Genomic DNA, 57,671 nt, shown 5'->3' on the forward strand with positions numbered 1-57,671 from the left:
ATCCGAAGATGGACGGGGTATCAACTAATCTGGCGTTGATTTTTGGCACGCTGTTGAGTTCTCAAGGAACGGACGCTTCCTTCGTACTCACCCTCTCGGGCTTTCCTCCGGGCTTTTCCCTTCGGTCTTTCGTGTTTCCAGCTTAGCAGATCCGTTTTCCGTTTCTGCCACCCGCTGGAGCGGGCTGCCGGGCTGTTCTTCGCTTTCGCGTTTCCCTTTCCGGCGGTTCCGACTCTATCAGATCCTTTCGGGCCTGATTCCCAGTCAGCGGGAGTTGTCTTCGCGGCTGTTGGGCCGTTCCGACGCTCAAACTCTAGCGGATTTCCCGGGCGGCTCATAATCGAGCCATTCGAAATGAATTTCGGCATGCCGAAATTCGTCCCGGCTGGGAGATCGTGCTGAGTAGAGGTGCCGCATCAGCGGCGGGAGTGGCTGTCGCAGAACCGTTCCGGCCCCGTGACAACTCGGAGAACACTACGGATACGCCGGGGGCGTGTCAACCCCGGGCCGGTGACGCTCTCGGGCCGGGTCAGTCCAGGTCCGTGAGCCGGCCGCCCGCGTCCGGCTGGGTGTGCTCGACCCTGCGGAGGAGACGGATCAGCATGTCGCCCAAGCCCGTGCGCTCCTCGCCCGTCAGGTCCTGGAGGAGCTCCTCCTCGAAGTCCGTGGCCATGCGCATCGCCTCGAGCCACTTCGAGCGGCCCTCGTCCGTCAGCTCCACGATCACCCGGACGCGGTTGGTCTCGTCGCGGTCGCGGGTGACCAGGCCCTCGCCGGCCATGCGGTCGATGCGGTGGGTCATCGCCGCCGGGGTGAGGCCGAGGCGCTTGGCCAGCTCGCCCGGGCCGAGCCGGTAGGGGGCTCCGGCGAGGACGAGGGTCTTGAGGACCTCCCACTCGGCGTTGCTGATGCCCAGGTCGGCGAGCTGGCGACCGTACGCCACGTTCATGCGACGGTTCAGCCGGCCGAGGGCGGAGACCACCTTCTCGACCTGGGGGTCGAGGTCCCGGTACTCGCGCTGATAGGCCGCGATCTGCTCGTCGAGGGTCGGCTCCTGCGGGGGGCGCGGGCCGGACTGCTCGGGGTTGTCGGACATGCGGGGAGTATCCCACGGCCGCCGTTGGCGTTGAAGTCCTTCCATGTGTATTGTTAAGGATCTAATTTTAGTGTTGAAGTCTTCAGAGCTCAGGCCTACAGGTCTGAAGGCCTGAAGCTCCCTGATCGAAGTGGGTGAGTGTGACCAAGGCGATGGGTGCAGCGATGCGCCGGATCCAGGCGGGCAGCGCGCTGAGCGCGTTCGGACTCGGCTTCACCGTTCCGTACCTCTATGTGTACGTGGCTCAGGTGCGGGACCTGGGCGCGACCACGGCGGGCATCGTGCTCGCCGTCTTCGCCATGGCCGCACTCGTCGTCCTGCCGTTCAGCGGACGCGCCATCGACCGGCGCGGCCCGGCCCCCGTCCTCCTCGTCGCCGCCGTCCTCGCGTCGCTCGGCGCGCTCGGCATGGGGCTCGCGGGCAGCGTGCCCACCGTCGTCGGTTCGGCCGCGCTGCTCGGTGCCGGTACGGCCGTGATGCAGCCGGCGCTCGCGACGTTGATCGTCTGGTGCTCCGACCCGGCCGGCCGGACCCGGTCCTTCGCCATGCAGTTCTTCCTGCAGAACCTCGGGCTCGGTGTCGGCGGTCTGATCGGTGGCCAGCTCGTCGACGAGAGCCGGCCGGGCAGCTTCCTGCTGCTCTTCTCGATCGAAGCGGTCATGTTCCTCGTGCTCGCCGGGATCGTGCTTACCGTCCGGATGCCGGGCTCCCCCGCCCTGCAGGACACCCGGCCGGCCGCCTCCAGGGGCGGCGGTGTCCGGGCACTGCTCGGCCACAAGGCCATGGTGCAGCTGTGCGTCCTGGGCTTCGTGCTGTTCTTCGCCTGCTACGGACAGTTCGAGTCGGGTCTCGCGGCCTACGGCACCGAGGCAGCCGGCATCCAGCCGTCGACGCTCGGGATCGCGCTGGCCGCCAACACGGCCGTCATCGTCGTCGCCCAGTTCGTGGTGCTGCGCTTCGTCGAGCGCCGCCGCCGGTCCCGCGTGATCGCGGCCGTCGGTCTGATCTGGGCCGTGGCGTGGGTGATCGCCGGCTACGCGGGGCTCGGGCACGGCAGCCAGGCGATGGCGACCGCCGCCTTCGTCTCCACGTACGCCCTGTTCGGGCTCGGCGAGGCGATGCTGTCGCCGACCGTGGCGCCGCTGGTCGCCGACCTCGCGCCGGAGTCGGCGGTCGGTCAGTACAACTCGGCGTTCGCGCTGGTCAAGCAGCTCGCGCTGGCCGTCGGTCCGGCCGTGGGCGGGCCCATGGGGGCCGCACTGCACGGGCCGTACATCGTGACCTTCGTGCTCTTCTCGCTCGGGATCACGTTCCTGGCGCTGCGGCTGGGCAGGCAGCTCACGCCGGTGCAGGACCAGCCGTCGCTCGCGACGAAGACCTCCCGGGTCGTGGCCCAGCACGTGCCCGAGAAGGAGAGCGTCTCCGTCTGACGCCCTAGTCGGGCAGGGCGAACTCGCACCAGACCGCCTTGCCGCCCCCCGGCGTACGGCGGCTCCCCCAGGACGAGGCGATCGTCGCGATGATCGAGATCCCGCGGCCCGCCTCGTCCTCCGTCTCCGCCCTGCGGCGGCGCGGCAGATGGTCGTCGCCGTCCGTGACCTCGATGATCAGCCGCCGGTCCGTACGGCGCAGTCTCAGGCGCATGGGCGGGGTGCCGTGCTTGAGGGAATTGGCCACCAGCTCGCTGGTGGCGAGGACCCCGAGGTCGCGCAGCTCGACCGGGAAGCGCCAGCTGGAGAGGACGCCCGAGGCGAAGGCACGCGCGCGGGGCGCCGCCTCCACTCCCCCGAGCAGCTCCAGGGCCGCGTTGTGGAACAGCTCCGCGTCCGGTCCCTTGCGGGACGGGTGCTGGACGACGAGGACGGCGACGTCGTCGTCGTGCTCGGCGGTGACGCCGAGCGAGCGCAGCAGCCGGTCGCAGACCACCTGGGGGGTGCCGAGTGCACCGGACAGGGCGCGCTCCAGTGCGGCGACGCCCTCGTCGATGTCCTCGCGACGGCGTTCGACCAGGCCGTCCGTATAGAGGACAGCGGTCGAGCCGGGCGGCAGGGCGATCGCGCCGGAGGTGTGGAGCCAGCCGCCGGTGCCCAGCGGGGGGCCGGTGGGGTCCTCGGCGCGGCGGACCGTTCCGTCCTCGTCCCTGACGAGGATCGGAAGGTGGCCGGCGGAGGCGTAGACGAGCTTGCCCTCGTTGGGGTCGTGGACCGCGTAGACGCAGGTGGCGATCTGGCTCGCGTCGATCTCGGCGGCGAGGCCGTCGAGGAGCTGGAGCACTTCGTGCGGGGGCAGGTCGAGCCGGGCGTAGGCCCGGACGGCGGTGCGGAGCTGGCCCATGACGGCGGCGGCGCGCACCCCGCGGCCCATCACGTCGCCGATGACCAGTGCGGTGCGTCCCGCCCCCAGGGTGATCACGTCGTACCAGTCGCCGCCGACGGCCGCGTCCGTGCCGCCGGGCTGGTACGTGGCGGCGATGCGCAGGTCGTCGGGCTGCTCCAGCTCCTGCGGGAGCAGGGAGCGCTGGAGGGTGACGGCGGTCTCGCGGTGCCGGCGCTCGCTGGCGCGCAGCCGCTCGGCGGCCTCGGCGTGGTCGGTGACGTCGGCGGCGTGCACGAGGACGCCGCCGCCCTCGAAGCGCGGGGACTCCACCGGCAGGCAGGTGACCGTGTACGAGCCGCCGTCCTGGGTCTTGCGGGACTTGACCGTCCGGGGCTTGCCGCTGCGCAGGACCTGGTCCATCAGCGGCAGCAGGCCCAGCTCGTGGGCCTCGGGGCAGGCGTCGGCGACGGTGGCCCCGGCCGGGCGGGGGCCGAAGGCGGCGGCGTAGGCGTCGTTGACGTAGGCGATGCGGTGCTCGGGGCCGTGCGCGAGCGCGACGAGGCCGGGAAGGCGGCCGATGATCTCCCGTGCGGAGAAGTCCTCCAGTGCGGGGACCTCGTCGGGGAGGGGCTCAGGCTGTTGCTCGTACTCACCGCGGGCCGCGGGCACGGCGCCTTCGGTCCCCCGCGCCGCCGTGCGGCGCTGCGTGCCGGGGAGTCGGGCGCTCCAACGGGTGAAGTTCACGGATCTGTATGCCTCGTGGTTTGTTGGCCGTGCTGAGTCACTCTGTGCAGGTGTGAGCCCACCTATGGTCACACGTCCAGTGTGACCGACCGCACTGACATCGGTGTCAGCCGGGCTTGGGACCGTTCTTGGGGGGCGGGGGCGCGGCGGCGAGTTCGAATTCGGCGCGTGGGTGTTCCAGCGAGCCGAGCGAGACGATCTCCCGCTTGAACAGGCCGGAAAGGGTCCATTCGGCCAGGACGCGGGCCTTCCGGTTGAAGGTCGGGACGCGGCTGAGGTGGTAGGCGCGGTGCATGAACCAGGCGGGATAGCCCTTGAGCTTGCGCCCGTAGACATGGGCCACGCCCTTGTGGAGACCGAGGGAGGCGACCGAGCCCGCGTACGTGTGGGCGTACTCCTTGAGCGGCTGTCCGCGCAGGGCGGCGGCGACGTTCTCGGCCAGCACCTTGGTCTGGCGTACGGCGTGCTGGGCGTTCGGCGCGCACTCCGCTCCGGGCTCGTCCGCCGTGATGTCGGGGACGGCCGCGGCGTCTCCGGCGGCCCAGGCGTGTTCGACGCCTTCGACGGTCAGTCGTGCGGTGCACCTGAGCCGGCCGCGTTCGTTCAGCGGCAGGTCGGTGGAGGAAAGGACCGGCGCGGGCTTCACCCCGGCGGTCCAGACGACGGTCCGGGTCGGGAATCGGGTGCCGTCGCTGAGGACGGCGACGCGGTCCTCGCAGGAGTCGAGCCGGGTCTCCAGACGTACGTCGATGTTGCGGCCGCGCAGCTCGCGGATCGCGTACTGGCCCATCTTCTCGCCGACCTCGGGGAGGATCCGGTTCGACGCCTCGACCAGGACCCACTTCAGGTCCTCCGGCTTGATGTTGTGGTAGTACCGCGCGGTGTAGCGGGCCATGTCCTCCAGCTCGGCGAGCGCCTCCACGCCCGCGTAGCCGCCGCCGACGAAGACGAAGGTGAGGGCGGCGTCGCGCAGGCCGGGGTCGCGGGTGGAGGAGGCGATGTCCATCTGCTCGATGACGTGGTTGCGCAGCCCGATGGCCTCCTCGACGGTCTTGAAGCCGATCGCGTAGTCGGCGAGGCCGGGGACGGGGAGGGTGCGGGAGATCGAGCCGGGCGCGATGACCAGTTCGTCGTAGGTGAGCTCGATGTTCCCGCTGCCCTCCTCCTCGGTGGCGAGGGTGGAGAGCGTCGCGGTCCGCTTGGCGTGGTCGACGGCGTGGACCTCGCCGATGGTGATGCGGCATTTGTCCAGGACGCGGCGGAGCGGGACGACGACATGGCGCGGTGAGATCGAGCCGGCGGCGGCCTCGGGCAGGAACGGCTGGTACGTCATGTACGGCTCGGGCGTGACCACCACGATCTCGACGGAACCGCTTCTGAGCTCGGCCTTGAGCTGCCGCTGCAGGCGCAGCGCGGTGTACATCCCGACGTAGCCACCGCCGACAACGAGAATGCGCGCAGGTTCGGTCACTGTCCCATGACGCAACGCCGTTCGGGGTTTGTCCACAGCCCCGGCAAATTGTGTGACCGGAGGTGCGCGGGGGTGCGGGGTGGCGCACAGGGTGGGTACAGCGGGAACCATGCAGGTCAGAGTGGGCGTGGGGGGTGGCGTGGCAGACCGGAATCGGGAGAGTTCAGGCCCTTGCTCCGATCGGGGGGCGCACCGTACGGAACTCCCCCTTCTGAATTGACCTCGACTCAACTATGTTCGTACCTCGTCGGGGTATTGGATCGCAGCGCATGGACCAGAGCGCTGCACGCAGGTCCGTGGGCCCGTGTCAGGGCGGGGAAGTCTCCGGGGGGAGACATCATGAGCGGGGGAACGCTTATGCACATGCAGGATTCGCGGTGGCAGGCCGTCGTCGGGACCACCGACGGTTCGCTCGACGGACGTCATGCGGGCGTGAGTACGGGTACGGGTACGGGCACAGCGACGGGTGCGGGCACGGGATCGTCGACGGCGATCGGCCGGTCGGCGCCGCTGCGCGTGGACGCGCAGCGGAACCTGGAGCACGTGCTGCGCGCGGCGCGCGAGGTCTTCGGCGAACTCGGTTACGGGGCGCCGATGGAGGACGTGGCGCGGCGCGCCCGGGTCGGGGTGGGCACGGTCTACCGCCGCTTCCCGAGCAAGGACGTGCTGGTGCGCCGGATAGCCGAGGAGGAGACCGCCCGGCTGACCGAGCAGGCGCGCACGGCCCTCGGGCAGGAGGAGGAGCCCTGGTCGGCGCTCTCCCGGTTCCTGCGGACCTCGGTGGCCTCGGGTGCGGGGCGGCTGCTGCCGCCGCAGATCCTGCGGGTGGGCGTGGACGTCGACGACCTGCTGCTGCCCGCGCAGGCCGCGGGCGACGAGGTCCGGGTGCCGCACCAGCGGGGCTTCGCCGACCAGACCGCGCCGCGCGTGGTCGCGCCGCGTGCCGGGTCGGGGGCCGAGCAGGACGACACCGGAGCGGCCGCGCTCCTGGAGGTCGTCGGGCAGCTCGTGGACCGTGCGCGTGAGGCGGGCGAACTGCGGGCGGACGTGACCGTGGCGGACGTTCTGCTCGTCATAGCCACGGCGGCGCCCGCGCTGCCGGACGCGGCGCAGCAGGCGGCGGCCTCGGCACGGCTCCTGGACATTCTCCTGGAGGGCCTGCGCTCGCGGTAGTTCGCGTCCGGAGGTGAAGGACCGGTCCGGGCGGACCGTTCAGCATGGCACGAACATGTGAGCGGTTACGCCCGGATACAGGAAGTCGCCCCGGACGAGTGGTAAGTGGACGCGAGGGTTCAGCGCGTCATCGCTCTGTGGCACGCTTGCCCGGTGTTCGGGTCTGAGCGTGCGTACGGGGGCTTCCGCGATGAGCGGTGACGGTCGGGACGAGCCGCTGGGCAACGGCGGCACCACGGAGACCGGGGACCTTCCCGCCCGCCAGGTGCCCAACCAGGGCGGACCCGGAGGAACTTCCGGCCGACCCGTCCCGGGGCCCTCGGCCGGACCGGCTGGACCCGCTGGACCCGCCGAGCCGACTGTGCCGCAGCAGCGTGAGCACGGGGGGTCGGTGTCCGCTTCGGCCGTGGCCGCCGACACGCACGACACCGTCCTGCCGCCGCCGGTCGAACTGCCGCCCTCCGACGCCGATCTCATCCAGCTGATGCGCGACGGCGACGACAGCGCGTACGAAGAGCTGTTCCGCCGCCACTCCGAGGCGGTGCGCCGCTACGCCCGGACGTGCTGCCGCGACGCGCACACCGCCGACGACCTGACAGCGGAGGTGTTCGCCCGCACGCTCCAGGCGGTACGGGGCGGGGCGGGGCCCGAGCAGGCCGTCCGTGCCTACCTGTTGACCACGGTGCGGCGGGTCGCGGCGAACTGGACACGGACCCAGAGGCGGGAGCATCTGGTCGAGGACTTCGCGGTGTTCGCGGCGCAGGCCGGCCGCACCTCCGAGGTCTCCGACCAGGACACGCTCGACCTCGGCGCCGACGTCCGGGCCATGCACGAGGCCGAACAGTCGCTGGCGATGCAGGCGTTCCGGTCGCTGCCCGAGCGGTGGCAGGCCGTGCTGTGGCACACCACCGTCGAGGAGGAGTCGCCGAGCGAGGTCGCGCCGCTGTTCGGGCTGACCGCCAACGCCACGGCCGTGCTCGCCAGCAGGGCCCGCGAGGGCCTCAAGCAGGCCTACCTCCAGGCGCACGTCAGCCAGTCGCTCACCGCGGGCGGCGACTGCGCCCGCTACGCCGACCGGCTCGGCGCGTACGCGCGCGGGGGCCTGCGGGTGCGGGCCGAACGCGGGCTGCGCAAGCACCTGGAGGAGTGCGTGCAGTGCCGACTCGCCGCCGGTGAGCTGGCCCATGTGAACGCCGGGATCCCCGCTCTGCTGCCGGTCGCCGTCATCGGCTGGTTCGCCGCCGGGTACTCCCTCAAGGCCGCGGGTGTCATGGCCGGCGGGGTCGCGGGCGCCGCCGGTGCCGGGGCGGCCGCCGCCGCGACGGGTGCCGGTTCGTCGAGTTCGGCCGGGGCGTCCTCCGCCGCCGCGGCCGAGGGGCTCGGCGCCCCCGCCAAGGCGGGTATCGCGGCCGCCGTGGCCGTCGCGGCGACCGCCGGTCTGGTGTGGGCACTCTCCGGGGACCCGCAGCCGGTCGCGCGGCCCGAACCCTCGCCACCGGCCGTCGCCCCCCTCGTACCGCCGGAGCCGGCGCCGCCGCAGAAGCCGACCCCGCCGAAGCCCCCGCCGCCGCCCGCCCCGCCGGTCGTCCAGGCACCCGAGCCGACACCGTCGCCGAAGCCGGCACCGAAGCCGTCGGTCGCGCCGGCCCCCGAGCCGACGCCCGAGCCCACCCCGCCGCCGAAGCCGAGCCCCACACCGAAGCCGACCCCGCCGAAGCCCCCGCCGCCACCCGCCCCGCCCGCCGTCTACCAGGTCAACCAGCTGGACTACGGCGTCTTCGGCGACGGCACCAAGCCCGAGGTACGGATCGGCGACAGCAGCTGGATGTGGCAGCGCGACGGCCTGTCGACGGGCGGCACGCGGTACGCGCACGGCGTGAGCGTGCACGCGCCGTCCGCGCTCGTGATCGACCTCAACCGGCAGTGCTCCGGCTATGACGCGCTCGTGGGCATCGACGGCCTGAGCGCGCCGCTCGGTGTGGGCGGCGTGCGCTTCGCCGTCCACGGAGACGGTGAGCGGCTCTGGCGCTCGGAGGTCCTCCGGCCGGGCGACCCCGCCGTTCCGGTCCATGTGGGCCTCACGGGAGTCAGGACGATCCGCCTGGTCGTGGAGGAGCACACCCCGTTCGGCCGGGTCGCGGTCGCGGACTGGGCGCAGTCCCGCATCAGCTGCGCCTGAGCTCCGACTCGTAGGCCTCCACCAGGGCGATCACCTCGTCGAGGGTCAGCGGGGCGCCCTCGGCGTACGCCGTCGCGGTGGCGGCCTCGCCCAGTTCCGCGCGGGCCCGGGTCATCAGGGATTCCGCATCGCGGAGTTCGGGGACCGAGCGGGGCATCGCGGCGCGCCAGGTGTCGACGGCGGCGAGGACCCGGACCGCGAGCGCGAGCGCACCGTCCTGGCGGGCGAGTACGGCCGCCACCGTCTCCCCCAGCTGGGCCGTGATGAAGTCGGCGCAGTGGTCCTGTCGCGTGGCGCGCAGGGCGTCCGCCACCTGCGTCACCGCCGCGGCGCCCCCGCCCTCCTCCGCGGAGACCCGCGCGGAGAGCCCGGTCACGGCCGCGTTGAAGTGTGGCGGCGGACTGCCCATGAGAACCAGCCGTTTCGCCGAGTCCAGGTGCTCGCGGGCGGACCGTACGTCGCCTCGCTGGAGGGCGATCGCGGTCCTCATGAACCGTACGAACGGCTCCGTGTCCTTGACGTGATGGCGGGCGGCCTCCGACTCGGCCTCGTCCAGGCCCCTCTCGGCGCCTGCCACGTCACCGGAGCGGTAGGCGAGTTCGGCGAGGCGGGCGATCAGGAACGGGGCCTCGGCGTGCGCGCCGACCTCGCGGGCGAGGCCGAGGGCCTCCTCGTACGCCACCGCCGCCTCCGCCTGCCGGCCCCGCATCATGTGCGCTTCGCCGGCCGCGCTCGCCACCTGCGCCCGCATCCAGCGGTCGCCGACCCGGCGGGACAGGACGAGCAGTTCGGCGAGGTCCTCGTCGACGCCCTGCAACTCGCCGGGCATGTCGATCACCAGATGCGTACGGAACATCAGGATGACACCGATCTCCCACTCGCCGCCGTGGCGCCGGCAGTTCTCGACGGCGGTGTCGAGCATCGCGCGGATGACGGTGTGGTCCTCCGTGACGTACGCGGTGAAGGGCCACAGGAACCCGGGAAAGTCGGCCGACGGGGGCCCCGGCCGCTCGCCGAAGGCGTCACGCACCCGTCGTACCAGCGCGATGGCCTCGGCGTCGTCGCGCAGGTCGGCGACGCTGCGGTTCTCGACGGCGAGGAAGAAGGACAGCATGCGCAGCCGCATACGGGGCCAGTAGCGGGGGTCTTCGGGATCGTCGGGGTCCTCGCCCAGGCCGAGTGTGCGCTCGGTCCAGATCAGGCCCTCGGGGCGGTAGTTGCGCAGCCACCAGAACCAGCCCATCGCGAAGACGAGCCGGTGGGCGGCGGTCTCGTCGGGGACCGTGACGATCGTGCGGTGGAGGGCGGCGCGGATGTTGTCGAGGTCGGTCTCGATCCGCCGGATCCAGGGGAGCTGCTCACCGGAGCGCAGCAGGGGCTCGGCCCGCTCGGCGAGGTCCGTGAAGTACGCGGTGTGGGCCGCCTCGGCGGCGGCGCGCAGGTCGGGGCGCTCGGCGGCCCGCTCCGTGGCGTACTCGTGGATGGTCTCCAGGAGCCGGTAGCGCATCTCCCCGTCGTCGGCGGGGGTGGCGACGACCAGGGACTTGTCGACGAGCGCGCCGAGCACGTCGGCGGCGTTCGGGGCGAGCGCGACGGCGACGGCCTCGGCGGCGGCAAGGTCCCAGCCGCCGGCGAAGACGGAGACCTGGCGCAGCAGGGTGCGCTCGTCGGCGTCGAGGAGGTCCCAGGACCAGTCGACGACGGCGCGGAGGGTCTGCTGGCGGGGCAGGACGGTGCGGCTGCCGGTGGTGAGGAGGCGGAAGCGGTCGTCGAGCCGGTCGGCGATCTGCCGCGGGGTGAGCAGCCGCAGCCGGGCCGCGGCCAGTTCGATGGCGAGGGGGAGGCCGTCGAGGCGGCGGCAGATCTCCTCCACGGCACCGAGGCCGCCGCAGGTGTCGTCGAGGCCGAAGTCGGGGCGTACGGCGCGGGCGCGTTCGGCGAAGAGGCGGTGGGCCGGGTCGGGCGGAAGGGGTTCGACGGGGCGGACCGTTTCGCCGGGGACGCCGAGGGGCTCGCGGCTGGTGGCGAGGACGCGCAGGTGGGGGCAGTGGGTGAGGAGGGTCTCGGCCAGGGCGGCGGCGGCGTCGACGACGTGCTCGCAGTTGTCGAGGACGAGGAGGAGGGGGCGGGGCGCGAGGTGTTCGACGAGACGGTCGGTGGGGTCGTCGTGGAGGGGCTGCCCCTCGCGGGTGATCAGGTGGGTCTCACGGAGCCGGAGGGCGGAGAGGACGGCTCCGGGCACGGCGGTGGGATCGTCGAGCGGCGCGAGTTCGACGAGCCAGGCGGCCAGGGGGGTGTCGGTCTCCGCCGGGGCCGGGGCGGCCGTCGGCATCGGATGACCGGAGGCCGTCGGAGCCGAGACCCCCGGGGCCGTCGGGGCCGTCGGGGCCGTCGGGGCCGTCGGGGCCGTAGGGGTCCCCGAGACCGTCGGGACCGTCGGGGGCGTCGGAGCCGGGACCGTCGGGGGCCTCGGGGCTGTCGGAGCCGGGGCCGGGGTCGTCGGCGGGGTCCGGTCCTGGAGGGCGAGGGCGACCTCCTCGGCGAGGCGGGTCTTGCCGGAACCGCCCGGGCCGGTGAGCGTGACGAGCCGGGAACGGCCGAGGTCGGCGCGGAGGGCGGCGAGTTCGGGTTCACGGCCGACGAAGGAGGTCAGGCGGGGGCGGATGTTCCCGGTCTCGCGCGGGGGCAGGGGTTCGGCCGGGCGGAGCAGTTCCCGGTGGAGCGCGGCGAGTTCGGCGCCCGGGTCGGCGCCCAGGCCCTCGGCCAGCGTGCGGCGGGCGTCCTCGTACGCCGCTAGGGCGTCGGCCTGTCGGCCCTCGGCCCGCAGGGCGCGGACGAGTTGGGCGCGGAAGCCCTCGTCGTACGGGTACGCGCCGGTGAGCTCGGACAGCTCCGGTACGAGTCCGTCGACGGCGCCGCGCCTCAGGTCGGCCTCGACGCGCTGCCGTACGGCGGCGAGCCGCTGCGCCTCGGGGCGCACGCGCGCGTGGGCGGGCAGGTCGGCGAGCGCGGGGCCGCGGAAGAGGGCGAGGGCGGTGCGGAGGAGTGCGGCCGCGCTCTCGGGGTCGCCGGCGTCGAGGCGGGCGCCGGCGTCCCGGACGTGGCCCTCGAAGACGTACAGGTCGATGTCGTCCGGTCGCGCGGCGAGGCGGTAGCCGGGGCCTGGCAGGGACTCGACGGCCTCCTTGCCCAGCACGCGGCGCAGCCGCCCGACGAGGGCCTGGAGGGCGGCGGGGGCGTCGTGCGGGGGCTCGTCGCCGTACACGTCGTCGACGAGTTCGGGGACGGTAACGGCCCGCCCGGCGCGCGAGGCGAGCGCGGCGAGCAGCGCGCGCAGCCGGGCTCCGCCCAGGGGGAGGGGCGTGCCGCCGGGGTCGAGCGCGAGGGTGGAGCCGAGGATCAGATACCGCACGCGCGCCATTGTCCCCGGGGGTGCCCCGGGACGCCTCGGGGTTTCTCCGGAGGGTCGGCGGCCGAGGAGGGGGCCGGCGGACATTCACCCGAACGCGCGTTCCGTTCCGCTGCGCCGGCCTCCCTCACGCCGGCAGGGAGCGCCTGCTCTCCGGGATCAGCGGGCCCACCACCGCCGCGCGACGGCGCGGGGCCGCCGTGCCCGTCCAGCAGGTGCCGCGGCGGGCGAGGAGGCGGTGGAGCCAGAGTTCGGTGGAGACCAGGTCGGCGAGGCCGTCCAGGGGGACCGGGTCGCCGTCGGCGGCCGCGTGGAGGGCCTTGCGGACCACGCGGGCCTCGATCAGGCCCGCGTCCGCGAGGAGCGGGGCGTCGAAGAGGGCCATCAGGTGCGGGAGCGCGGCGCGCAGGCCCGCGCGGGTGGCCGCGGCCGGGACCGCGGGGTTCGGCGAACCCCAGCCCGGCGGGAGGTCGTGGATGCCCGCGCCCGCGAGGACCGTGCGCAGGACCAGGGCCCGGGCGCCCGGCTGGACCCGGAGCGATTCGGGGAGGTCACGGGAGGCGCGTACGACCTGGTTGTCCAGGAACGGGGCGTGCAGCCGCTGGCCGCGGATCTCGGCCGCCTGTTCCAGGATCCGGTGGTCGGCCGCCGCGCGGGCGAGCGCCGCACGCGCGCGTGCCTCCCCCGGCCGCTGCACCGATGTCGGCAGCGTCGCCGCCCGGGTCAGGCGAACCGATACTTCAGCCAGCGCCTCGCCCGTCAGCCACCGGGCCGCCGGGCCCGGACGCGACCAGGTCAGCGCGGACAGGGACGCCTCCACGGGGCCGACGAAGGACCCCGGCCCCGGCCGGTTCGCCTCGAGGAGCCGCGTCGCCGCCTCCTCGATGCCGGAGCGGTACGGGGTACGGGCGAGGCGGCGCGCCGCGCGGTAGACCGTCAGCGGGACGAGCAGCGAACCCGCCGACGGGCCCGTGGCCTTGGCGAGCGCGGTCACCGGGCGCAGCAGCGATCTGCGCCGCCGGTCCATCAGCAGATCGGCGAGGCGCGCCGGGTGCGCGTCCAGGACCTGCCGGGCCCCCAGGCCCGTGAAGTGGTCCGCGCTGCCGCCCGCGAGCCGCCGCCGGTGCCTGTCGGCGACGACCAGGGAAGGGCCGGGCTCGTCGGTCAGCGGCCCGTCCAGCTCCGCGTACGGCAGGGCCTCCTCGCCCGCCGCCACGACCACATGGTGCAGCCGGGGGTTCGCCGCGATCGCCCGGGCCCGCTCCAGCTCGTCCTCGCGGTCCGGACCGCCCGGCGCGGTGAGGTCGTTGAAGGTGACGGCGAGCAGCCGCTCCCCCGCGCCCGTGCCGTGCCCGAGGATCGTCCCGGGCACCCCCGGCAGACCGGCCGCGAGCAGCGCGAGCGTTCCGGAGGCGCTGCCGCCCGACAGGTCCGCGCCGATACCGGGCGCCGGACCGCCGCCCCGGGCCGCCCTCCGCTCGGCCGGCCCCATGCCGGGCACGGGGCCCGGGTCCGGAAGGGGCGACTCCGGTGCGTGCCGGGGCGCGGTGAGCCGGGCCCGTACCGCGTCGATCAGCGCGTCCCGTACACCCTCCACCGCCCGGCGCGGCTCGACCTCGGCCGCGGCGACGGCGAGGGAGGCCACCGCTTCGTAGCCGGTGATCTCGCGCGAACCCTCGCGCAGGATCAGCGCGTGCCCGGGCGGCACCCGCTTCACCCCTTCGTACGGGGTGGAGTCGCGCAGCGCCTCGGGGGTCTCCGGGCAGGCGAGCAGCGCCGCCAGATGCCCGATGTCGAGCTGGGCCTCGATGAGGTCCGCGAGGGGCAGGGCGGCCGTCGCGTACGCCGTGCCGCCCGCCCATGGGGTGTGGAACACCGGCCGCGCGCCCGCCAGATCACCGGTCACGGTGATCCGGCGGCCGACCTGCACCACGGCCGTGTAGCTGCCGGCCCAGGCGGTGAGATGGCGCAGCGCGCCCCCGCGCGCGGTGAGCAGCCCGACCCTCAGCTCCTCGTCGCTCGCGGCGCAACATCCCAGTACGGCAAGGCGGGTGTGCCCGTCGATGGCGATCACGCGGACCTCGTCGGGGCGCCAGTCGCCGACCGCCCACAGCGGGTCGGGGTCACCCCACAGCAGCTGCGCGCCCACCGGGTGCACCGTGCGCCCCTCGGCTGTCGGGCTGCCCACGGCACCGGCCGTACCTGTCGGCCCGAAGCTCGCGGCGACACTGCTCCAGCCCACCAGCCATCGCATCGGCGCCTCCACGTCTGTTCAGTGGAGGAACATGCTGCCACGACAACAGCGCGCGGAGGGGGCTCCGGGGTCGCGCGCGCAAACGCGAATGCGCCCCTGGCATGGGCCAGTTGCCACTGCCTCGCCGACCGTCGTCATTCGGCCATTCTCGATGGCGCGGACACGGCGCCATGGATCTTCGGCAGTCCGGGAGGCGCGCTTCGCCTCCCGGAACCGTCCGCCGCCCGCGGGGAATGGGGCGACGGAATCCCCCAGCCCACCGGTCCACAGCCGGGTGGGCCGACCCACGCAGAACTCATGGAAGCGCTCCCCCGCCGACCGGGCGAGAGCGCACGGCCGGGCGCACGGCCACACGCCCGGGGCACGCGCCCCGTGGCGCTCCGCGGGCGCCGCGCGAGCGCCGTCCGGCGCCGCACCGGCCGACGCCGCTACGCCATCTGTCGGCCATCCGTCTGTTCCCACAACAATCCCGCCATACGGAACTCCGCCCCTTAACGGTCGGGATGCGGCGAACTACGCTGTGTTTACGAATGCCGCACGCCTATGCCCGGCGTCGTGGCGGCCGTCTGGGGTCGAGGGGTGGCGTCATGTCCAGGGAGCAACGCGGGCCGAACGAAAAGCTCGGCACGGTTCTCGCCCTCGCGGGAATCAGCAACGCCGGCCTCGCCCGGCGCGTCAACGACCTCGGCGCGCAGCGCGGTCTGACGCTTCGGTACGACAAGACGTCGGTGGCCCGCTGGGTGTCGAAGGGCATGGTGCCGCAGGGCGCGGCGCCGCATCTGATCGCCGCCGCGATCGGCCAGAAGCTCGGCCGCCCGGTGCCGCTGCACGAGATCGGGCTCGCGGACGCCGACCCCGCACCCGAGGTGGGGCTCGCCTTCCCGCGCGACGTGGGCGAGGCGGTCCGTTCGGCCACCGAGCTCTACCGACTGGATCTCGCCGGCCGCCGGGCCGGCGGCGGCGGAATCTGGCAGTCCCTGGCCGGATCGTTCGCGGTGAGCGCCTACGCGACGCCCGCCTCCCGCTGGCTGATAACGCCCGCCGACTCCTCCGTGGAGCGGCTGGTCGGGCCCGTCGAAGGACCGGCCGCCGAGGGGCCCGAGACCGGCCCCCACGCGCGCGTGGGCCACAGCGATGTCGCCAAGCTCCGTGAGGCGGCCGAGGACGCGCGCCGCTGGGACTCCAAGTACGGTGGCGGAGACTGGCGTTCCTCGATGGTCCCCGAGTGCTTACGCGTCGACGCGGCCCCGCTGCTGCTCGGCTCGTACTCGGACGAGGTCGGCCGGGCCCTGTTCGGCGCGACCTCCGAGCTGACCCGGCTGGCCGGCTGGATGGCCTTCGACACCGGCCAGCAGGAGGCCGCCCAGCGGTACTACATCCAGGCGCTGCGCCTGGCCCGGGCCGCCGCCGACGTGCCCCTGGGCGGCTACGTCCTCGCCTCCATGTCGCTCCAGGCCACCTACCGGGGCTTCGCCGACGAGGGCGTGGACCTCGCCCAGGCCGCCCTGGAGCGCAACCGCGGGCTCGCCACCGCCCGCACCATGTCCTTCTTCCGGCTCGTCGAGGCCCGGGCGCACGCGAAGGCCAACGACGGAACCGCCGCGGCGGCCGCCCTGAAGGCGGCCGAGGGCTGGCTGGAGCGCTCGCGGGAGGGCGACGCCGACCCGTCGTGGCTGGGCTTCTACTCGTACGACCGGTTCTGCGCGGACGCCGCCGAGTGCTACCGGGACCTGAAGGCGCCGCGCCAGGTCCGCCGCTTCACCGAGCAGGCGCTGTCCCGGCCGACGGAGGAGTTCGTCCGCTCCCACGGGCTGCGGCTCGTGGTCTCGGCGGTCGCGGAGCTGGAATCGGGCAATCTGGACGCGGCCTGCGCGGCCGGCACGCGCGCGGTGGAGGTCGCGGGCCGCATCTCGTCCGCCCGCACCACCGAGTACGTACGGGATCTTCTGCACCGCCTCGAACCGTACGGGGACGAGCCGAGGGTCATGGAGCTGCGGGAGCGGGCCCGGCCCCTGCTGATGGCCCCGGCGTGAGGCGTGTCCCACGGGGTTTAGCGCCTTTGTCAGTGGGCCAGTGCACTATCGGGGTGGGAGGTGGTGCAGGTGTCCACGCACGACGTCGACTGCGACGTGCTCGTGATCGGCGGCGGGATCGTCGGTCTGTCGACGGCGTACGCCCTGACCCGCGCCGCGCCCGGCACCCGCGTCACTGTCCTGGAGAAGGAGCACGGCCCGGCCCGCCACCAGACCGGGCGGAACAGCGGAGTGATCCATAGCGGGATCTACTACCGGCCGGGCTCGCTGAAGGCGCGGTTCGCCGTCACGGGCGCGGCCGAGATGGTCAAGTTCTGCGCGGAGTACGGCCTGCCCCACGAGGTCACCGGCAAGCTGATCGTCGCCACCGGGCGCGACGAGCTGCCCCGGCTCCACGCGCTCGTGCAGCGCGGCCGGGAGAACGGCATCCCCGTGCGGGAGCTGGGGCCCGCCCAGATCGCCGCGTACGAACCGAGCGTGCGGGGCCTCGCCGCGATCCATGTCGGCACGACGGGGATCTGCGACTACGGGGCGGTGGCGGCCCAGCTCGCCGACGCCTCCGGCGCCCGGATCCTGTACGGCTCCGAGGTCACCGCCGTCGACCGTCGGCCCTGGGGCGTCGCGGTCCGCACGGCGGCCGGGACGGTGGTGCGCGGACGGGTCCTGGTGAACTGCGCCGGGCTGCACTGCGACCGCGTGGCGCTGCTCGCCGGAGACGAACCGGGCATGCGGATCGTGCCCTTCCGGGGCGAGTACTACGAGCTGGCGGACCCCTCGCTGATCCGTGGCCTGGTCTATCCGGTGCCGGACCCGGCCTTCCCTTTCCTCGGGGTCCATCTGACCCGTGGCGTCGACGGCGGTGTGCACGTGGGGCCGAACGCGGTGCCGGCGCTGGCGCGGGAGGGATACGACTGGTCGGTCGTCCGGCCCGGCGAGCTGGCGGGGACGCTGGCGTGGCCCGGGTCGTGGCAGATCGCGCGCGACCACTGGCGGTACGGAGCGGGTGAGCTGCGCCGGTCGCTGTCGAAGCGGGCCTTCACCGAGGCGGTGCGCCGACTGCTCCCGTCGGTGGAGGAAACGGATCTGCGCCGGGCCCCGGCGGGGGTGCGGGCCCAGGCGGTGCTGCGGGACGGGACGCTGGTGGACGACTTCCTGATCCGCGAGGCGCCGCGGACGGTCCACGTCCTGAACGCGCCGAGCCCGGCGGCGACGGCGTCCCTGCCGATCGGCCGCGAGGTGGCCCGCCGGGCCCTGGCTCTGCTGTAGCCCCCCACCGGGACGGGAGGGGGCACCCCGGCCCCGGCACGTAGAATTGGACGCATTGTGTCTGAGACCCGTGAAACCGTCGCCCGTACCGAGCCCGCCGTCGCCCGGCGGGGCAGTCGGATGTTCGCCCCCGGGGAAGGGCCGCTGCCCGATCCCGCCGGGTCGCACCACGAGCGGCGGATCCGCAGCTTCCAGCCCCGCCGCAGCCGCGTCACCGCCGGTCAGGCCGAGGCGATGCTGAGGCGCTGGCCCGACTGGGGTCTCGACATCGACGGCAAGCGGATCCTCGATCTGAACGAGATGTTCGGCGGCCTTCCCGTCGTCCTGGAGATCGGCTTCGGCATGGGCGAGGCCACGGCTCGGATGGCCGCCGCCGACCCCGGCACCGGCATCCTCGCCGTCGACGTCCACACCCCCGGCCAGGGCAACCTCCTCGGTCTCGCCGACCGGGGCGGCATGGAGAACGTCCGGGTCGCCAACGGCGACGCGATCATCCTGCTCCGCGAGATGCTCGCCTCCGACGCCCTCGACGGCTGCCGCGTCTACTTCCCGGACCCCTGGCCCAAGAAGCGCCACCACAAGCGGCGGCTGATCCAGCCCGAGTTCCTCACGCTGCTCGCGACGCGGATGAAGCCCGGCGCCGTCCTGCACTGCGCCACGGACTGGGAGGAGTACGCCGAGCAGATGCTCGAGGTGCTCTCCGCCCACCCCGACTTCGAGAACACCCAGCCCGGCGGCGGCTACGCGCCCCGCCCGGCCTTCCGCCCCCTCACCCGTTTCGAGGGACAGGGCCTGGACAAGGGCCACGTCGTGCACGACCTGCTTTTCCACAGGAAATAGTGCCACTTCTCCACAGGAAACGGCCGAAGACGGAGAACCCCGTCGCGGGTGTCGGTCCCGCTCGTTAGGGTCGCTCACGTGTCGAACCGCGTCCCCGTCCCCACTCGGGACACCGAAGAGCCGGACTTTGCGGCCGTCCCGGACCGCGCCCAGTGGCGCTACAGGCCTCGTCGCGCCTTCTGGCGCAGCAGGGTGGTCCGGGCCGTCGCCGTGATCACCGTGCTCGCGATCTGCGCGCTGGTGATCCTGGCGATCGTGCGGGAGCAGACCGGGACGGAGGGCTTCCTCGTCGGGCTCGCGCTGGCCGTCCTGCCCGTGCCGCTGCTGCTGGCCGCGTTCCGCTGGCTGGACCGGGTCGAACCGGGCCCCTGGCGCAATCTGATCTTCGCCTTCGTCTGGGGCGCCTTCGCCGCCACGCTCGTCGCGATCCTCGCCAACTCCTTCGCGGTCCGCTGGATCGCGACCGCCACCGCCGACCCCGCCTCCGCCGAGTCCCTCGGTGCCACGGTCGTCGCACCGGTCGTGGAGGAGAGCGCCAAGGCCGCGGCGATCCTGCTGATCTTCCTCTTCCGCAGACGGCACTTCACCGGCCTCGTCGACGGCGTCGTGGTCGCCGGCTTCACCGCCACCGGCTTCGCGTTCACCGAGAACATCCTCTATCTCGGCAACGCCTTCGGCGAGGACCAGGACGTCGGCTCCGGCGGCCTCGGCGCCATGACCGCGGGCACGTTCTTCGTACGGGTCGTGATGTCGCCGTTCGCGCATCCGCTCTTCACCGTCTTCACCGGCCTCGGCTTCGCCTTCGCCGCCCTCGCCTCCTCCCGCCGCACGTTCCTGCGACTGCGCCGGACGCTGCTGCCGCTGGCCGGGCTGCTCCTCGCCATGGGCATGCACGCCCTGTGGAACGGCTCGGCGACGATCCTCGGGCCGCTGGGCTTCATCCTGGTCTACGGCATGTTCATGGTGCCCACGCTCGCCCTGCTCACCTGGCTCGCGATATGGAGCAGACAGCGCGAACTGCGCACGATATCCGGGCAGCTCCCGGCGTACGCGGCGGCCGGCTGGCTCTCGCCCGCGGAGCCGCTCGCGCTCTCCTCGATGCGGGCCCGCTCCGTGGCCCGTGACTTCGCCCGCCGTACGTACGGCAAGCCGGCCGCCGCCGCGGTCGGGGAGTACGAGGCGTTCGCGACGACCCTCGCGTTCCTGCGCCATCGCGCGCAGCGCGGCGCGGCGGGACCGGAGTTCACCGCGCGCGAGCAGGAACTGCTCCACCACCTCTGGCAGCGCAAGGCGGTCGCGTCGCCCGCCCTGACGTACGCGGCGCGGGCGACGGGCCGGGTGTGGGCGCCGCCGCAGTACCTCGACTACGGCGGCTACAACCCGTACCGCAGCTAGGCGCCCCTCCCGGCAGGCTCCTGAGCGGCGGAGGCCTCCGTCAGGAGCGCCAGTTCGGCGTCGGTCAGTCGCAGGTCCGCGACCGCGACCAGGGCCGGGAGCTGCTCGACCGTACGGGCCGAGGCGATCGGCGCGGCGACGGTCGGCCGGGACGCGAGCCACGCCAGGGCGACGGTGGCGACCTCCGCGCCGTGCGCCTCGGCCACGGTGTCCAGCGCGGCCAGGATCCGCCGGCCCCGCTCGGTCTCGGCGTGCGCGGCGGCGCCCTCGGCGCGGACGCTGTCGACGGTCTTCCCCGGGCGGTACTTGCCCGTGAGGAAGCCGGACGCCAGCGCGAAGTACGGAACGGCCGCGAGCCCGGCCCGCTCGGTGGTGGCCATCAGCTCGCCCTCGTACGTGTCGCGCGAGAGCAGGTTGTAGTGCGGCTGCAGGGCGACGTAGCGGGCGAGCCCCTCGGCCTCGGCGAAGTCGAGGGAGGCCTGGAGCCGCTCGGGGGCGATGTTGGAGGCGGCGACGGCCCGCACCTTGCCGTCCCTCACCAGCTGGTCGAGCGCGGTGACGATCTCCTCGACCGGGACGGAGGTGTCGTCGAAGTGCGTGTAGTACAGGTCGATGTAGTCCGTGCCGAGCCTGCGCAGCGACTCCTCCGCCGCGGCCTTGATGGTGGTCGCGGAGAGGCCCTTGTACTGGGGGTGGGCGCCGCCCTTGGTGGCGAGGACGATGTCGGAGCGGTTGCCGCGGGTGGCCAGCCACTTGCCGATGAGCGTCTCGGACTCGCCGCCCTGGTTGCCCTCGGCCCAGTGGGAGTACATGTCGGCGGTGTCGACGAAGTTGCCGCCGGCGGCGGTGTAGGCGTCGAGGACGGCGAGGGACTGCGCCTGGTCGGCGGACCAGCCGAAGACGTTGCCGCCCAGCGCCAGGGGGAAGACGTGCAGGTCGGAGCTGCCCAGCGGGCGAAGAGAGGTCATGCGAGGCTCGAACACCCACCGCCGTACGGGTATTCCGACAGCCCTGGCGTCGGGGGGACGCCGCCAGGACTGCCGAAGCCGTGGGAACGAGCGCGTGGAGCCTTCGCGTGTCCGGCGCGTGGGGTCAGACCGAGATGCCCTTGCCCGCCAGCCAGGCCGCCGGGTCGACGCCCGCGCCGCCCGGGGTGTGGACCTCCAGGTGCAGGTGCGGCCCGGTCACGTTGCCGGTCGCGCCCACGCGGCCGATGGTGTCACCGGTGCCCACGGACTGGCCGACGCTCGCCGTCATCGAGGACAGGTGTGCGTACCAGACCTCCGTACCGTCCTCCAGCTCCAGGACGATCCGGTAGCCGTACGAGCCGGACCAGCCCGCCGACTTGATCGTGCCGCCGTGCACGGCCTTGACCGGGGTGCCGGTGGGCGCCGCGAAGTCGAGGCCGGTGTGCTGCCCGGAGGACCACATGGAGCCGGACTGGCCGTACGTGGAGGTGAGGGTGTACGAGGACGTGGGCAGCGAGTAGCTCGCGGCGAGCTTCGCGAGGCGCTCGGCCTCGGCCTTCGCCGCGGCGGCCTCCTCGGCCTTCCGCTTCTCCTCGGCCGCGGCCTTCTCCGCCGCGTCCGCCTTCGCCGCAGCCTCGGCCGCCGCCTTCTCGGCGGCCGCCTTCTCCGCCGCGGCCTTCTGGTCGGCGTCGGCGGAGGCCTGCTGCTGCTCGGCCTGCTGCATGATGCGGGCGCGCAGCGCCTCACCGGCGTCCGCCGTCGAGGCGGCCGGGGAGCCCTCGGCCTTCTGGGTGCTGTCGGCCGGGAGCGCCAGGGTGGCCGTGAGCGGCTGCGGGTTGTTCGTCCCGGAGTCCGTACCGTCCTCGCCGGAGATCAGCTCGCCGACACCGGGCAGCTCGGAGGCGTCCGGCAGGTTGAGGTCGGGGAGGGATATCGAGACGGGGGGCTTGTCCTTGGCGGTCGCCATGCCGCCCGCGCCGACGGCCGCGATGACACCGACACCGAGGACGGTGGAGGAGCGGGCGAATCCGGAGCGCTGCTTCACGACACGGTGACGGCCGCCCGAACGGGCCTGCTGGCGAAGGGAGTCCTCGGTGGGGTTCCACTCCCCCCACGTCGCGGCGTCGTCGTCCGTCCCGGCGGCGCCCGGGGCGCCGAACGCGTTGAACCCGTCAGAAAGACCCTCGGGAGCAGGGGTGTTGGACGCCACGGAGGCGTACTCCTTTCCTTCCTTCTCGCCTACCGGGTTAGCTGACGGGTTCGGAGCAGGAAGGTCTCCTACGGGCGGTGTCGCACGAGTGCGACGGTGCCCGATTCACCCCAAGTAGTGGTTCCCCGGTTCCCTTTCGAGATTCGGCGCGTGCGCACGGTGCCGTCTCTTACGACGGCTGGGACGACCGCGCTGCGTTATCGAACGTTAATAGACACGAGGGCCGGATTCCAAGCTGTTCCGCTTGATCATTAACGAGATTGAACTGGTACAGCCCGATTTGATCCCGCTTCAGTACGGACCTTTGCCGAGCCCCCTGAACTGATGGTGCGTCAATTGTTATCTCAGCGGTACCTCTCCACTACGGATGGTCACGGCACCACGGGCATCGTCCTGCGCCGCTCCGGCTGCCCGACCGCAGGCCGGCTCACCGCGAGCAGCGCCATGTCGTCCGTGGAGCCTCCGCCCGTGTACCGGCGGACGTCGTCGACCAGCGCGTCGAGCAGCTCCTCTGGCCCCGGGAAGATCCGCCCGGCGAGCCGCTCGGCCGGATCGTAGAAGGCCCCCGAGGCGTCGCGCGCCTCGGAGAGCCCGTCGGTGTAGAGGAGCAGCGTGGCGCCCGGGGGGTACGGAACCTCGTCGGCCCGGTCCGGCCAGGCGGCCAGCTCCCCCATGCCGAGCGGCAGGGCGGGCTCGGTCGGTTCGAGGTGGGCGAGGCCCCCGTCCGCGTACAGCAGCAGCGGCTCGGGGTGGCCGCGGTTCACCACCCGTACGTGCCCGTCCCCGCGCGGGATCTCGGCCAGGACGGCGGTGGTGAACCCCTCGATGGCGTCGAGGCTGGAGCGGCGCGTGCCCTCCCGGGCCAGGGCCCGCTCCAGCCGCTGCGCGACGCCCTCGAGCGTCGCCTCCTGTTCGGCCGCCTCCCGGAAGGCGCCGATCACGATGGCGACCGCCTCGACCGCGTCGAGCCCCTTGCCCCGGACGTCGCCGACCACGAGCCGTACCCCGTACGGCGTGTCCTGGACGGCGAACAGGTCACCGCCGATGAACGCGTCCGCCTGCGCGGCCTCGTAGCGGGCGGCGACGTGCAGCCCGCCGATCCGCTCGGCGGGCGTCGGCAGGACGGCCTTCTGCGCGGTCTCCGCGATCACGCGCGCCGAGGCGAGCCGCTCCCCGCTGCGCAGTACGACCCGGTTGACCAGCAGGGCGAGGGCGGAGACCGTGATGACGGTCAACGTCTCCGTGAGGGACGGGACTTCGCTGGAGGTGCCGTTGTAGAGGTGCAGCCCGACGCCGGCGAGGATCGCGGCGATGCCCGTGAGCAGCGTCGTCAGCATGGAGAAGAACGGGGCGGCGAGGAGCGGCGCGGCCGAGAACATCGGGGCGGCCGTGTACGCGGGCGGGGTGGAGAGGTCGAAGACGACCCCGCCGAGGATCACCAGCGGGGGCAGGGCGCGGAGGAACCGGCGGGTCCGCTCGGCACGCGCCCGAGGGCTCCCGTTCCCGTTCCCGCTGTTCCCGTCAGCGCTGCTCCCGTTCCCGTTTCCCTTCCCGTTCCCGCTCCCCTGCCCCACCTGTGCTCTCCTGCCCGGTCCGTACACGGCGACGGACCGTACCGCGCCCACCCCAGGGTGCCGGGCGCCGCGCCGCGCGGCGACCTTCGCTCGGCCAAGTGGGTTACCTCAGCAGGGCAGACCCCGGGGCCGGCCGCTCACAGGTTGCGCTCCGCGTAGACGGCCATCGCGTCCCGGACGAGAAGGACGGTGCCCTCGCCGTGCTGGTCGTAGTTCTGACCGAAGCGCGGGTCGTCGACGTACATCTGGCCGAGGCCGATCACGTACTCCTTCGTCGGCGTCGTGGTGGTCGACAGCCATGCGACGTGGCGACGCGCGATCGCCTGGACCTCGTCGCTGTCGGCGGCGAGGCCGTCCCGTGCCGCCTGCCCGAAGTCACGGGCGATGCCGGCCTGCTCGTCCATGAACGCCTGCTTCTCCTGGGCGCTGAGCGAGCGCCACCAGCGGTCGCCCTTCTCGTACGCGTCGCGGCCCCAGCGCTCGGTGACCTCCTCCTCGTACTGCGTGTGATCGAATCCGTCGAACACTTCTTCCGCCATGAGTTCTTCTCCGTTCTCCGTCTTGTGGAGAGTGGTCCGCACCGCCTCGATCTGCCGCCCGATCCGCTCCCGCTCCTGTTCGAGGAGCAGCAGATGGGTGCGCAGGGCGGCCGGCGTGTCCCGCTGACCCTCCAGGACCTCGGCGATGGCGGGCAGGGAGAGCCCGAGCTCGCGCAGCAGCAGGATGCGTTGCAGCCGCACGAGCGCCGCCTGGTCGTAGTACCGGTAACCGTTGGCGCCGATCCGGCTCGGCTCCAGCAGTCCGCGCTCTCCGTAGTGCCGGAGAGTGCGGCTGGTGGTGCCGGCCTTCTTGGCGATCTCCTGGATCGACCACTCCATGAGGAAAACGCTAAATCTTGACGTTGCGTAAAGGTCAAGCCCGACGGCCCGGACCCCCGGACACGACGAAGGCCCGGATCCAGTGACTGGATCCGGGCCTTCGTTGCTACTGAGTAGCGGGGACAGGATTTGAACCTGCGACCTCTGGGTTATGAGCCCAGCGAGCTACCGAGCTGCTCCACCCCGCGTCGGTGAATATGACCTTACGGCATGGTGAGCCGATCCCCTAATCGGTTTTCCCGCGGCGTTCTCAGCAGCCGCAGTCCTCGGCGTCGACCGGCGCCGTGAGCGGGTCCGCCTCCTTCTTCCCGGGGCCCTCCCACGTCTCGTACGGGAAGCCCTCGCGGACCCAGTACTCGAAGCCGCCGAGCATCTCCTTCACCTGGTAGCCCAGCTGCGCCAGGGCGAGCGCGGCGCGCGTGGCGCCGTTGCAGCCCGGGCCCCAGCAGTACGTGACCACGGGCACGGCCTTGTCGAGCAGCTGCTCGGCCTGCTCGGCGATGAGCGCGGTCGGCAGGTGGACCGCGCCGGGGACATGGCCCTGGTCCCAGGACGCGGTGGAGCGGGAGTCCAGGACCACGAAGCCGGGGTCGCCGTCGGTGGCGAGGGCGCCCGCGACATCGGAGACGTCGGCGTGGAAGGCGAGGCTGGCGGAGAAGTACGCGGCCGCGGCCTCGGGAGAGGCGGGCGGGGTGCGAAGTACAGCGTTGACCTGCGCGGTTGTCGTCATGCATGAAAATCTACGGTCGAAGATCACGGCGCTGAAGTGGCAATCCCCGGCAGTGCGGCCCATCGGCCGGGGATTTCCGGGCGTTCTGCGGGGGACGACAGGGGATCTCACGCAGCGGAGGGTTCGGGGGTGCGAACCCGTCACGTTTCGCCGGCGCCGTCCGTCATCTCGATGACGGTCATCAACGAGGGAGACACCGATGGACGAGAAGGACCTCCTGGCCGAGCGCTTCCAGGCCGACCGCACGCATCTGAAGGCGGTCGCGTACCGGATGCTGGGGTCCCTGAGCGAGGCCGAGGACGCCGTCCAGGAAGCGTGGATCAAGCTCAGCCGCTCCGACATCAGCGATGTGCAGAACCTCAGCGGCTGGCTGACGACGGTCGTCGGACGGGTCTGCCTCGACATGCTGCGCTCGCGCGTCTCCCGCCGGGAGGACCCGCTGGAGTACTTCATCCCCGATCCGCTGGTCCGGGGCGCGGAGGGCACCACCCGCGACCCCGAGGAGGAGGCGCTGCTCACCGACTCGGTGGGGCTCGCACTGCTCGTGGTCCTGGAGACGCTGGGTCCGGCCGAGCGGCTCGCCTTCGTCCTGCACGACATGTTCGCCGTCTCCTTCGACGAGATCGCCCCGATCGTGGACCGCACCCCGGCCGCGACCCGCCAGCTCGCGAGCCGCGCCCGCCGCCGCGTCCAGGGCGCCGCCCCGTCCCCGGCGCCCGACATCGCCCGGCAGCGCCAGGTCGTCGACGCCTTCATGGCCGCCTCGCACGGCGGCGACTTCGAGGGGCTGCTCGCGGTCCTCGACCCGGACGTGGTCCTGCGGGTGGACGGCGGCAAGGCGCTCGCGGCGGCCTCCGGCCTCGTCCGTGGCGCCGAGGCGGTCGTCAACCAGGCGCTCCTGTACGCCCGCTTCCGGCGCGAGTACCGGAAGGTGCTGGTCAACGGCGCCCCGGGCATCGTCTCGTACGTGGACGGCCGACTGTTCGGGCTCATGGCCTTCACGGTCGTGGACGAGCGCATCGTGCAGATCCAGATCATCGCGGACCCGGAGCGGATGGCGGAGCTGGGAGTGCCGGGCCTGGAGGACTGAGGGGAGCGCGGGCACCGGCCCCCCGGTCAGCTCGCGGGTGGCGCGTCACGACGGTGAGGGAGGAGGAACCGCGAACTCCCGAGCCGTCTGGGGCACGTCACCCGTTCCGGTCTGCTCGGGCCGCCCGGAGCGCCCTACGCTGGGCGCATGATCGCTGATCTCATGCCGGAAGGAGTCGCCGTCGCCGAGTCCTTCGGCGATCCTCCGGACGCCCGGCTCTTTCCGGGAGAGGAAGCGGCGGTACGCAACGCCGTCGACGAACGCCGTCGCGAGTACACCACCGTTCGGCACCTGGCCCGGCGCGCCATGGTCGATCTGGGGCTGCCGGCCGTCGCCGTACTGTCCGGTGACCGGCACGAGCCGCTGTGGCCCTCGGGGGTGGTGGGCAGCATGACCCATTGCCTGGGATACCGGGCCGCCGCGCTCACCCTCGACGATCGCCACGCCTCGATCGGCATCGACGCCGAGCGGCACGCCCCGCTTCCGCGAGGCGTGCTCACCAAGATCGCCTCCCCTGCCGAGGTGCCGCACCTCGCGGCACTCGGCGCCGGGCACCCCGAAGTGCACTGGGAGACGCTGCTCTTCAGCGCCAAGGAGGCCGTCTACAAGGCGTGGTACCCCCTGGCGGGCGGCTCGCTCGGCTTCCAGGAGACGGAACTGGACTTCGATCCCGGATCCGACGTGTTCACCGCCGTACTGCGCCGGACCGGCCCGGTGGTGGCCGGGCGTCCGCTCTCCCGGATGACCGGACGCTGGTACGTCCACGACGGCCTGATCTTCTCGGCCGTGACCGTCGACCGGGCCGCCGCCCGGGCCTAGGGGTGCCATCGACCGGGCCGCCTTCCGGGCCGCCCCGCTCAGGCACGCCCTCCAAGGGGCCGCTCAGGCGCGGTTCGGGACCCGGCCCAGCGTGCGGATGGGCTGGGTCGACAGGAGGGCGACGGCGGTGAGGAGAGCGACCACGACACCCACCAGGAGCACCTTGTCCGTACCGAACGCGGCGACCGCCGGACCCGCCAGCGCGCTGCCGATGGGGAACATGCCGACGGAGCCCGCGACCTCGTAGGCGTGGACGCGGTTGAGCACCTCACCCGGCACCTGGGTCTGCACGCTGGTGGCCCACATGACGCCCCAGAACGTGATGCCGACGCCGACCACCACCTGGGCGACGGCGAGCAGCCAGACCGGCCAGTCGAGGACGATGCCGAGCGGGTAGAGCGGGAAGGCCAGCAGCGCCACGGCCCCGGCGGCGAGCGGCCGTTCGGGCTTGTAGCGGATCGCCAGCAGACCACCGGCCACGGTGCCCGCGCCGAAGGCGCAGTTGAGCAGGCCGAAGGCGGTGGCGCCGTGCGCGGGCACGATCACGCCGGCGGCGAGCGTCAGCTGCGGGCCCCAGGAGAGCATCGCGAAGAACATCCAGATCACGATCACGCCCCAGAGCCAGCTGCGGGAGCGGAACTCGTGCCAGCCGACCACCAGGTTGCGCCCGAGGCTCTCGCCGGCCGGCGGGGCGGGCACCATCCCGAGCCGGAGCGCGAGCAGGCACACCGCGCTGGTCCCGTACGCAACGGCGGAGATCACCATCACCCAGCCGGTGGCGCCGACGCCGACGAGCACACCGGCCAGCGCCGGGCCGCCCAGCGCGGTGAACGCCTCGGATATGCGCAGCACCCCGTTGGCGCCCTGCACGTCCCGGGCCACCAGCGGGACGGTCGAGGAGGCGCCCGGCTGGAACATCGCGTTGGCGGTGCCGACCACCATCAGCACCCCGTACAGGTGCCAGAGGTGGTCGATGCCCTGGATGAAGAGGAAGGCGAGCAGGACATGGGCGGTGAGGTTGGCCAGGTCGGCCACGATCATCATCCGGCGGGCGGTGAACCGGTCGGCGAGCACCCCGCCGAACAGCACGAGCCCGGCGAACGGGCCCACCAGGAAGGCCATCGCGTACCCGGCGGTGCTCAGGCCGTACCCGGCGCTGAGCAGCCCGGCCGAGACCGCGACGGGCAGCATGGCCCAGCCGAGCAGGCCCGCGCTGCGGGCGGTGAAGTAGTACTGGAAGTTACGGGTCCAGATCGCCGGTTCTCCGGCCGCCGACGACGCCTCGGCGGGCCGGTCCTTGATCTGCGAGGGAGGCCCCGCCGCAGAGGGGTCTGCCGAGTGATCGTTCATGTCTCTTCACTACTCCAGCGTGAGGGTGAGCTTGATGGTCGAGCGGGGCGCGGCACAGAGGGGCGGTAGGGGGGGCGGATCACGGCGGGGGCGATCGGGGCGAAGTTCAGCGGCTCGGCTCGGCCTGGACGGTCGCCGGGCGCAGCTCTCCCACCGTGACCAGCTCCAGGTCGCGCGCGAGCAGGCCCTCGATGATCGAGGGAAGGGCCCGCACGGTCTGGCCGCGATCGCCCGCGCCCTCGTGCATCAGCACCACCGAGCCGGGCCCGGCGGCCCCCAGCACGGTCTCGGCGATCCGCTCCGGGCCCGGCCTGGACCAGTCGCGGGAGTCCACGTCCCACATCGTCATGGTGGTGGGATGGTCCGCCAGGGCGGCCAGCACCTCCGGGGTCAGCGCGCCGTACGGCGGCCGGAACAGCGTCGGGGCCTCACCGGTCAGCCGCGCCACCGCTTCCGTCGTCCGGTCGATCTGCTCCCGCAGCTGATCCGGTGTCAGGTCGGGCAGGAAGGGATGCGACCAGGAGTGGTTGCCGAGCTCGTGGCCGGCCGCGGCGATCCGGCGCACCTCGTCGGGGAGCGCCGCGACATGGTGACCGACGCAGAAGAACGTGGCCCGCACACCGTAGCGGTCCAGGATCTCCAGGATCCGGCGGGTGTGCACGGGATCGGGGCCGTCGTCGAAGGTGAGCGCGACCTGCGGCGTGTCCCTTCGGCCGTGCTCGATGCAGCGTCCCGCCGCCGTCAGCGCGGCCTGGATCGGCTCGCTGCGCCGTACGCCGTCGAAGTACTCGTCGGCGCGGCCGGTCAGGCTGCCCCCTTCGGCGGTCACCCGGGCCAGCGCGCCGGGCTCGCTCCGTGCCTGCTCCGCAAGGCGGGCGGCCGGGACCGAACCGAACTCCGGCCGGTCCGGCAGCAGCCAGGGGTCGGCCCGGTAGACCTCCAGACCGGCCGCCGTCATCGGCCCGTCGAGCAGGCCGTTGGTGCTGTCGAACACCGCGGCCAGCGGCTGCTCCTCGCCCAGCTCCCGGAGCCGGGCCACGAGTTCGGCCACCTGCGCGGCGCCCCAGCTGCTCGGCTCCGTCACCCGGTGCCCGGCGGTGTCGAGGACCTCGACCTGGTAGCCCGCGCCGGTCCAGGCGATTCCCGCGTATCGCTTGCTCATTCGTCCCCCTGGGCGGTCGCCTCGGCGATCACCGATTCCTCGACCCCGCGCAGGAAGCGCTCCATCCCCTCACGGGAGAGGACCGCCGGGTCCGCGGTCATGCAGAGTTCCAGGGCCCCCGGGGCGGACAGCACGTCCACCGCCACCGACACGTTCACCCGCGGCAGGAACTCCGTCGGCCAGCTGAACACGGTCCGGCCGGCCAGCTCGCTCAGCGGCGCCGCCGGCCGACCGACCGTGTCGAACGGCCCGTCGCCCGGGTCCCGGGTGTCGTTCCACCAGCACGAGTGGTCGCCCGCCTCGCCCCGCTCGACCAGGCCCGCCACCTCCCGGTCCAGCGCCCACTTGTCGTACCCCGCGTGCCGGAACGCGCTGAACGAGACGGACCGTGTCCGCCGTACCGCGTCCTCGAAGTCCTTGTCCGCGTCCGTGAGGAGGAAGACCGCCTCCTGCGCCATCGTGCTCACCGACTCGGCGGCGGCCGGCTGGAAGCGGTTGCTCACCACCACCTGGAACAGCACGTCGCTGCTCCCGGACATCCTGGCCAGCTGGTGCGAGGCCGCGCCGAGGAGCACCGCGGCATCGCTCACCCCCAGCTTCTCCGCCACCCGCTCGACGGCGACCGCCAGCGCGGGCGAGTGCAGCAGGGCGTTGGGGAACATCCGGCCCGGATCGGTCACCGCGCGCTCCGGATCCGCGGGGTCCAGGAAGATCCGGCGCGGGCCGGCGGTGAGCCGCTCGCACCAGTAGCGCCGGGCCCCCTCGTCCCGGCGACGGCCGAGCGGCGACGCCTGGACCGCCGCGGCCTCCAGGGGCTGGAGGGCGGGGCGGGCCAGGAGCAGCGCCTCGGCGGACTCCCCCGCCTCGATCAGCTCCAGGTCGCGGAGCATCCGGCCCTCGCCCCAGAGGTCCATCGCGGTGTGCGAGGCCGCGAGCACCAGCCGGTGGACCAGGCCCTCGCACTCCACCAGGCCGACCCGGAACGGCCACTCCCGCGCGTGGTCGAAGGAGCGCCCGGCCAGCTCCTCCATCAGGGCCTCACCGACCGCCGGGGCCTCCGCCCCGGAGCACGCGCGGACCTCCACCGGAAGCTCGCCGGACCCGTCCACGACCTGCTCCAGACCGTCCTCGCCGACCGGCAGGAGCCTGGTGTGCAGGCTGTCGTGCATCCGGAGCAGCTCCGTCAGGTCCGCGAGTACGCGGCCGGCGGGGCGGGGCGGGGTGAGCGGGAGGTCGAGCCGCAGGTTGTACCGGGGGGCGTCGTCGCCGAGCCGGGTGACGACACCCCAGATCGCCCGCTGCCCCCAGGTGGCCGGGCCGGTCCCGGCGCGCGCGGACTCCAGTCTGATGGTCCGCTCCTCGAGCGTGGTCATCGTGTTCCACACCTTTCCTTCGGTGGTTGCCTCGTACGAGGCCGCTGAAAGGGGCCGCTGACATCGCCCGAGCCGCTGACGTCGGCCCCGATCCGCTGACGTCGGCCCGAGCCGCTGACATCGGCCCGACCGCGACGGAGGGCTAGTCCAGGCCCTGCGAAATGACCATGCGTTGGATCTGGTTGGTGCCTTCGACGATCTGCAGCAGCTTGGCCTCGCGCATCCAGCGCTCCACCGGGTGGTCGGAGACGTAACCGGCGCCGCCGAGCACCTGCACCGCGTCGGTGGTCACCTTCATCGCCATGTCGGTGGCGAAGAGCTTGGCCTTCGCCGCCTCCAGCGAGTACGGCAGCCCGGCGTCCTTGAGGCGGGCCGCCGCCAGGGTGAGCGCGCGCGCCGCCGCGATCTGGGTGGCCATGTCGGCCAGCAGGAAGCCGACGCCCTGGAAGGAGACGATCCGCTGCCCGAACTGGCGGCGCTCCTTCGCGTACCGCACGGCGTAGTCGGCGGCGGCCTGCGCGATGCCGACCGCGCAGGCCGCGATGCCCAGGCGGCCGCAGTCCAGGGCGCCCATCGCGATCAGGAAGCCCTTGCCCTCGCGTCCGATCAGGCGTCCGGCCGGCACCCGGACGTCCTCGAAGCCGACCTGCGCGGTGGGGTTGGACCAGACGCCCAGCTTCCGCTCCGGCTCGTGCACGACCATGCCCGGCGTACCGCCCGGGACGACCAGGCAGGAGAGACCGCGGGCCCCCGGCCCGCCGGTCCGGCTGAACACGTTGTAGAAGTCCGCGTGACCGGCGTGGGTGACCCAGGCCTTGGTGCCGGTGATGCGGTACCCGTCGCCGTCCCGTACCGCCCGGGTGGTGAGCGAGGCCGCGTCCGAGCCGGCCTCCGCCTCCGACAGGCAGTACGCGCCGAGCAGTTCGCCGCTCAGCATGTCCGGCAGCAGCTCCTCGCGCTGGGCCGGAGTGCCGTACGTGGCGGTGCCGAAGCAGGCGAGGTTGTGCACGTTGACCGCCTCGGCCACCCCGAACCAGTGGTACGCGATCTCCTCCAGCGCCTGGAGGTAGACCTCGTACGGCTGCCCGCCACCGCCGTACTCCTCCGGGTACGGCAGGCTCAGCAGCCCGGCCTTGCCCAGGGTGCGCACGATCTCCCGGGGGAACTCGTGGCCCGCCTCGAACTCGGCGACCCGGGGGGCGAGCTCGGCGGCCGCGATCTCCCGGACCAGGCCGAGCAGATCGGCCGCCTCCTCCGTGGGCAGGATGCGCTGGACCTTCATCGGACGACCTCCGTGATGTGGGGTGTGGTGAGCGACGGATCTTCCACCTGTGGAGACCGTTCGGGTGGGGGGCTCGACGGGTCAGCCACGGCCCCAGTCGAGGGTCTCCGGCCAGTGCCGGCCGACCCGGCGGACCGCGTAGTCCCAGTACGAGCGGACCGAGAGGTCGGCGTAGATGAAGTCCTGCTTGGCGGCCACGTCCTGCTCGGTGGACCACGTGTACGGGACGCCGGTGCTCTCGGCGGTCAGCTGAAGACGGCAGGCCCGTTCGAGGACCTGGGCGAAGACGGAGGCGTGCCGGACGCTCTTGCCGACGATCACTCCACCGTGGTTGCGCAGCAGGACGGCCGGGTGCCCGTCGAGGTCCTTCGCGATGTGGTCACCGGTCTCGATGTCCAGGACCGTGTTGCTGGTCTCGGTGAACAGGCCGATCCGGTCGCGGAAGTAGGCACCGTCGTGCGAGATCGGGCGCATCGGCAGGTCGGTCGCACCGAACAGCAGGGTGTACGGCGCATGGCTGTGCACGATGCCGTTGACGTCCGGGCGGGCCCGGTAGATGGCCTGGTGCAGCGGCAGCTCCGGCGGCGCCAGCGGCGGCGCGGGCAGGGTGTGGTCCACCGAGCAGCGGACCACGTCCGCCGGGGCGGCCTCGTCGAAGCCGACCAGCGCGCCCTTGATGAAGAACTCGTCCCGGCCCGGTATCCGCGCGGAGATCTGGCCCTGGTTGAAGTCGTCGTGCCCGTCGAGGGACAGCATCCGGGCGCCGATCGCCACCTGAAGGACGAGCCGGCTCTCGGCCGGATTCAGCGGCCGGGGTTCATCGGTGCTCATGTCGTGTTCCTCGCTGTCAGGTCGTCGTAGACGTTCCGCATGGTGACCAGGCCGGGAGCCGCGGCGCGGGCCCAGTCGGCGGCGGCCAGGGCGCCCCGGGCCGGCACGGTCCAACTGCCGACGTGGTGCCGTACGTGCAGCGACTCGCCGTCCCAGGTGTGGGTCAACTCGTGTTCGCTGACGGGCAGTCCAGCCCGCTCGTCGGCGATGTCGGCCACCGCCCGGCCGCTCGCCCCCGCCCAGGTGTCCGCGAGCGCCAGCGCGGTGGCGCTGGGACGGTGCGCCTTGCCGAGCGGGTGCCGCTCCCGGACGGTGGTGGTCGCCCCGAACCGGCCCGTGGCGAGGCCGGCGGTGAACTCGGCGATGCGCACCTGAAGGTAGTGCGCGAAGGAGAGGTTGGTGGCCCGGACCACCGGCACCAGCTCGGCCAGCTCCTCCAGCGCCTTCCACTGGGTGTCGGTGAGGTTGGAGACGCAGGCGACGAGCGGTACGCGATGGGTGGCGCAGAAATCGAGGACGTCGGCGTGCGCCTCGGGTGCGCTGGCGTCGACGAGCACGTCGGGGACCGCCTCGGCGGCCCAGCCGCCACGGCGGGAGGCGGTGAGGGAGACCCTCGTACCGTCGGCCTCACAGACCGACCGCAGGGCCGAGCCGAGCCGCCCGAGACCGACGATCCCGATCGTGGGACAGCCGCTCACCGCCCTCTCAGGCATCGGCGCCCACCCCGCTGGCGACGACCAGGGCCGTGACGGAGTCGATGCTCTCGTAGTGCTCGATGTCGGCCTCCGGGTCCAGGTAGACACCGACCTCGTTCTCGATGCTGTCGATCAGGCGCATGTACGAGAGCGAGGAGTAGCCGACGTCGCGCAGCGAGTAGTTGGCGGCGGCGAGTTCGGCGGCGGAGACGCTGCCGTCCCCCGCGGCGACTGCGAGGTCGAGGATCTTGGTGCGGAGCGCGGTGCTGTCCATGGGGAGTTCCTGTGTCTCGAAAGGGATTCAGTTGCTCTGGGGCTCGCTGAGCAGGCGCCGCAGGCGCTCGACGGACGGCTTGCCGATCGAGTTCGCCGGGATGCGGTCCACCAGCCGGAGGATTCCGGGCACCTTGAACGAGGGCAGCGTCGCCGCGCAGTGCGTGCGCAGGGACTGCGCGGTCACGCCGGGTTCGACGGCGACCACGGCGGCCAGGGTCGGCTCGCCGTGCTGGTTCTCGGCCTCGAAGGCGACCGCGTCCAGCACCCCGTCGGCCGTGCGCAGCACGTCGGCGATCTCGATCGGGTCGATCTTGCGGCCGCCCACGTTGACCAGCCGGCTCGTCCGGCCGGTCAGGTGCAGCGCGCCGTCGAGCAGATGGCCCTGGTCGCCGGTGCGGTAGTACCCCTCGGCGTCGACGCGCTCCTCGAACACGCCGGGCGCGTTGAGGTACCGCGACCCCATCGACTCGCTCCTGACCCGGATGTTCTGCTCCTCCGCGAGCAGGCACACACCCGGCAGCGGCGCTCCGAGTCCGGTGCCCGCCCCGTCGGGGGCGTAGGTCAGCGGCCCGGTCTCGGCGACCCCGTAGTAGTTGTGGATCGGTACGCCGGTGAGCCGGGTGAACTCCTGGCGCACGGTCTCGCGCAGCGGGGCGCCGGAGGAGATCGCGGTACGGACGGCCCCGAAGCCTTCCTTCGGGGAACGCCGCACGATCGACTCGTACAGGGCCGGGAACGCCACCAGCCGGGTGGCCGCGGTGCTCTCCAGGAGCCGTACGACCCGGGAGGCGGTGGGCAGTCCGTGCGACAGGTGCAGCGAGGCGCCCGGCAGGAAGGCCGCCAGCAAGGAGGTGTTGAACGCCAGGCCGTTCGAGAGCGCGGCGAAGCACGCGATCCGGTCGTCGGCCGAGAGCCCGGTGCCCTTGACCCAGTTGGCGGCCGCCGCGGACACGGCCGCGCCGGAGAACTCGATGCAGTTGGGCCGGCCGGTCGAGCCGGACGTGAAGCGGCACACCTCGGTGTCGTCCAGCAGCGGCGGGCGGGGTGCGCCGGTCCGGCGCACCCGGCCGACCGCGAGGGCGCCGAACGCGCCGCCGTCGTCGAGGGCCTCGTCCACGACGGCGGAGACATCGGCGCCCGGGGCGTGGATCAGCAGATCGAGGCCGCAGTCCTCGGCGATCCGGGAGAGGTCGTACGGACCGAAGGCGGAGTCGGCCAGGAAGGGCACGGCCCCGGCGAACAGCGTGGCGAGGTAGCCGACCACGTAGTCGACGGAGTTGGTGGCGTACAGGCCCACCCGCAGCCGCTCGCCCGCCACGTCGTACCGGGCGAGCCGGTCGGCGGCGGTACGGGCCCGGTCGGCGAGTTCGGTGTATCCGAGCGAACCGTCGGCGTCGGTGACCGCGACGCGCTCGCCGTGGCGGGCGAGGACGTCGGTGAGGAGATCGGGAAGTACGGCGCGCATCGGGCTCACCGCTCGTTCTGGGCGTGCGCCATGGCAAGCCGGTCGAACTTGATGCCCGAGTCGTCCGGGCAGCCGAGCAGCAGGGCGTACAGGATCTCGTCGTCCTCCGGCAGCCCCGCCAGCGTGCGCCACAGCGGGGTGTCGAAGCCGCCGATGGCGGTCACGCCGACCTTCGCGCGGTTCGCGCCCAGGTAGAGCAGCTGCCCCAAGGCACCGCAGCGGAAGCCGAGTTCGCGCAGGTTCTCGGCGCCGGCGGCCGAGTCGGCCCCGGCGAGCGAGGTACGCGGCACGTGGAGGAGGAGGACGGCGGAGGCCCCGGCGAGCGCGCGCTGCTGCATGCAGGCACGGGCCACCTCGTCGGTGGAGGGCAGCCGTCCTGGCTGCCGCTCGCCGGTCCGCAGCCGGTAGACGCCGTCCTGCTCGGGGTCCGTCGTGGACCGCAGGACCAGGGTCGCGGACAGCGGCGAGGCGTCGGGGAGGTCGGTGGCCAGCGACGTAGACAGGGCCGAGACGGCCCGCCAGACGGAGTCGGCGGAGACCGGTTCGCCCGTGAACGCCTTGCTGGAGGCGCGGGTCGCGATCAGTTCCGACCATTCGGACGGCTTGCCCAAGCCGTCGGGCGCGTCGGGCAGTTGCCGGTCGGTGCGGATCCGCGTGAGTGGTGCGGGTACGGAATGGAGGCTCGGAGCGCCGGAGTGCTCGGGCCACGCGGCGACGGAGTCCCAGCAGGTGCTCTCCAGCCACGACCGCCAGGTGGAGCCGCGCAGCTCCCGGTCGGTCTCGTCGTGCACGGTCCAGCGGGTCCACGCCGCGGCGGCGTCGGCCGGGCCGGCCTCTCCCGCCGCGTCTGCCGGGCCGGCGGGTACCAGGGTCGCGGAATGGATCTCGCGGCAGTTCTCGCCCGCCTCCAGCAACTCCGAGAGGGATTCCCTCGGGAAGCGCAGCCGAAGCGCCCCCGTGGCGCCACGGCCGGCAGCGGCCAGTAAGAGGTTCCCGGCCGCGTGCCCGGCGTCGAGCTGGGTGTACAGGTACCCGCGGTCGCCGTACTTGCGCATCGAGAGCCAGGGACGGGTGAGCGTGACCACCAGCGCCCCGCCGTCCTCCGGAACGGAGAGCACGGAGGCGTCCAGCGCGGCGGTGACGCGTGCGCCGACGGCCAACCGGGCGCAGGTACGGCGGTCGGTGTCGATCCGGAAGGCGGTCGGCAGACCGTTCTCCATGGCGAGGACGGCGAACTCGTACGGGTACACCGCCCCGGCCGACGGAACCGCCCGCGCCACGTACGAACCGCAGGAGCGGTTCGCACGACTGGTCAGTACGCCTTCCTCCAGCAGCGACAGGGCAAGGCGCAGACCGGGTGCCACCACAGGCTCGGCGGCCGGCTCGGGCGCCGCGGCCGGCAGGGCCACGCGTGCCCAGAGATCATCGATGTGGCCCGAGGATTCGAACTCGGGCGCGTATGTGACGGATACGCCTTTGTGTGTGATCTGTTTTCCTTGCACGTCTGACGCAAGCCTCCTATTCCCTGACAGTCCACGGAAGAAATGCATGGCAAGGCAGCACGACCCGCAACGAATTCTTGCGAGACCAATGCATGACGAAGAAATGCAAGGGCGCACCGCACAGGGGTGCGCATCAGTCCCGCGACGGGACCCTTGCAACACTTAGAGACGTCTCTGACCAGGCACTGATGCGTTCTCGGATCGCGAGACAGGTGATGTGACCTACCGGCACCCACACTGCTGCGCCGACCGCGGCGAGCGCTTTCCCATCCGGCCCCCTGTCTCGGAATATGACACGTATCCGATGAACGCCTCGCACGACGAGAACGCATGATCGGTTACGGCCATTCCAGCCTGCCAACCGCTCGGGTATTGGTCAAGACCATTAGAAAAGCAAGGCTGTTGAATAAATCCGGACCGCCCGAGGAAAGCACTAAATCGGACACCGTCCCGTCGGTACCTCCCTGGGGTCGCCATGCCCCTGCGGGTAAGGCCCCTTATGAGCCCTGGGACTTGGACCTCGATCGGCGTGTCGGCAGCCACCGGCTTCTGCGGCGTCCGGGCGGCCCGAGCCGCACGCGGGACACCCCGGCAGAAAAACGGGAGGACTTCACCGCCATCCGCGATAACCTGCAGCATCAGATCGATGGGCTGAAGGCAGACGCTGCCGGCCGGCAGGATCGGATCAGCGGGCAGGCCACAACGATCAGCCGGCTCGTCACCGACCGCCACAGCCTCGTCGGACACATCCGCCGGGCCGGCCCGGAACCGCCGGCCCCGCGACCGATCCCCGTAAGGGCACGTCCCTTCCTCGATCACACGACGTGCAAGAACTGGAGTACGAGTGCCTGAGAAGACGCTGCCGGCGCAATCTGCCTACGGCGAGGCGGCCGCCCGCACAGACGCCTCCGGCGAGCAGCCCGTCCCGCGGTATCAGGGACTGTTCCTCGAGCCCGACCTCCCGCCGTCCGCCGACGACGAGGACTGACAAGGCACCTGCCGGACATCCCTGCCCCGCAGCACGACGCCCCTCGCCTTCGGGCGGGGGGAGACGGCCTCTGGCCTCTGGCCTCCGGCCGGCACGGCCGGGTCCGGAGACGGCGAAGCGCCCCGCCCGGTCGGAACCGGGCGGGGCGCCACCATGTAGGCCGTGTGGGACTCGAACCCACAACCAACGGATTAAAAGTCGAAAGGCATTCGTCCAACTGGGTGAGTCATGATCCAGCTCGCGGACTCCCGTGCAGGTCAGGGGCTACACCCCGTCCAGCTCGGACAGCATCAGGGAGTCCGCGAGCACTCCATCAAAGGGCGTCCGCTCCCGCAATGCTCCCGCATCACATGCGACCTGACCTGCCCATTTGGCGTACCGCGCTTGTTATCCGTTGCCCGGCAGTAGGCGGCCGACCACGCGCGAGTGTCCCCGTCGATCACGTGGAGGGCATCTGCCCGGGGCTGGGTGATCAACGTCGATCCGGAGCTTCATATCTCGGGACTGCCCGACACCTCACCGCGCCCTCGGCCTGTGCGGAACGAGTCGCACCGTTCTCATCGTCGCGGCACTCAGATGGGGCGACGCTTGACGACCCCGCGTGACGCGGGACTGTCGATTCATCAAATCTGCACCGTGAAACCGGAGTTGGGTTGATCAGCGTGCACGGGCACTTTCGCCCTTGCTACGCTATGCGGCCAGAAGCGCAGTACACACGTAGCTCTCCCATCTCACACCACATGCAGGTCACGCGAGGGGTCGCCCGGACGTGCCCATGGCTTCCTGCCCACGTCCCTTGACACAGGAGCTTCGCCATGTCCGTGTTTCATCATGGCCATGCCATCACGATGGCCGAAACCCCCGCCCAGAGATATGACGCTCTTCTGGGCTGCCTCTCACGTCGCATCGTCAGTCGAGCGGCCGGTACGTTCATTCCCGCTGGGACTCGACTGCTGGACCAGCCGCAAAAGCACCTCTGGCTTGGCATGCTCGCCAGCGAGGCGAAGTTGGTCAACGAGACCAACGCCGGCTTCCGCGGGCTTCAGATCACTCCACCCGCCCAGGGTTTCTCCTTCCGCGTCCGAACGCTGCCGAAAGCCCTCACGATCGAGGTCGCGGCATCAACGTTCCTGGCACTCCATCCGACCGTAGAGGAGCAGCGCGACACCGCGATTACCCCACGCGACGCGCGTCCTTCCGACGCGCGCGGCGGGGCGGCTCGGGCGGGTGCGACCGTTCGGGCGTCCACCGGGCCCACGGCTGGTGGCTCACCTCAGACTCGTACGGCGGCCTCAGGAAACGGCGGGAGGACGAAGTACCCTCTCGCGCAGATCTGGACGAAGGCCACGATGGATCCTGTGCGGATCCCCGTCCACCTGCCTCCCGCAGGGGCCCTGTCGATGCGTGTCGGGGAAGCCGAGATCGCCGCAGCACTCCGCTCCGCCGCGTCCCGCCACGACCACCAGCTCTTCCGTCATCGCCTAGGCGCCCCGGCGAACGGCTCCCTCCCGCTCGAACATGACTTGGCCGATGAGCAGACGTGGGCCGCGTACGGCGCCCGCAACCTGGTCGCGGCGACGCATGTGCTGCCGCCCGAACATCGTGCCGCCGTCGAGTTCGAGATCACGCCGGTCGACGGCCTCTTCGAGGTCTTCGTCGCGGTGGTGAACACCACGCCGGCGCCCCAGGACCAGTTGATCGATGGCGTTCGCCCATATGAGGAGGCGTACCTCGACACCCGCCTGTACCAGGTGGTCCTGACCGCGACGCTCGACGTGCCCGTCGAGCCGTACGAGCTGGAGCAGGTCGCGCAGTCACATCGGTATGAGCGGTCTGTGCCCGCGTTCGGACACGCCTCGCCCGTCTCACACCAGGACGACGACGGACACACCACCCTCCGGACCGAGTTCGCCGCCACGGAACCGACCTGGCGCGGGTATCCCAGAAGGGAATCCTCCGACGCCGCCGGCCGACAGGTCCCGATTGACACGTCCTTCGCCTCCTTGATCGCCGAACCGGTCGGCACCGTCTCCACACTTGTAGACCTTTTGGACGTCTGGGTAGACGACAAGTGGGGGACAACAGCCCTGGACGCCCTTCACGCAGAACGCGGATGGAACGACAAGGCGCGCGCGGAGGCCGAGAAAGACGCGACGGCCGCGCGCGCGGAGGCGGCATGGGTGCGCGCCGGCTTGGATCTTCTGCGCTCGGACCCGAACGTGCGCGACGCCTTCGTGGCGGCGAACAAGGTGGTCCGGGCCGCCGCGGACGACTACGTCGATTGGCACCCGTTCCAGGTCGCCTGGATCGTTGGGTGCCTACCCGGCATGGTCGACCCCAAGCGACACCCCGCTGTCAACATCGTCTGGTTCCAGACGGGCGGCGGTAAGTCCGAGGCCTATCTCGGCCTCATGCTCGCCACGCTCTTCTACGGCCGGTACACCGGCGTCACCCGAGGCACTCAGGTATGGGCGCGCTTCCCCCTACGCCTGCTGGCCCTCCAGCAGACCGAGCGATTCGCGAAGATGGTCATGAACGCGGAGGTCCTGCGGCGACAGGATCCCCGCATCGCCCATACGGCGGCCTTCGGAATCGGGTACTTCGTCGGCGGCGGCAACACTCCGAACCGGCTCCGCAAGCCTGACGGCAGCAACTACTACAGCGGACCGGACCCCACGGACCCCACGACCGCCGAAGCGTGCAGGGTCTTGGACAACTGCCCACTCTGTGGGCAGGGCCTCACCGTCAAGTGGGACGACCCGACCCACACCATGCGCCACATCTGCCAGAACTCCAGCTGCGAACTGGCCGGCGTGCTCCCCATCTGGGGGGTGGACGATGACATCTATCGCCGGGCACCATCCGTACTCGTCGGAACAGTCGACAAGCTCGCGCAACTCGGCCAGAACCAGGCCTTCCAGATCCTGCTCGGCCGTCCGCACTCCTTGTGCCCCAAGCACGGCTACTCCGCCAGCCCCACCTGGTGCCCCGTCTTCGGATGCAAGGAAGACCGGCGCCCGGTGCCCAAGGGCTTCGGACATGTGCGGCTTGAGATCGCCGACGAACTGCACCTGCTCGACGAGAGTCTCGGCGCGCTGGACGGCATGTACGAGTCGCTACTGCAGAAGATCAGTGAGCACCTCAAGAACGATCCCTTCCAGATCGTCGGCGCCACCGCGACCATCGAGGGCTACCAGAACCAGGTGCGCCACCTCTACGACCGCGACGCCCGGCGCTTCCCCGTCAATGGCCGGGAGGCCGGGGAGACGTTCTGGTCGACTACCCGCAAGGGCGACCCCCTGCGCCGCTACCTCGGAGTGCGCTCACGGGCAAGCACCATGGTGACCGCCACCCGAGAGGTCGCGGTGGTTCACGATCAATGGGTGCGTGACCTGTGTGACGACCCCAAGAGCGTCGTCGCGGAAGCGGGCCTGGATGCGACCGATGCGGAGATCGTCGAGGAGGCGCGACGCGCGGGTGAGGATCTCTTCGAGGTCCTGGTCACCTACTGCCTGCGCAACGAGGACCTGACCAGCTTCGTCCGGGACCCCGCTGTACGGGAGCTGCTGGAGAGCGAAGACAACCTGGCCGTCATCAACGGCGACACCAGCCCTGACGTCATCCGCTCAGCCGTCGCCCGCCTCCGGACGCCTCCGGACCACAAATCGGAGCGGGTCAGGCTGATCGCCGCCACCAAGGCCATCGGGCACGGATTCGACGTCGCCCGCCTTGGCGTCATGGCTGTCATGGGCACACCGACCCAGGCGTCCGAGATCATCCAGGCATCCGCCCGCGTGGGACGTCGCTTTCCCGGGCTGGTCGTGAACGTGATCAACCCCAGCCGAGACCGCGACGCGAGTGTCTTCCGCTACTACCCGGAGTGGATCCGCTACCTGGACCGCTTGGTCCACAAGGTGCCCGTGAACCGGGAATCGGTGCCCGTCCTCAAGCGGGTCCTGCCGGGCGGACTGATGGCGTGGTTCCTGCAGGTCCTCGACCGCGAGTGGATCACAGGGGGACGCCGGCGTCGCTCTCTCGCCGACTCCACCGCCTTCCGCGACGCCGTGCGGGATGGGGTGTTGAACCGCACGCTGCTCGTTTCCCTACTTCGTCACGGATTCGGCATCGACGACACGAGTGTCTACCACCGGATGCACCGTGAGGCCATCGACGTCTGGGTCGACGATCAGCTGGCCACGCTTCCGTTTCGAGCGGAAGCCGGCAAGCGCCTCCCCGACCTGCTGCACCCGTCTGTGCCACGATCCCTCCGCGATATCGAGGAGCCCTTGACCATCTACGGCGAGTTGTAGTCGCACGCGCGTCCCACGCCTCGTGCCCCGCCGTCCCGCTCCCGTATCCGGAGAGATTCCGCATGGTCTTCGAACAACTCAACCGCAGCAACATCCAGGCGCTGTGGCGCTATATGCCGGGCCAGCCCTATAACTGGTCCTCAAAGGGCTCCGTCCTCGGCGAGCCGCCCCGCCAGGTAACCCCCCTTGATGTTCCCGAGGGCTGGGTCGCCCCACAGCTTCGCCGGTTGCTCCTGCCCTTCGAGAGCGCGTCGAACAACGGTTCCCGATCCGGCACCGAGCTCACCGCGATCGAACGACGTCAGTTCAGTCTGGTCAAGGCGGAGGACCTCCGAGCCGCCCGCTTCCCCAACACCTTCCTCTGCCGCGTGTGTGGCGCCTTCCGGCTCATCCGCAACAGCGACAGCTTGCCCACCTGCCCCACATCCAGCCACGGGCGGATGGAGCAGTTCTCCTGGTGCGAGGTCCACGAGTGCGGCCACCTGAGCGAGCTCGCGCCGCCTCGATGCGGCTCCGGCTGCCGTGCCGCGATGCGACTCAACAACACCCGCGACCTGAACACCTCCCGCTGGTACTGGACCTGCGACCGCTGCCAGCGGCGCTCTGACGATCCCGTCGTCAGATGGTGCGCCACCTGTCGCAACGGCCGTCCGCAAGTCATGCGGGTGCCACAAACCGCCGCCTACTACCCACAGCAGATCACTGTCATCAACCCGCCCACCCGTGGTGACTATGGCGCGCTCGCCTATGAGGGTGTGTACGCGGCAGCCGTGGCTCAAAGCCTGGGCGCCCTTCCCAGAGGAGCCGAGGGGCTCCGGCGTGCCGGAGGCGTCAGCGTTGCGGGCGGCGCCGTAGAACAGGCTCGCGAGACGGCGGAAGCCCTCGGCCTCAATCCGGAGGACGTGCTTTACCGCCAACTCATCGCGAAGGCCAAGGAACGGGAAGGCGACACACCAGCCTGGGACACGCGGGTCGACGCCTTGGGCCGCGATCCCGAGACGATCGAGGTCTTCGGCGAAGAATGCCGGCAGCTTGGCCTCGCCTGGGACGCCAAGCCCCTGACCGTCCAAAATCTGCTCGATGGTGACGCGGGCACGCAACTGGAGGCCTACTACCAGCAGTACCGCAAGCTGATCTCGCGCTACGGATTCTCCGACGTCACCTTACTGCGAGAACTGCCCATCGCGTACATCGTGGCGGGCTACACGAGGATCAGCAGCAATGCGGTGGCCACCACGCGCCGCGGGACCCAGACCAGGCAGCGGTTCCGCTTCTTCCCGGCGGGACGCGACAGTAAGTTCCCCATGTACGGAGTGCGAACCGAAACTGAGGGCCTGCTGTTCGAACTGGACAAGCTCGCCGTGGTGCGGTGGCTCGTCGGCTCCGGCGTCATCGAGGACCCCGGCCTGGAAACCCAGGAAGAGGCGCAGCGATGGATTTTCCAGTTCAGCGATCCGGTCCTCGACGCCTTCAACGCACCTGACAACGACATCACGAAGGCCATCCTCGGCCTCGTCCACTCCATGGCACACCGCATGATGAAGGCCCTCGCCGCCCGGTGTGGGCTCAACGTCGACTCACTCGGGGAATATCTCTTCCCCGCCAATTGCGCTTTCCTCGTCTATGCCAACACCCGCAGCAACTTCACACTCGGCGGGCTCGAACACGTCTACCGATTCGACTTGGAGGATGCTCTGTGTGAACTAGACGCGGAGACCCGATGCGTGTTCGATCCGCCTTGCCGACGCGACTTCGGCGGAGCGTGTGCCGCGTGCCTCCACATCTCCGAGGTCGCCTGCGCGAGGTTCAACACCGTTCTGGACCGGAACCTGCTGTTCGGCACGCTTCCCCCCCTCGTGTCCGGCACCACCCAAGGCTCGCAATCAGGAAGAGAAGGCGAACGACAGTGGCGCGGGTACTGGAGCCGCTGAGACCCCTGGTCTCCCTGCTCCTGCAGGCACCAGCCCCTGCTGAAACCGCAGCGGCCGCGACCAACATCGCGGCCGCCGCCGGCACTGGTCCCGAGATAGCAGCACTCATCCAGGACGCCGTAGTCGATCGACGGCTCGTGTCGTACGCCCTCGTCCATGCCGGCGTCGTGGACGAAGTCGGCGAAGTCACGCAGGCCGCGCCTCTCCTGCTCGCTCAGGCCCACGCCATGGTGGCCATGTCGCTCGAAGAAGGGTGGGAGCTGGTGCTCACCGTCCCGGCCTTCCTCACCGAGTCCTTGAACGAGATGTCGCGTGACAACGGAGGTCCCGGGCTGCCACTCGACACGGGCCGGACAATTCGCCATGTCGCCGAGAGCGCGCAATCGCACCTGGTGATCGCCGCGCCCTACCTGCACCCCTCCTTCGCGGCCACGGTGGCGCCAGCCCTCAGCACCCTCACAGAGGCTGGCGGGACCGGCACGGTGATCACGAGGGCGCTGGGTCGGTCCGCGCCCGACCGCTCCAATGCCAACGTGGCAGCGGTGGAAGTTTTACGGGGTGCGGCGGGCGGCGGGCTGAGGGTGTGCTCATGGGACGAGAGCGGGCTGGGTATCCACTTCAAAGTCGTCCTGGCCGACGACCAACTCGCGTACATCGGTTCCGCGAACCTCACCCCCGGCGGAACCCGTTCTCACGCTGAAGCTGGCATGCTCCTGCGAGGCAGTCGAGTAAAGGCTCTCTCCCGTTGGCTCCACGTTGTGGCAGACGAGCTCGCACGGCGCTCGTAACGTGGCTCAGGAAGATCGACTCACTGAGTGAATGCGGCCGTGGCACTACGAGGCCGTTGACACCCTTCCCCCACCCCCGAGCGCAGGAGACAGGGCAGCGGATGCGCTCGTGAGTGTTGTACCACCGGTCGCCTCGTCAGGCGGCCTCAAATCGTGACGCCGATAGAGTCGGCATCACATCCCGCGCACGTCTCGGGCTGTATTGACATGAGGGAGTGGTGGGAGATGGCGCCGATCCGCGAGCCAGCGCAGGTCACCGTCCAACAGAACGGGACCGTGGAGCTGCCCATGGGCCTGCTGGTGGAGGCTGGTTTGGCGCCCGGCTCCACTCTGCTCGCGTTCAGCGATGGTGACGGGCGCATCGTGCTGCGTCGTCTTGAGGATTCGGTGGAAGACCTACTCGGTGGGCTCGGGTTGTAGTCCCGCCCCACCGCCGGCCGCTCCGCCACGCGCAGGCAGCATGCCGCGGATCCGCTCAGCGGCCTCGGCTAGGTCCTCGTGCTCCCAGACTCGAACTACCTGCCAGCCGGCATCCCGTAGAAGGCCATCCGTCTCCGCGTCCCGCCTGCGGTTGCCCTCGATCTTCTCCCGCCAGAACTCGCTGTTCTTCGTGGCCGGGCGGTGATGCTCAGGACAGCCGTGCCAGAAACAACCATCGACGAACACAGCGACACGCGCCTTGGGAAAGACGACATCGGCCGTCCTGCGCAGGTTCGGCAGGGGCCTGATCCCAACCCTGTACCGCAGGCCCTCCGCGTACAGGAGGGAGCGAAGGCGAACCTCAGGCTTCGTGTCCTTGCCGCGATTCCCCTGCATGACTGACCGAACCGCCGGCGACGTGGCCCACGAATCCTCTGGCGGCGCCTGCTCCGCGATGAGGCCAGCGACACGCGCCATTCTCCAGGCCTGAGCGAGATTCGCGGACCGTGTGTCGTTCGTAACCTCGCCTACGTACTCGGCGGGCGACCGACCCTTGTCAGACCACCGAAGGTAGGCCCGGATCCGCCTAGTCCTCGGAAGCAACTTCAGCTCGATCGAGGCTCTCGCGAAGCGTCCGTCCCCGAGGTCGACCATGCGTCGGTTCCGCCCCCCAGCCGCCCGGTCCTGTTCGGCCGCCAGGATCGCCCGGCTCCTGCCCTGTTTCCCCTTCCAAGCCTTGGTCGGTGGCGGCTTCTCCTTCCAACGGCCCGATTCTGGCGCCGTCATCTCACTCACCTACGCTTCTCCGCGCCGTCCAGAGCGGCGGCGACGGCCTTAGCGAACACCTCTCCAAGGAGGACGGGAACAGCGTTTCCGAGCTGCCGCATCTTCTCTCCGCGAGGACCCTCAAGCTTCCAATCATCGGGGAACGTCATAACGCGAGCGGTCTCCCGCACGGTCATGTAGCGGTGGAGGTAGCGCCAGCCATCCGGCGCCGTGGCATCGGGGACTCGGTCGTCCAGGAGCATCACCGACTCTCCACCTGGGACGCCGTGCACACCCGCCTTGACGGTCTTCGCCGGCCGATCAAGTTCGTTGGGTGTATGACCGTCGTAGATACGAGCGTTCGGCCATCCGACGTGGTAGGCGATCCCCCCGTGCTCATGCTTCTTGTCCTGCTGATCGAGCGGGATGGGCGGCAGCCTCAGCTGCCCATCTCCGTGGATCGCGTCCCGCATTGTCCGCCAGGGCTTAAGGCCGTCGTCCATCGGCAGCGTCTGGGGGACGCGCTTCATCACCCGAGCCCTGACGTGATCCGGCACGTCCGGGTGGTTTCTCCAGTAGGTGCCGTCAGCGAATGATCGAAGCAAAGCCGTCTCCGAATGCGTCGGACTCACGAGCCGCTTGAACTCGTCGACGTCCACTCTCAGATCGGCACGGAAGGCCACGATGATGACCCGGTTCCTGATCTGCGGGACCCCATAGTCAGCCGCGTTGACCGGGACCATAACGGCCTTGTACCGCTTGCTCAGATCAGCACTGGACACTTCGCCTTGAGCGATCAGGGCCTGATCGTGTTCCTGCCACGTGGTGCCCTCTCGCCGCTCCTCGAATGGGAGTTCCAACTCCCTCAAGATGTAGTTGAAGTACGGCTTGAAGGAAGGCCGCAGGAGACCCCTCACGTTCTCGCAGATGACGGCTTTCGGCTGAATCTCCCGAACGGCCCTAAACATCTCCGGGAACATGTTGCGCTGATCCTCATCCCCCTTCGCCACACCTCCCAGGCTGAAAGGCTGGCACGGGGGGCCGCCAGCGAGCACGTCGACCTTCCCCTTGAGGTAGTCCATGTCGAGCTTCCGAATGTCCCCCTCGACGAGAGGCGGCCGCGCCGCGCCTCGGGGAACACGGGGACGCTCCCCGTCCTCGCACGCCTCCGCGCCGTTGGCGGCGAGGGTCTCGCACGCCCGCTTGTTGAACTCATTCAGCAGCAGGGGGCGGAACCCCGCCCGCTCCACCGCCATCGCCAGCCCTCCGCCACCGGCGAACAGCTCGACAGACGTGCGCTTCATTCTCGACTCCCCGGGCAGCTCAGCAGTCTCAAAAGCATACCGCGGAGTTGTTGATCAACAGGGTCATTCCGCGAGACGCCGCCTCTGCGCTGAGGTACGACGGGTATCGTGCGGTGATCATCTACGCGTAAGGAGTTGCCGGGATGACGCCCACGCTGGAGCCCAACGGCGGCGACGGTTACCACAAGGACTTCACGCTCAGCATCACGAAGGCCCTCGGCGACCAGCTCGCCATCGCCTTGGACGGGTTGGACCGGGCGCCGCTGAACGAAGCCAGTATCGCGGGCCTCAAGGAGAAGCCGGGCGTTTACCAGCTCTACCTGAACGGCCAATTCGTGTACGTCGGAAAGGCCGACAAGTCGCTTCCGGCCCGGCTCCGCAACCATCTCCGCAAGATCTCCGGGCGCAGGCGGATCAGCCTCGACGAGATGGCGTTCTCCTGCCTCTATGTCGCGGAAGACTTCTCCGCCCTGGCGCCAGAGCAGCTGCTCATCAGCCACCACAAGGAACTTGGCAACATCCCTTGGAACAACAACGGGTTCGGCAATAAGGACCCTGGCCGGCAGCGCGACACCACGGCCCTCAAGAGCAACCACTTCGACACCCAGTTCCCGATCGACCTGGATCGCCCCGTCGACGGGCTGAGCATCGGGGAGTCAACGCTCGAAGAGTTTCTGGAGACCGTAAAGGCGGGCCTGCCCTATAACTTCCGGTACCAGAAGTCCCCTCTCTACAAGAGCCGGACCGTCCACGTCCCCTCAGAGAGCTTGACCGCCGACCAGGCGTTCCGCCTGATCTCCACAGCCATACCGGAATCATGGCAGATCACGGCCCTGATGGGGTACGGAATCATGTACGACGACGCTCCCGCCACTTACAAGAGCGCATGGCGCTATTACCGCGCCGGCTCGCATGTCGACGCTATTCCCGAGGCGGACCCGTTGGGCGAAGTCGAAGCGGAAGACGCCCTGCCATCCAGTGATGAATAGACCCAGCCGCCGGGAGAAATGAGGTCCGCATGAGTGACAGAGATGATATCTACGACCCGCTGCGTCGCGAGAACTTGGGACGCAGCGTCCAATGGGCTCTCGAAGAAACAGACCCGATCCCTCTCGGGAGCGTTCGAAGCAGATCGTTCATGGGGTGTGGTATCTACGCCATCTATTACGTCGGCGATCACGATCTCTACAAGCCTCTCGCGGCTCACCCGTTCGAAGTTCCCATATACGTGGGCAGGTCGACTCCCGAAGGCTCACGCACCGGGTCGGATGTGAAATCACCGGAGGAAAGCAAATCCCTCCGTTCTCGCCTCATGACGCACGCGAACAAGATCAAGAAGGTCAATGACCTTGAGATTGACGACTTCTACACCCGGTTCCTGCCGGCGGACGACCTGTTCACACCAATGGCTGAGAGCATGATGATCGCCGAGCTCCAGCCGGTGTGGAATGTAATCCTGCATGGTTTCGGTGTGAATACGCCGGGCGACGGCCGGAAAGACCAGACTCGCTCGAAGTGGCATGAAGTCCATCGAGGTGTACCGGCAGGCGATGCGCTTCCGCCGCATCCGGGTGGTCCCGTCCCACTTCGCGAGAGGGTGATTCTCCACCTGGGCACGCACGCAGTACGCCCGGCGCACGCCGCTGGCGTGCCGCCTACTGCGGGCTCTCTCGACTGGGACGGCGCCGCCTCCAGCGATTGACCCTTCCTCGCTCGACCATGACGAGGTCCTCCCGGACGGCGCCATCCGGGAGGGGCATCGCTTGGGGAGTCAGCCTCCCGCCGGTAAGGCGGTCTCCGCCGGGAGTGGGCCAGGGGTGAGGAGTGGGGCGCAGTCGGTGCAGGCATACACGGTGACGCCGGGGCCGCTCGCCCGCTCGATGTGGCGCACCGCGACAGGGGCGACGGTCATCCGCTCGCACCGGCAGCAGGAAGTGGCCGTCATACCCCCACCGCCACCCGAATCGTCCGACTGTCAGGGCGGATCTGCCTGCCATGGATCACGGTCGGGCCCACGTCGATGCCGCGCAGCGCCATATCCAGTGCCCAGCGACGTTCAGCCTGAGCCCGACGCTTCGGGTCGTCCGGACGCCTGCGGGGCGATGCGGTGACGTAGGGACGCACAGGATTGATCGTGTCCACGAACGTCTGCCTCCGCGCGGCCTCGCGAGCGTATGGGCTCTTGTGCTCCGGCAGCGGTCGCCGGGGCTGAGAGAGCGGACCGGGCGCCGGCTCCGGCGCAGGCGTGGAGCGGTACTTCCCTCGCGCGGGTAACAGCATCGCAAGGAGGCGCGCGATAAAGTCGGTCATGCCCCGCCGTTGAGACCAGTGCCGTACGGGCGGGGGTGCTCATTGCACCCCCGTGTTGTCCCACACCGCGATGGCCACGGTGCTGGTGTAGAAGGCGCACATCTGCGGGTCGGGGGTGCTGCCGCCGATGAGCGCCTGTTCGTTGCGGGACGGGCCGCCGCAGATGGCCAGCGCCGGGCAGTCGCCGCACGCAGGGATCGGCGCGACCTTCTTCGTCGCCCTTGTGAGGAGGCTGGGGTCAGAGCGCAGCTCGTCGAGTGTGTGGAGGAACTCGGGCTCGGTGAAGTTGATGTCGCACACGCTGACCCGGTTGCCGGGCAGCAGGGCGGCGTTGAGGCTGCGGTCGCCCTGCATGTGGTCGAACAGCATCGGCCGGCGGGTGTCGAGGGCCTGGAATGCCCGGTCGAGGACGGAGAAGAGCATCCCGCCCTTCCCGAGTGCGGTCAGGCGGGCCTCGTAGCGAGCGAATCGTCGAGCTACTGGCCAAGGTGGCGCAGAACAAGGCACCTCTGCCGGACCTCGAAGAGACGCGGCGCCGGCTCCACACCACGCAGTCCCTCACCATCCGGGTCACGGTCGGCGAGTGGCTCGACACCTGGCTCGCGGCGAAGAAGACGCGGAAAACCACGACCAACGGCTACGCCTCGCACCTCAAGGTGCACCTGAAGCCGCGCATCGGGCACCTGCGGCTGGACCGGCTCAACGTCGGGCACCTCGTGGAGATGTTCGACGCCATCGCCGACGAGAACGAGGTCATCGCGGCCGAGAACCTGGAGCGCCGCGATCAGATCGCGCGGTGCAAGCCGAGCAAGGCGGGGCGCCTGGTGGCCGCCGAGCGGGCCAAGCTGGCGCTGGAGAAGGCGAAGCTCGCCGAGATGAAGCCGTTCCGGAAGCTCACGGGTCCTGCGACCCGTCAGAGCATCCGGCGGACCCTGCGGGCGGCGCTGAACGCGGCGATCGCTCGGCAGCTCGTCACCTTCAACCCGGCCGCGCACGTGGAGCTTGAGTCGGGCAAGCGGCCCAAGCCGCTCCTGTGGACCGCTGAGCGCGTGGAGCGGTGGTTGGAGACCGGCGAGAAGCCCAGCCCGGTCATGGTGTGGATGCCGGCGCAGCTCGGGGCCTTCCTCGACCACTCGTCAGACCACCGGCTGTACGCGTTCTTCCACCTGATCGCGTTCCGCGGACTGCGGCGGGGCGAGGGCGTCGGCCAGGACTGGACGCACGTGAACCTGGACGCCGGACTCCTCACCGTCGCGAGCGAGATCGTGCAGGACGGATGGACACCGTACGAGTCGGAGCCGAAGACGGACTCCAGCGCGAACACCATCGGCCTGGACAACGACACCGTGGCTGTTCTGAGGGCGCATAAGGTCCGCCAGAACAAAGAGCGCCTCAAGTGGGGGAAGGGCTGGCAGAACACGGGGAAGGTCTTCACCAAGGAGGACGGCACCTGGCTTCATCCGGACACCGTCTCGAAGGAGTTCCAGCGCCTCTACGAGGAGATCGGCCTGCCGCCCATCAACCTCCGGGACCTGCGCCATGGGACGGCGACCCTCACCCACGCCGGCGGTGGCGACCTCCACACCATCAAGGAGACGCTGCGGCACTCCACCATCACGCTGACTTCGGACACGTACACGAGCCTGCTGCCCGAGGTCGACAAGGCCGCCGCAGAAGCAGCCGCCCGGCTCGTGCCGAGAGCGCGTCCAGCCGTGGCGGCGAACGGGAGTTCCAGCACCGCCGCTCCCGCATCGCTCCCGCATGGGGCCGGGAACGACGAAGCGCCCCGACCAGCCGAAGCCAGTCGAGGCGCTAAGTAGCAGGTCAGAGGGGTTAATCCCCGCCTGCGACAAGTAGGCCGTGTGGGACTCGAACCCACAACCAACGGATTAAAAGTCCGCTGCTCTGCCAATTGAGCTAACGGCCCTCGGCACAACACACCCGAGCATAGCCGCATCGATCGCCGGAGCCGATCGGGTATCCGACACGGCCCCGTCTCCGTGGGGCCCGCCCGGCGCTGCGGGTGGGCCCCACGGGGTGGGTCAGTACAGGCCCTTGAAGGCGGACCAGCCGCCCGTGCCGATCAGCGCGCGGGCCGCGTACTGGCCGTTGCCCTGGTTGGTGTAGCGCCACAGCTTGCCGGTCGTGTCGCGCGCGACCAGCTCCGCGCGGCCGTCGCCCGTGAGGTCACCGACGCCGACGAGGGAGGTGTACGCGCCCCAGCCGCCGCCGACCTTCACCCGGGCGGTCACGCCGCCGTTCGCCGTGCCGTAGTACCGCCACAGCACGCCCGCGGCGTCCACGCCGAGCAGATCGCCCCGCCCGTCACCGTTCAGGTCACCGGCGCCCGCGATCTTCCCGTACAGCTTCCAGTTCGTGCCGATCTTCACCCTCGTGCCCAGGCGGCTTTCCTCCGTGCCCGGGTAGAAGTACATGTCACCGGTCGACTTCTGGCGGGCGATCAGGTCGACCCGGCCGTCGCCGTTCACATCACCCGACGACGTCAGCACGTCGTACTGCCCCCAGCCCCGGCCGACGAGCGTGTACGCCGAGGAGTCCGAGACGATCGAGCCGCAGCCCGCGCGGTACGCGCGCAGCTCGTCGCCGACCCGCCCGTACACGTCGTTGCAGCCGTCACCGGTCATGTCCCCGGCCGGCACCAGGAGCGCCGTCGTCGGGAGCCTCCCGCCCGTGCCGTTGGTCCGCGCGGCCAGACCGCCCGAGCCGTTGCCCTTGTACAGCGACACCAGACCCGTCGAATCCATCACCAGCAGATCGCCGAAACCGTCGTCCCCGGCCATGTCCCGCCATCCCAGGACCCTGCCGCCGGTCACGGAGACCGTGTTCGAGGCCAGCAGGTCGCTGCCCTCGCCATCGGCCGAGTTGGCGGTCAGCGTCCAGGTGAACGTGCCGTCGGTGACGAGCCGGCCCGCGGCGTCCTTGCCGTCCCAGCGGACCGCGAACCGGCCGCGCGTCTCGCCGCCGTCCCACGTGCGGATCACCGCACCGTTCACCTTCCGGCGCAGCGTCACCTGCCAGTACGACGCCGGCTTCGACAGCGACCAGGCCGCCGCCCAGCCGTCCGTCGCCCGCGCGTTCGCCGGGGCGTCGGTCGAGATGGCCGTCAGGTCGGAGGTACGGACTCCGGTCCACACCGCGTGGACGAGGTTCTGGCTGTCCTTGTACGCCACGGCCCCGCCGAAGCGGTCCACCGTCCACGCCTCCCGGCGCGCGCCGTGCACGGGCGTGGAGTCCACCAGCGCGCGGGGCGCGGCGGCAGTGCCGGAGGAGAAGTCGATCAGCCGGAGGTACGTGCCGGTGTTGCCCTGGTCCACGAAGAAGCCGTCGCCCAGCAGGCCACCGCTGTAGTAGCTGCGGGGCAGCGCGACCTTGGTGCCCTTCTGGAGGTCCACGACGCCCTGCTTGGAGAACTGGGCGCAGGCCCAGAACAGCCAGCGGCCCGCCACCTGAAGCTCCGTGGCGGCGCAGTCGGCGCCGGTCGCGACCGTGCCGAGGGCCTTGCCCGTGGACAGGTCCGTACGCGCCACCTGGCCGACGGTGTCCGTACCGGTGAACAGCGTGTCACCCCGCAGGGCGGCCGCCGTCTGCGCCTGCTTCCGGACGACGGACGGCTTGCCGGGGGCCGCGTCCAGGTCCACGACGAGGGTCTCCTCATCGGAGACGAGCGTGCCGGGGAAGCTCGGCCGTCCGCCCTGGAAGACCGCCCACCGGCCGGAGGCGTCGGCCAGCCGGCCCGAGCTCTTGCCCGTGGCGGCCCGCGTCGTCTCCTTCGCGGAGCGCCGCCCGACCACCTCCATCCCGGACGTGCCGCGGGCCAGGTGGACCGTGCGGCCGTCACCCGAGTCGAACAGCGGCGTCGTGCTCTCCAGCCGCTCCTCGGACCCGGCCGCGACCGGCTCGGACTGGCCGGTGTGCAGCGGGCCGACGGGCAGCGTCCGCGTGTAGAAGCCGCGGCCCGTCTGGCCGTCCTGCTCCAGGGTGGAGAGCCGGCCCGCGCCGAGAGCGAGCGACTGCACCGCAGTCGCCAGCGGCTCGACACGGTGCAGCTTCTCCAGTCCCGGCGCGCCGTCGCCCTTGCCCGGGACGACCTTCAGGAGCGACCAGTCGGTCGCGGAGCTGCCGCCGACGACGGCCGCGCCGACGCCGCCGACGATCTGGTTGATCTCCGGCTCGGCCTTCTCCAGGAGCGTCTGCGAACGCCCGTCGGGAGCGAGGGCGACGAGCCGGCGCTGCAGAGAGGAGCCGGTGCCCGACTCCTCGCCGACGGCGAGCACCCAGTCGCCGACCAGGCCGATACGGGCGGCGCCCAGGCCCTCGGGCAGCGCGAAGGTCCGCTCGGCGCCGTTCGGGGCGGACCGCTCCCGCAGGTGCACCTGGCGGTTCCGGTCGACCCACGCGATCCGGTCGGCGCTCAGGGCCACCGGCGCGACGAGGATGCTCGCCCCGGCGGAGGTCGGCGCCTCGATCACCGTCATCTGCCCGGTCCGCAGGTCGACGACGCCGAGGTCGGTGAGGTCGTACGCGTCGGTGGCGGACCTGCCGAAGCGGATCACGGCGGCGGTGTCGTCGCCGGCCACGAGCCGCGCCATGTGCAGGTTGGCGTCCGCGGGGAAGCCGGTGACGGGGATCTTGGTCCCCGTCGCGTCCCCGGCCCGCCGCAGGTAGTAGCCGGTGGTCTTCTCCGACGACTCCTCGGACTCGTACTGCTGGAAGAGCAGGGTGTCGCCGAGCAGACCCCGGTAGCTCGCGTCGCGCGGCAGCGTCAGCGACTGTTCGGTGCCGGTCGCGAGGTCGCGGAGGTACGCATTGCCGGCGCCGCGCTCGACGTACGCGTACCGCCCGCCGACACCGGCCTCGGCGAAGGACGGGTTGCCGGAGCCGTACCCGAGGGACACGGTCGCGCCGGTCGCGAAGTCGGTCCAGTGGCGCTCGCCGCCGAAGTGCTCGTCGGAGTCCTCGGTCTCGTGCACGTAACCGTTGGCGCTGACGGCGCTCACGGTCGCCTGCCGCGGCACGGTCCGCCAGTTGGGCGTGATGTCGAGCTGGTCGCCGGGCGCGACCGCGGCGGGCGCGGCCCCCTGAACGGCGGTCGGTGCGGCGGTGGCCGGCGTCGCACCGATCACCGAGGCGACGAGTGCGGCGGCCAGGACGGCCGTACGCGCACGGCGGTCACGCGCGCGTGAAGAGCGTGCCAAGAAGGGTCCCTCCCCGGGAATCCTGAAGATGAGGAGACAGGGCGGAAGTCCACTGCGCCGGGCCCCCTGGCCGACGCTCCCCACCCGTGTCGATCAGGCCGACAGTAACAGCAGCGGCCGACACCCGGCAGCTCGATTCGATCCCGATTCGAACCCGTTCAACACGCGGGGGCCCGTACGGCGAACAACTGCCGTACGGGCCCCGAACCACGCGTCACATGTCAGGACAGCGTCTTGTACATCTGCCAGCCGCCGCCGATCTTCTGCCGCGCGGCGAACGTGCCCGCGCCGGTCCCGTTGTACCGCCACAGCGCTCCGGCGGTGTCCCGGGCCACCAGGTCCGCCTTGCCGTCGCCGGTGATGTCACCGACGGCCGCGAGCGCGTTGTAGCCCTGCCAGCCGCCGCCGATCCTCGTCCGGGCGGCGAACGCGCCCTTGCCGGTGCCGTTGTACCGCCACAGCACCCCGGCGGTGTCCCGGGCCAGCAGGTCACCGGCCTTGTCGCCGTTCAGGTCGCCGACGCCGACGACCGCGTCGAAGATCTGCCAGCCGCCGCCGATCTTCACGCGGCCCTTGAGCCTGCCCGCGCCGTCGTCGGCGTACATCCACAGCTCACCGGCCGGCGTGCGCGCCAGCAGGTCGGTCCGGCCGTCGCCGGTCAGGTCGCCCGGCGCGGTCAGGGCGTCGTAGATGTTCCAGCCCGAACCGATGGTGAGCTTCGGGCCGTTCGGCGCGAACGCGGTCCCGCAGCCCCCGTCGTGGCGGGTCAGCACACCCGCCGAGCTCCGCACGAGCAGGTCGTTGCACCGGTCGCCCGACAGGTCCCCGAAGGGCACGACGGTCGACGTCGCCGGCCATCCGCTCGCCGACGCCCCCGTCCCGAGCCCACCGGCCCCCGACCCCGTACGCACGGTCAGCGCACCGGCCGGGGTCAGCCCGAGCAGGTCGCCCTTGCCGTCGCCGCTGTAGTCGCGGGCGGGCGGCGTCGCCGCGGGCGCGCCGCCGGAGACGGTGAGGGAGCCCTTCACCGACAGGTCGGCGCCGACGCCGTCGGCGGGCTTCGCGCTGAGGGTCCAGGTGTACGTGCCGTTCCGGGCGGCCTGGCCGGAGACGTCCTTCCCGTCCCAGGCGGCCTCGATCCGGCCCCGGGCCTCGGCGCCCGAGACGGTGCGGACGACGGTGCCGGTGGCCTTCTCGGTCACCGTGAGCTGCCAGGCGCCGGTGGGCTTGGAGGTCCACCAGGTGCCGGCCCAGCGCGGGGAGGAACCCGCCAGGTCGAGCGCGGCGCCCGTGACCGTGGAGTCGATGACGGAGACGGCGGGCGCGGGGACGCCGGTGCGGACGATACGGACCCGCTGGTCGGTCCCCACATGGGCGACGTGCCCGCCGAAGCGGTCCACCGTCCAGTCCCAGCGGGCCTTCGTGTCGGAACCGAGGTCGGCGGCGCTCACCAGGGTCCGCTGCGGCACGTCGGCGGCGGAGCCGGATGCGGGGAGCCCGGCGTGCAGGTCGTAGAGGCGCAGGCCCGCCTCCGGGTCCTGCTGGACGAGGTAGCCGTCGCCGAGCAGCACGTTGCGGAGGTTGCGGCCCGGCACGTCCATGGTCCGCTTGGTCTGACGGTCGTAGACGCCCGAGCCCGCTCCGGGGCCGTAACCGTAGTCGGTCTCGTCGCACGACCAGTACACCCAGCGGCCGGCGGCCTGGAGCTGGGTGGGCACGCACTGGTTGCGGGTGGTGAAGGACTCGCCGGCGGCGCCGGACGGCAGCGTCTTCGAGGTGACGGTCTTGCTGTCCTTGGCGACGCTCCACAGGGTGGATCCCCACAGCGCGGCCACGGCGTCGGTCCGCCGTTCGAGGACGGCCCCGCCGTCGGGCTTGCGGAACTCGACGACGTACGGCTCGGAGCGGTCGCCCGTGGTAGCGCTCGCCACCAGGCCGAACCGGCCGGACAGACCCGTCAGTTCGGGGCTGCTCATGCCCGTGGTGACCCGCGGCCCCCAGGTGCTCGCGCCGTTCTCGTACAGCATCGTGGCGTCCCGGTACGTGGCGTCCCGCCGCCCGTGGAAGCCGTCGCCGCTCGCCCACAGCACGGCGCAGCGCCCGGTCAGTGTCGAGTGGCAGTCACCGTCGTCGCCGCTCATCAGCCCGTCCACGGTCGTGCGGACCGGCTGCGGCTGTCCGGCGGAGCTCAGCCAGGTGCTGCGGTAGACACCCATGTAGTCGCCAGGCTGGAAGTAGGTGCTGTTCTCCGCCGTGGT

General features: G+C 71.3%; 42 protein-coding genes, 2 tRNA genes, 1 pseudogene and 1 riboswitch (1 of these 46 running past the window's edge). Of the genes and pseudogenes, 18 read left to right on the plus strand and 27 right to left on the minus strand.

Annotated elements, in window-relative coordinates; genetic code table 11:
- Positions 1-529: 529 nt before the first annotated feature.
- Entirely contained in the window at positions 530-1,096 is a 567-nt protein-coding gene (locus ACZ3OF_RS15555) for a MarR family winged helix-turn-helix transcriptional regulator (protein ID WP_361670676.1), read from the minus strand.
- Between the two features lie 152 nt (positions 1,097-1,248).
- Here ACZ3OF_RS15555 and ACZ3OF_RS15560 point away from each other — a divergent pair, with 152 nt between their 5' ends.
- Positions 1,249-2,526 carry an MFS transporter gene (locus tag ACZ3OF_RS15560; protein WP_467305390.1) on the plus strand — a complete coding sequence of 426 codons (1,278 nt, stop codon included), beginning with the start codon at positions 1,249-1,251 and terminating at the stop codon, positions 2,524-2,526.
- Between the two features lie 4 nt (positions 2,527-2,530).
- Here the strand turns inward: ACZ3OF_RS15560 and ACZ3OF_RS15565 are convergent, their stop codons facing one another.
- Positions 2,531-4,156, minus strand: coding sequence for an ATP-binding SpoIIE family protein phosphatase (locus tag ACZ3OF_RS15565; RefSeq protein WP_361670674.1), 1,626 nt, complete (start codon positions 4,154-4,156; stop codon positions 2,531-2,533).
- 106 nt (positions 4,157-4,262) lie between these two features.
- Positions 4,263-5,627, minus strand: coding sequence for an NAD(P)/FAD-dependent oxidoreductase (locus ACZ3OF_RS15570; protein WP_361670671.1), 1,365 nt, complete (start codon positions 5,625-5,627; stop codon positions 4,263-4,265).
- Positions 5,628-5,984: 357 nt separating this feature from the next.
- Here ACZ3OF_RS15570 and ACZ3OF_RS15575 point away from each other — a divergent pair, with 357 nt between their 5' ends.
- Together ACZ3OF_RS15575 and ACZ3OF_RS15580 are read left to right on the plus strand one after the other, a co-directional pair.
- Entirely contained in the window at positions 5,985-6,800 is an 816-nt protein-coding gene (locus ACZ3OF_RS15575) for a TetR/AcrR family transcriptional regulator (protein WP_467305392.1), read from the plus strand.
- A 190-nt stretch (positions 6,801-6,990) separates the two neighbouring features.
- Positions 6,991-8,979, plus strand: a complete 1,989-nt coding sequence (locus ACZ3OF_RS15580) for a sigma-70 family RNA polymerase sigma factor (protein ID WP_467304998.1) — start codon at positions 6,991-6,993, stop codon at positions 8,977-8,979.
- On the opposite strand, the gene ACZ3OF_RS15585 is transcribed toward ACZ3OF_RS15580, so the two are convergent.
- Positions 8,966-12,391 carry an ATP-binding protein gene (locus ACZ3OF_RS15585; protein ID WP_467305000.1) on the minus strand — a complete coding sequence of 1,142 codons (3,426 nt, stop codon included), beginning with the start codon at positions 12,389-12,391 and terminating at the stop codon, positions 8,966-8,968. The genes ACZ3OF_RS15580 and ACZ3OF_RS15585 overlap by 14 nt on opposite strands.
- 124 nt (positions 12,392-12,515) lie before the next feature.
- Positions 12,516-14,642, minus strand: coding sequence for an asparagine synthase-related protein (locus ACZ3OF_RS15590; protein ID WP_361670662.1), 2,127 nt, complete (start codon positions 14,640-14,642; stop codon positions 12,516-12,518).
- A gap of 587 nt (positions 14,643-15,229) precedes the next feature.
- Between ACZ3OF_RS15590 and ACZ3OF_RS15595 the strand changes: the two genes are divergently transcribed.
- The 4 genes from ACZ3OF_RS15595 to ACZ3OF_RS15610 all read left to right on the plus strand — a co-directional run bounded on the left by ACZ3OF_RS15595 (position 15,230) and on the right by ACZ3OF_RS15610 (position 20,176).
- Positions 15,230-16,675 carry an MFS transporter gene (locus tag ACZ3OF_RS15595; protein ID WP_361670660.1) on the plus strand — a complete coding sequence of 482 codons (1,446 nt, stop codon included), beginning with the start codon at positions 15,230-15,232 and terminating at the stop codon, positions 16,673-16,675.
- 69 nt (positions 16,676-16,744) lie between these two features.
- Entirely contained in the window at positions 16,745-17,941 is a 1,197-nt protein-coding gene (gene lhgO / locus ACZ3OF_RS15600; RefSeq protein ID WP_467305003.1) for an L-2-hydroxyglutarate oxidase, read from the plus strand.
- A gap of 120 nt (positions 17,942-18,061) precedes the next feature.
- A complete protein-coding gene (gene trmB / locus ACZ3OF_RS15605) occupies positions 18,062-18,781 on the plus strand; it encodes a tRNA (guanosine(46)-N7)-methyltransferase TrmB (RefSeq protein ID WP_361670733.1) in 720 nt (239 codons plus the stop codon).
- A gap of 78 nt (positions 18,782-18,859) precedes the next feature.
- On the plus strand, positions 18,860-20,176 hold the full coding sequence (locus ACZ3OF_RS15610; protein ID WP_361670654.1) for a PrsW family intramembrane metalloprotease: 1,317 nt from the start codon (positions 18,860-18,862) through the stop codon (positions 20,174-20,176).
- Here ACZ3OF_RS15610 and ACZ3OF_RS15615 read toward each other — a convergent pair.
- The 6 genes from ACZ3OF_RS15615 to ACZ3OF_RS15640 form a co-directional block, all read right to left on the minus strand.
- On the minus strand, positions 20,173-21,144 hold the full coding sequence (locus tag ACZ3OF_RS15615; RefSeq protein ID WP_361670652.1) for an aldo/keto reductase: 972 nt from the start codon (positions 21,142-21,144) through the stop codon (positions 20,173-20,175). The genes ACZ3OF_RS15610 and ACZ3OF_RS15615 overlap by 4 nt on opposite strands.
- A gap of 124 nt (positions 21,145-21,268) precedes the next feature.
- The gene (locus ACZ3OF_RS15620) at positions 21,269-22,354 is read right to left on the minus strand and encodes a M23 family metallopeptidase (RefSeq protein ID WP_361670650.1); all 1,086 of its coding nucleotides are present in this window, start codon (positions 22,352-22,354) and stop codon (positions 21,269-21,271) included.
- Between the two features lie 11 nt (positions 22,355-22,365).
- Positions 22,366-22,513, minus strand: a riboswitch (cyclic di-AMP (ydaO/yuaA leader).
- A gap of 212 nt (positions 22,514-22,725) precedes the next feature.
- Complete coding sequence (locus ACZ3OF_RS15625) at positions 22,726-23,805, minus strand: PP2C family protein-serine/threonine phosphatase (protein ID WP_361670730.1); 1,080 nt, start codon at positions 23,803-23,805, stop codon at positions 22,726-22,728.
- A 260-nt stretch (positions 23,806-24,065) separates the two neighbouring features.
- Positions 24,066-24,806 (minus strand): MerR family transcriptional regulator, encoded by a 741-nt coding sequence (locus tag ACZ3OF_RS15630; RefSeq protein ID WP_467305007.1) that lies wholly within the window; start codon positions 24,804-24,806, stop codon positions 24,066-24,068.
- Positions 24,807-24,920: 114 nt separating this feature from the next.
- Positions 24,921-24,994: transfer RNA gene (locus ACZ3OF_RS15635), tRNA-Met, on the minus strand.
- 62 nt (positions 24,995-25,056) lie between these two features.
- Positions 25,057-25,536, minus strand: coding sequence for a rhodanese-like domain-containing protein (locus tag ACZ3OF_RS15640; RefSeq protein ID WP_361670646.1), 480 nt, complete (start codon positions 25,534-25,536; stop codon positions 25,057-25,059).
- Between the two features lie 199 nt (positions 25,537-25,735).
- On the opposite strand from ACZ3OF_RS15640, the gene sigJ reads away from it, so the two are divergent.
- Positions 25,736-26,626, plus strand: a complete 891-nt coding sequence (gene sigJ, locus ACZ3OF_RS15645; protein ID WP_361670644.1) for an RNA polymerase sigma factor SigJ — start codon at positions 25,736-25,738, stop codon at positions 26,624-26,626.
- Positions 26,627-26,773: 147 nt separating this feature from the next.
- Positions 26,774-27,445 carry a 4'-phosphopantetheinyl transferase family protein gene (locus tag ACZ3OF_RS15650; RefSeq protein WP_361670642.1) on the plus strand — a complete coding sequence of 224 codons (672 nt, stop codon included), beginning with the start codon at positions 26,774-26,776 and terminating at the stop codon, positions 27,443-27,445.
- Positions 27,446-27,508: 63 nt separating this feature from the next.
- Here the strand turns inward: ACZ3OF_RS15650 and ACZ3OF_RS15655 are convergent, their stop codons facing one another.
- The 9 genes from ACZ3OF_RS15655 to ACZ3OF_RS15695 form a co-directional block, all read right to left on the minus strand.
- Entirely contained in the window at positions 27,509-28,795 is a 1,287-nt protein-coding gene (locus ACZ3OF_RS15655) for an MFS transporter (protein ID WP_467305010.1), read from the minus strand.
- Positions 28,796-28,901: 106 nt separating this feature from the next.
- Positions 28,902-29,957 (minus strand): polysaccharide deacetylase family protein, encoded by a 1,056-nt coding sequence (locus tag ACZ3OF_RS15660; protein WP_361670635.1) that lies wholly within the window; start codon positions 29,955-29,957, stop codon positions 28,902-28,904.
- Positions 29,954-31,330, minus strand: a complete 1,377-nt coding sequence (locus ACZ3OF_RS15665; protein WP_361670632.1) for a condensation domain-containing protein — start codon at positions 31,328-31,330, stop codon at positions 29,954-29,956. Before ACZ3OF_RS15665 ends, ACZ3OF_RS15660 begins: the two co-directional genes overlap by 4 nt.
- Before the next feature lie 142 nt (positions 31,331-31,472).
- Positions 31,473-32,612 (minus strand): acyl-CoA dehydrogenase family protein, encoded by a 1,140-nt coding sequence (locus tag ACZ3OF_RS15670; protein ID WP_361670630.1) that lies wholly within the window; start codon positions 32,610-32,612, stop codon positions 31,473-31,475.
- A gap of 81 nt (positions 32,613-32,693) precedes the next feature.
- Positions 32,694-33,443 (minus strand): class II aldolase/adducin family protein, encoded by a 750-nt coding sequence (locus ACZ3OF_RS15675; protein WP_361670627.1) that lies wholly within the window; start codon positions 33,441-33,443, stop codon positions 32,694-32,696.
- Entirely contained in the window at positions 33,440-34,156 is a 717-nt protein-coding gene (locus ACZ3OF_RS15680; protein WP_467305014.1) for a dihydrodipicolinate reductase C-terminal domain-containing protein, read from the minus strand. The genes ACZ3OF_RS15675 and ACZ3OF_RS15680 overlap by 4 nt, the downstream gene beginning before the upstream one ends.
- Positions 34,149-34,412 carry a phosphopantetheine-binding protein gene (locus tag ACZ3OF_RS15685; protein ID WP_352189709.1) on the minus strand — a complete coding sequence of 88 codons (264 nt, stop codon included), beginning with the start codon at positions 34,410-34,412 and terminating at the stop codon, positions 34,149-34,151. Before ACZ3OF_RS15685 ends, ACZ3OF_RS15680 begins: the two co-directional genes overlap by 8 nt.
- Positions 34,413-34,439: 27 nt before the next feature.
- The gene (locus tag ACZ3OF_RS15690) at positions 34,440-35,879 is read right to left on the minus strand and encodes a class I adenylate-forming enzyme family protein (protein WP_467305016.1); all 1,440 of its coding nucleotides are present in this window, start codon (positions 35,877-35,879) and stop codon (positions 34,440-34,442) included.
- Positions 35,880-35,884: 5 nt separating this feature from the next.
- The gene (locus tag ACZ3OF_RS15695; protein ID WP_467305018.1) at positions 35,885-37,288 is read right to left on the minus strand and encodes a nitroreductase family protein; all 1,404 of its coding nucleotides are present in this window, start codon (positions 37,286-37,288) and stop codon (positions 35,885-35,887) included.
- A 423-nt stretch (positions 37,289-37,711) separates the two neighbouring features.
- Between ACZ3OF_RS15695 and ACZ3OF_RS15700 the strand changes: the two genes are divergently transcribed.
- The 6 genes from ACZ3OF_RS15700 (at position 37,712) to ACZ3OF_RS15725 (ending at position 45,818) form a co-directional block, all read left to right on the plus strand.
- Complete coding sequence (locus ACZ3OF_RS15700; RefSeq protein ID WP_361670618.1) at positions 37,712-38,233, plus strand: hypothetical protein; 522 nt, start codon at positions 37,712-37,714, stop codon at positions 38,231-38,233.
- Positions 38,226-38,369: a hypothetical protein gene (locus tag ACZ3OF_RS15705; protein WP_361670615.1), complete on the plus strand. Its 144-nt coding sequence runs from the start codon at positions 38,226-38,228 to the stop codon at positions 38,367-38,369. Before ACZ3OF_RS15700 ends, ACZ3OF_RS15705 begins: the two co-directional genes overlap by 8 nt.
- 815 nt (positions 38,370-39,184) lie before the next feature.
- On the plus strand, positions 39,185-42,679 hold the full coding sequence (locus ACZ3OF_RS15710) for a helicase-related protein (RefSeq protein WP_467305021.1): 3,495 nt from the start codon (positions 39,185-39,187) through the stop codon (positions 42,677-42,679).
- 62 nt (positions 42,680-42,741) lie between these two features.
- Entirely contained in the window at positions 42,742-44,610 is a 1,869-nt protein-coding gene (locus ACZ3OF_RS15715) for a hypothetical protein (protein WP_467305023.1), read from the plus strand.
- Positions 44,586-45,398 (plus strand): phospholipase D-like domain-containing protein, encoded by an 813-nt coding sequence (locus ACZ3OF_RS15720; protein WP_467305025.1) that lies wholly within the window; start codon positions 44,586-44,588, stop codon positions 45,396-45,398. The genes ACZ3OF_RS15715 and ACZ3OF_RS15720 overlap by 25 nt, the downstream gene beginning before the upstream one ends.
- Positions 45,399-45,623: 225 nt before the next feature.
- Positions 45,624-45,818, plus strand: a complete 195-nt coding sequence (locus ACZ3OF_RS15725) for a hypothetical protein (protein WP_467305027.1) — start codon at positions 45,624-45,626, stop codon at positions 45,816-45,818.
- Here the strand turns inward: ACZ3OF_RS15725 and ACZ3OF_RS15730 are convergent.
- On the minus strand, positions 45,795-46,604 hold the full coding sequence (locus tag ACZ3OF_RS15730; protein WP_467305395.1) for a very short patch repair endonuclease: 810 nt from the start codon (positions 46,602-46,604) through the stop codon (positions 45,795-45,797). The genes ACZ3OF_RS15725 and ACZ3OF_RS15730 overlap by 24 nt on opposite strands.
- Before the next feature lie 5 nt (positions 46,605-46,609).
- Positions 46,610-47,887, minus strand: coding sequence for a DNA cytosine methyltransferase (locus ACZ3OF_RS15735; protein WP_467305028.1), 1,278 nt, complete (start codon positions 47,885-47,887; stop codon positions 46,610-46,612).
- Between the two features lie 143 nt (positions 47,888-48,030).
- On the opposite strand from ACZ3OF_RS15735, the gene ACZ3OF_RS15740 reads away from it, so the two are divergent.
- A complete protein-coding gene (locus ACZ3OF_RS15740; RefSeq protein WP_467305030.1) occupies positions 48,031-48,876 on the plus strand; it encodes a GIY-YIG nuclease family protein in 846 nt (281 codons plus the stop codon).
- Between the two features lie 29 nt (positions 48,877-48,905).
- Positions 48,906-49,589 carry an Eco29kI family restriction endonuclease gene (locus ACZ3OF_RS15745; RefSeq protein WP_467305032.1) on the plus strand — a complete coding sequence of 228 codons (684 nt, stop codon included), beginning with the start codon at positions 48,906-48,908 and terminating at the stop codon, positions 49,587-49,589.
- A 239-nt stretch (positions 49,590-49,828) separates the two neighbouring features.
- On the opposite strand, the gene ACZ3OF_RS15750 is transcribed toward ACZ3OF_RS15745, so the two are convergent.
- Positions 49,829-50,029: a hypothetical protein gene (locus tag ACZ3OF_RS15750; RefSeq protein ID WP_467305034.1), complete on the minus strand. Its 201-nt coding sequence runs from the start codon at positions 50,027-50,029 to the stop codon at positions 49,829-49,831.
- A 207-nt stretch (positions 50,030-50,236) separates the two neighbouring features.
- Entirely contained in the window at positions 50,237-50,620 is a 384-nt protein-coding gene (locus ACZ3OF_RS15755) for a hypothetical protein (protein WP_467305036.1), read from the minus strand.
- A 38-nt stretch (positions 50,621-50,658) separates the two neighbouring features.
- On the opposite strand from ACZ3OF_RS15755, the pseudogene ACZ3OF_RS15760 reads away from it, so the two are divergent.
- Positions 50,659-52,017, plus strand: a pseudogene (locus ACZ3OF_RS15760) (site-specific integrase); the annotation flags it as partial.
- 34 nt (positions 52,018-52,051) lie between these two features.
- Here the strand turns inward: ACZ3OF_RS15760 and ACZ3OF_RS15765 are convergent.
- From ACZ3OF_RS15765 to ACZ3OF_RS15775, 3 genes are all read right to left on the minus strand, one after another.
- A tRNA-Lys gene (locus tag ACZ3OF_RS15765) sits at positions 52,052-52,124 on the minus strand.
- A gap of 115 nt (positions 52,125-52,239) precedes the next feature.
- Positions 52,240-55,413 carry an FG-GAP-like repeat-containing protein gene (locus ACZ3OF_RS15770; RefSeq protein ID WP_467305038.1) on the minus strand — a complete coding sequence of 1,058 codons (3,174 nt, stop codon included), beginning with the start codon at positions 55,411-55,413 and terminating at the stop codon, positions 52,240-52,242.
- 221 nt (positions 55,414-55,634) lie between these two features.
- On the minus strand, positions 55,635-57,671 hold the 3' portion of the coding sequence (locus ACZ3OF_RS15775; RefSeq protein WP_467305040.1) for an FG-GAP-like repeat-containing protein. 1,230 nt of this gene lie beyond the right edge of the window; only the last 2,037 of its 3,267 coding nucleotides appear in the window; its start codon lies beyond the right edge, outside the window; it ends in the stop codon at positions 55,635-55,637.

Source organism: Streptomyces sp. NPDC022552 (genome assembly GCF_055561875.1).

Coding starts and splice junctions, on each gene's coding strand:
- ACZ3OF_RS15555 (WP_361670676.1), bottom strand. CDS start 1,096: ATGTCCGACAACCCCGAGCAGTCCGGCCCGCGCCCCCCGCAGGAGCCG.
- ACZ3OF_RS15575 (WP_467305392.1), top strand. CDS start 5,985: ATGCACATGCAGGATTCGCGGTGGCAGGCCGTCGTCGGGACCACCGAC.
- ACZ3OF_RS15660 (WP_361670635.1), bottom strand. CDS start 29,957: ATGAGCAAGCGATACGCGGGAATCGCCTGGACCGGCGCGGGCTACCAG.
- ACZ3OF_RS15650 (WP_361670642.1), top strand. CDS start 26,774: ATGATCGCTGATCTCATGCCGGAAGGAGTCGCCGTCGCCGAGTCCTTC.
- ACZ3OF_RS15715 (WP_467305023.1), top strand. CDS start 42,742: ATGGTCTTCGAACAACTCAACCGCAGCAACATCCAGGCGCTGTGGCGC.
- ACZ3OF_RS15685 (WP_352189709.1), bottom strand. CDS start 34,412: ATGGACAGCACCGCGCTCCGCACCAAGATCCTCGACCTCGCAGTCGCC.
- ACZ3OF_RS15755 (WP_467305036.1), bottom strand. CDS start 50,620: ATGCTCTTCTCCGTCCTCGACCGGGCATTCCAGGCCCTCGACACCCGC.
- ACZ3OF_RS15670 (WP_361670630.1), bottom strand. CDS start 32,612: ATGAAGGTCCAGCGCATCCTGCCCACGGAGGAGGCGGCCGATCTGCTC.
- ACZ3OF_RS15675 (WP_361670627.1), bottom strand. CDS start 33,443: ATGAGCACCGATGAACCCCGGCCGCTGAATCCGGCCGAGAGCCGGCTC.
- ACZ3OF_RS15640 (WP_361670646.1), bottom strand. CDS start 25,536: ATGACGACAACCGCGCAGGTCAACGCTGTACTTCGCACCCCGCCCGCC.
- ACZ3OF_RS15745 (WP_467305032.1), top strand. CDS start 48,906: ATGAGTGACAGAGATGATATCTACGACCCGCTGCGTCGCGAGAACTTG.
- ACZ3OF_RS15735 (WP_467305028.1), bottom strand. CDS start 47,887: ATGAAGCGCACGTCTGTCGAGCTGTTCGCCGGTGGCGGAGGGCTGGCG.
- ACZ3OF_RS15730 (WP_467305395.1), bottom strand. CDS start 46,604: ATGACGGCGCCAGAATCGGGCCGTTGGAAGGAGAAGCCGCCACCGACC.
- ACZ3OF_RS15680 (WP_467305014.1), bottom strand. CDS start 34,156: ATGCCTGAGAGGGCGGTGAGCGGCTGTCCCACGATCGGGATCGTCGGT.
- ACZ3OF_RS15590 (WP_361670662.1), bottom strand. CDS start 14,642: ATGCGATGGCTGGTGGGCTGGAGCAGTGTCGCCGCGAGCTTCGGGCCG.
- ACZ3OF_RS15740 (WP_467305030.1), top strand. CDS start 48,031: ATGACGCCCACGCTGGAGCCCAACGGCGGCGACGGTTACCACAAGGAC.
- trmB (WP_361670733.1), top strand. CDS start 18,062: ATGTTCGCCCCCGGGGAAGGGCCGCTGCCCGATCCCGCCGGGTCGCAC.
- ACZ3OF_RS15725 (WP_467305027.1), top strand. CDS start 45,624: ATGGCGCCGATCCGCGAGCCAGCGCAGGTCACCGTCCAACAGAACGGG.
- ACZ3OF_RS15595 (WP_361670660.1), top strand. CDS start 15,230: ATGTCCAGGGAGCAACGCGGGCCGAACGAAAAGCTCGGCACGGTTCTC.
- ACZ3OF_RS15630 (WP_467305007.1), bottom strand. CDS start 24,806: ATGGAGTGGTCGATCCAGGAGATCGCCAAGAAGGCCGGCACCACCAGC.
- ACZ3OF_RS15690 (WP_467305016.1), bottom strand. CDS start 35,879: ATGCGCGCCGTACTTCCCGATCTCCTCACCGACGTCCTCGCCCGCCAC.
- ACZ3OF_RS15655 (WP_467305010.1), bottom strand. CDS start 28,795: ATGAACGATCACTCGGCAGACCCCTCTGCGGCGGGGCCTCCCTCGCAG.
- ACZ3OF_RS15560 (WP_467305390.1), top strand. CDS start 1,249: ATGGGTGCAGCGATGCGCCGGATCCAGGCGGGCAGCGCGCTGAGCGCG.
- ACZ3OF_RS15665 (WP_361670632.1), bottom strand. CDS start 31,330: ATGACCACGCTCGAGGAGCGGACCATCAGACTGGAGTCCGCGCGCGCC.
- sigJ (WP_361670644.1), top strand. CDS start 25,736: ATGGACGAGAAGGACCTCCTGGCCGAGCGCTTCCAGGCCGACCGCACG.
- ACZ3OF_RS15615 (WP_361670652.1), bottom strand. CDS start 21,144: ATGACCTCTCTTCGCCCGCTGGGCAGCTCCGACCTGCACGTCTTCCCC.
- ACZ3OF_RS15580 (WP_467304998.1), top strand. CDS start 6,991: ATGAGCGGTGACGGTCGGGACGAGCCGCTGGGCAACGGCGGCACCACG.
- ACZ3OF_RS15700 (WP_361670618.1), top strand. CDS start 37,712: ATGATCGGTTACGGCCATTCCAGCCTGCCAACCGCTCGGGTATTGGTC.
- ACZ3OF_RS15710 (WP_467305021.1), top strand. CDS start 39,185: ATGTCCGTGTTTCATCATGGCCATGCCATCACGATGGCCGAAACCCCC.